This is a genomic window from Dechloromonas sp. CZR5 (assembly GCF_008711155.1).
In the GTDB taxonomy this organism is placed as follows: domain Bacteria; phylum Pseudomonadota; class Gammaproteobacteria; order Burkholderiales; family Rhodocyclaceae; genus Azonexus.
Genome location: NZ_VUYQ01000006.1, coordinates 229,863 through 286,212, shown reverse-complemented (window position 1 = coordinate 286,212; position 56,350 = coordinate 229,863). Strand labels below are relative to the sequence as shown.

Here is a 56,350-nt window from a genome sequence, read left to right as displayed (position 1 = left end):
CCGGCATCGCGCTGGCCATGGCGGCGGCCATGAAGGGTTACCGGATGATCCTCGTCATGCCGGAAAACCAGAGTGTCGAACGCCGCCAGAGCATGCGTGCCTTCGGTGCCGAGCTGGTGCTGACGCCCAAGGATGGCGGCATGGAGCTGTGTCGCGACGTCGCCGAAAAAATGCGCGACGAGGGCAAAGGCATCATCCTCGACCAGTTCGGCAACCCGGACAACCCGCTGGCCCACTACGAAGGTACCGGCCCAGAAATCTGGCGCGATACTGACGGCAAGATCACGCATTTCGTATCCAGCATGGGGACGACCGGCACCATCATGGGCACCAGCCGCTTCCTGAAGGAGCAGAGTCCGGCTATCCAGATCGTCGGCTGCCAGCCGGAAGAGGGGAGCCAGATTCCCGGTATCCGCAAGTGGCCGGAAGCCTACTTGCCGAAGATTTACGACAAGACCAACGTCGACCGTATCGAGTATGTCAGCCAGGCCGAAGCCGAGGCGATGACCCGCCGTCTGGCCATGGAAGAGGGCATCTTCGCCGGCATCTCCTCAGGCGGTGCATTGGCCGTGGCGCTGCGCCTGTCGCAGCAACTGGAGAACGCGGTCATCGTGTCGATCATCTGCGATCGTGGCGACCGCTATCTGTCGACGGGCGTTTTCCCGGCATGAAACCGGTTCTCGTCTTCGATATCGAGACCATTCCCGATGTGCCCGGCCTGCGCCGGCTCAACGATCTGCCCGGCGAACTGTCGGACGACGAGGTCGCCGAACTGGCCTTCCAGCAACGCCGCGCCAAGACAGGCAACGACTTCCTGCAACTGCATCTGCAGCGGGTGGTGACCATCTCCTGCGTGTTGCGGACCAGCGAAGGGCTGAAGGTCTGGTCCCTGTCCGAGCCGGACTTGAGCGAAGGCGCCATCATCCAGCGCTTTTTCGACGGCATCGAGAAATTCACGCCGCAAATCGTGTCATGGAACGGCGGCGGCTTCGATCTGCCGGTGCTGCACTACCGTGGCATGCTGCATGGCGTGTCGGCGCCGCGTTACTGGGACATGGGGGATGGCGACTACGCCGATTCCCGTGACTTCAAGTGGAACAACTACATCAGTCGCTACCACACCCGTCACCTCGACCTGATGGACCTGCTGGCACTGTACAACGGCCGTGCCAACGCGCCGCTCGACGATCTGGCCAAGCTGTTTGGCTTTCCCGGCAAGCTCGGCATGGACGGCGGCAAGGTATGGGAGGCATGGCAGGCTGGCCAGATTGCCGATATTCGCGACTACTGCGAAACCGACGTCATCAATACCTATCTGGTCTATAACCGTTTTCGTCGTCTGCGCGGCGAACTCACGGCCGAGGAGGAGGTCGCCGAGGGCGAATTCGTCAAGGCCCAGCTGGCCCGCATCAGCGCACCGCACTGGCAGGAGTTTCTCGCCGCCTGGGGCTGATGTCGGCCAGGGGCGGCGTTATAATCGCAAGTTCTCAAAACCTGAACGCAGAGAGATAAAACATGGCACTTAACAACGTTCCTTCCGGCAAGTCCCTCCCCGACGATTTCAATGTCATCATCGAAATTTCCGCTCATTCCGAGCCGGTCAAGTACGAAGTTGACAAGGAAAGCGGTGCGATCTTCGTCGATCGCTTCATGTCCACCGCCATGCACTATCCGTGCAACTACGGCTACATCCCGCACACCATCGCCGGCGATGGCGACCCGGTCGACGTGCTGGTCGTGGCACCGTTCTCCCTGCCGCCGGGTGTTGTCGTGCGCTGCCGCCCGCTTGGCCAGCTGTCGATGACCGATGAGGGCGGCAACGATGCCAAATTGCTGGCTGTGCCGGTCGACAAGCTGACGCCGCTGTACAAGGACGTCAAGACCTTCGAAGACATGCCGGAATTGCTGCGCAAGCAGATCGCTCACTTCTTCGAGCGCTATAAGGATCTGGAACCGGGCAAGTGGGTCAAGGTCAACGGCTGGGAAGGCATTGATGCCGCCCACAAGGAAATCCAGGAAGGTGTCCAGCGTTACAACGACGCCAAGGACAAGCCGGCCTACTAAGTCACATGTTGCGAATCGCCGTTGCCCAGTTCAACGCCACCGTCGGTGACCTGACGGGCAACGTCGAACGCATCATCCAATGCGCCACCGAGGCCAAGGCCCGCGGTGCCCATGTGCTGCTGACGCCGGAATTGGCGCTGTGCGGCTATCCGCCGGAGGACCTGTTGCTGCGCCCGGACTTCTACCGGGCGTGCAACCGGGCTCTCGACGATCTGGCTTCCCGTGTTGACGGTATTGCCGTCATCGTCGGGTATCCGGAAGAACGCGACGGAACCTGTTACAACGCGGCTACCGTCATTGAAAACGGCCAGCGCACCGCGATTTATCGCAAGATGCGCCTGCCGAACTATGAAGTTTTCGACGAGAAGCGTTATTTCGAGCAGGGGACCGAGCCTTGCGTCGTCACCCTGAATGGCGTGCGCTGCGGCATCAACATCTGCGCCGACATCTGGGAGGCGGGTGCTGCCGAACTGGCGCACCGGGCCGGCGCCGAATTGCTGCTCGTCCTCAATGCCTCGCCCTGCCATCTCGACAAGACCCGCGAGCGGGTTCAGGTGCTGGCCGACCGGGTCCAGGCGACCGGCATTCCCGCCATCTATTGCAATCTTGTCGGTGGACAGGATGAACTGGTTTTCGACGGCGATTCCTTTGCGCTGAATCCCGACAAGAGCGTCTGCATGCGTCTGCCGCAGTTCGAGGAGGCGCTCGGTATCGTCGATTTTGCGGCGGGGTGCCTGCAATCGGACGATCTGTGCGCCGAACTGCCGCTTGAGGCCGAAGCCTACAAGGCGCTGGTTCTCGGCGTGCGCGACTACATCGGCAAGACCGGCTTCAAGGGCGCCATCATCGGCTTGTCCGGCGGCATCGATTCGGCCCTGACCCTGTGCGTAGCCGTCGATGCACTGGGGGCGGACAAGGTCCATGCCGTCATGATGCCGTCGCCCTACACGGCACAGATGAGCCTCGACGACTCGCGCGAGATGATCCGCCAGCTGGGCTGCTCATACGACGAAATCGCCATCGCGCCGGCCATGGAAACCTATGCGGCCATGCTCGATCCGCTGTTCGCCGGGTTGCCGGCCGATACCACGGAAGAGAACATCCAGGCCCGCATCCGCGGCAATATCCTGATGGCGCTGTCCAATAAGACCGGCAAGCTGGTGCTGACCACCGGCAACAAGTCCGAGATGGCGGTCGGCTACTGCACGCTGTACGGCGACATGGCTGGTGGTTTTGCCGTGATCAAGGACGTCTACAAGACCCTGGTCTATCGCCTGTCGCGCTATCGCAATACCTTGTGCGACGGTGCCCCGGTGATTCCGGAGAACATCATCGTCCGGCCACCGTCCGCCGAGTTGAAACCGGATCAAAAGGATCAGGATTCACTGCCCGAATACGATGTGCTGGATGCCATCGTCTGTGCCTACATGGAGGAGGACCGCAGTCCGCGCGAAATCATCGCGGCCGGACTCCCCGAAGCCGATGTGCGTCGCGTCGTTCGCCTGTTGCGCATTGCCGAATACAAGCGCCGTCAGGCGCCGGTCGGTATCCGCATCACGCCGCGTGGCTTTGGCAAGGATTGGCGGTATCCTATTACCAATCGCTATACCGACGAATTTTGAGAAGAGAGAGGAATCAATCCATGAAGAAGATCGAGGCCATCATCAAGCCGTTCAAGCTGGACGAAGTGCGCGAGGCGTTGTCGGAAATCGGCATCAGCGGCCTGACCGTTACCGAGGTCAAGGGTTTCGGCCGTCAGAAGGGGCATACCGAGCTGTATCGCGGCGCCGAGTACGTTGTCGATTTCCTGCCCAAGATCAAGATCGAAATCGTCGTCAATGCCGATCATGTCGATGCCGCCATCGAGGCCATCATCAAGGCGGCGCGAACCGGCAAAATTGGTGATGGCAAGATTTTCGTGATGCCGGTCGAGCAGGTTGTGCGGATCCGCACCGGGGAAACCAACGAATCGGCCGTTTGATCCGGGCGGTATGGCAACGGCCTGCAATCAGGCCATGACGAGGGCAGCGAAAGCTGCCCTTTTTATTTTTTTGCGGCACGCAGCAGGACGATCAATGCACCTTCGCCACCGTCGTGCGGCTGAGCCTGGCAATACGCCAGGATTTCCTGGCGCTGGGCCAGCCAGCCGCGCACCAACTGGCGCAGGATCGACAGCTTTTGCGGCGAGCCATGCCCTTTGCCGTGGATGACCCGCACGCAGCGCTGGCCATGGTGCAGACATTCGGCCAGAAATATGGCCAGCTGGTGCCGGGCTTCATTGCGATTCATCCCATGCAGGTCGAGTTCGGCCTGAACGACCCAGCGGCCGCGCCGCAGGTCGCGGAGGACAGTCATCGCCAATCCGCCGCGTAGATAGTGCGGTTCGTCGCCCCCTTCCAGTCTGTCCTGCAAGCCGATTTGGCCGTGCAGGCTTTCGTGCAGGGCGGCGCGTTCGTCGTTGATCGACTGCTGCGGACGGGGTGGCGGTGTCGGGGTGCCCAGCTGGACGCGGTTAGGCGATGGCATGGGCTGGACGCCAGCCATGGCGACGTAAAAAGCCTGCTGGTCCGGGTCGGCATGAACGGGGCGGATGTCGCCTGCCGTGTGCCAGTGTGCCGGCAAGGCCGGCTCGTGGCGCAGCGTGCGATTTATGGTTGCGGATTGTGGTGCGCTGGGGCGGGGCAGCCTGTTGGCTGCCGGCTGGGGCTTGACAAGCTGGACGCGGTCAACCGGCGGCAGCGGCTGAACATCGGCCACCGCCGCCCGGAAGGCGGCAAGGTCATCCGCGTCGGTCAACCTGATCAGGCGTGGCCGAGGTTGTCCAGATAACGCTCGGCATCGAGCGCGGCCATGCAGCCGGAACCGGCCGAGGTGCAGGCCTGCTTGTAGATCTGATCCTGTACGTCGCCCGCGGCGAAGACGCCGGGAATGCTGGTTTGCGTCGCGTTTCCGTTGCGACCGGATTCGGTGATGATGTAGCCGTTATCCATCTCCAGCTGGCCGGCGAAGATGTCGGTGTTCGGCTTGTGGCCGATGGCGATGAAGACGCCATGAACGTCGACCTTCTGCAGCGCGCCGGTCTGGGTATTCTTGACGTTCAGGCCGGTCACGCCGGAGTCGTCGCCGAGTACTTCATCAAGCACGCTGTTCCACAGGATGGTGACCTTGCCTTCCTTTTCACGCTGGAAAAGCTTGTCCTGCATGATCTTCTCGGCCTTGAACTTCTCGCGGCGATGAATGACCGTGACGTGGCTGGCAATGTTGGCCAGGTACAGCGCTTCCTCGACGGCAGTGTTGCCGCCGCCAACCACGGCCACCGGTTTGTTGCGGTAGAAGAAACCGTCGCAGGTGGCGCAGGCCGAGACGCCCTTGCCCTGGAACTTGTCTTCGGAAGGCAGGCCCAGATACATGGCGGAGGCACCGGTGGCGATGATCAGGGCGTCGCAGGTGTAGGTGCCGGCATCGCCGATCAGCGTGAAGGGCTTTTGCTGCAACTGGGTGGTGTGGATGTGGTCGAAGATGATCTCGGTTTCGAAACGCCGGGCATGGGCTTCGAAGTTGGCCATCAGTTCCGGTCCCTGGATGCCGTCAGCCGCGGCCGGCCAGTTATCGACTTCGGTCGTCGTCATCAACTGGCCGCCCTGGGCCATGCCGGTGATCAGCACGGGTTTGAGGTTGGCGCGGGCGGCATAGACGGCGGCGGTGTAGCCGGCCGGGCCGGAACCGAGGATGATGAGCGGGGTATGGCGGGCGTTCTGGGACATGATGATCCTCTTGGGTGGCTGATCCGAAAATTATAGCGTTGTCTGAGCTTCCAATTTTCCCGAAGTTCCTATGTAATTTGGGAATCAGGTTTATAATCGTCTCGTAACCCCATGAACGGAAACTGAATTATGGCAACTACCCCTGTCGGATTTAGCCTGGTTGTGTTGCGTAACGTCGCCTTGTTTTCCGGACTGGACGACGGGGAGCTGGAGAAGCTTTCCAAGGTCTCCGGCCGGAAACGCGCCGAGCGCGGCGCATTCATTGTCCGGGCCGGTGAAAGCACGGATTCGCTCTACGTCTTGCTGGCCGGGCGGGCCAAGGTGACCAACACCGACGAAGAGGGGCGCGAGATCATCCTGGCCTGGCTCGGTCCGGGCGAATTTTTTGGCGAGATGGGCCTGATCGACGGCAGCCCGCGGTCGGCCAACGTGGTCGCTGCGGAGCCCTGCGAGTTGCTGTTCCTGAGCAAGGAAGCCTTCCAGCGCTGCCTGCAGGACAATTTCCAGGTGGCCCAGAAGCTGATGAAGACGCTGGTGCTGCGGCTGCGTGAGGCGGACCGCAAGATCGAAAGCCTGGCCTTGCTGGACGTTTACGGTCGTGTTGCCCGCTTGCTGCTGGATATGTCGGAAGTGGCCGACGGGCGGCGCGTGGTCAAGAAGAAGATGTCGAAACAGGATATGGCGAAAATGATTGGTGCATCGCGTGAAATGGTCAGCAAGGTCATGCGCGATCTGGAATTGAGCGGTTATATCCGCTATGAGGATGACGTGCTGGTCATCCCCGGGGCGTAAGGATGGCGGGTCGCATGGCGAGTCGGGGGGCTGCAGGCACGAGCGCCAGCCCGCTGCCGGAGAAGATCGGCAATCTGCTGCAGGAGTCGCGCTGGCTGGGTGTCGGCGCCGTTGCCTTGTTCCTGACCATGGCCTTGTGGGGCTTCAACAAGAATGATCCGGGTTGGTCGCATTCGGTGGTGTCGACGACCCTGCATAATCCGACCGGACGCGCAGGTGCGTGGATCGCCGATCTGATGCTCTACCTGTTCGGCCTCTCGGCCTGGTGGTGGATCGTGCTGATGGGCATGTTCGTCTGGTGGGGCATCCGCAAGTTCAACGCACCGGACGAGCACAAGCAGCATCCGCTGTTCATTGCGCTGGGGGGGTTTGCCTTCCTGCTGATGGGGAGCTCGTCGCTGGAAGCCCTGCGTTTCTATTCGTCGCACGCACAGTTGCCGCTGGCTCCGGGAGGCATGCTGGGCATCGAGTTGGGACGTGTTCTGTCGACGCAATTGGGCTATACCGGTTCCACGCTTTTCCTGCTGGCGGCCATGGCCGTGGGCTGGAGCATCTTTTCAGGCATGTCGTGGCTGTGGGCTTTCGAGAAGCTGGGGCTGCTGCTGGAAACCTTTGTCGGCTTCTTCTACGGACGGGTCGATGCATGGCGCGACCGCCAGATCGGCAAAGAAGTCGCGCAACAGCGCGAAGTCGTGGTCGAGGAGGAAAAGCGCCGCGTCGAGCTGCACGAGCCGATCATCATCGAAACCCCCGCCCCGCCGGCTGTTCCGGTGTCGAAGAAGGCGGAGGCGCGCGTCGAGCGTGAAAAGCAGGCCATGCTCTTCCCCGAGGCCATCGTTGGCGGCCAGTTGCCGCCGCTGCACCTGCTCGATCCGGCACCGCCCGCCACCGAGACGGTGAGTGCCGAAACCCTGGAATACACCTCGCGGCTGATCGAGCGCAAACTGGCCGACTTCGGCGTGCAGGTCAAGGTGCTGGCAGCGATGCCCGGCCCGGTCATCACCCGCTACGAAATCGAGCCGGCGGTCGGCGTCAAGGGCGCACAGATCGTCAATCTGGCGCGCGATCTGGCACGGGCGCTGGCCATGGTCTCCATCCGCGTGGTCGAGACGGTGCCCGGCAAGTCGTGCATGGCACTGGAGTTGCCGAATCCCAAACGGCAGACGGTCAAGCTGTCGGAGATTATCTCCAGCAAGCCGTACAACGACATGCACAGCCCGCTGACCGTCTGTCTGGGCAAGGATATCGGCGGCCAGCCGATCGTCGCCGATCTGGCCAAGACACCGCACCTGCTGGTGGCGGGTACGACCGGTTCAGGCAAGTCGGTCGGTGTCAATGCGATGATTCTTTCCATGCTCTACAAGTCCGAGCCGGATCAGGTGCGCCTGATCATGGTCGACCCGAAGATGCTGGAACTGTCGATCTACGAGGGCATTCCGCACCTGCTGGCGCCGGTCGTCACCGACATGAAGCAGGCGGCCAACGCGCTGCATTGGTGCGTCACCGAGATGGAAAAGCGCTACAAGCTGATGTCGGCGATGGGGGTGCGCAATATTGCCGGCCTCAATACCAAGATCAAGGATGCGGAGAAAAAGGGGGAGAACATCCCCAATCCGCTCACCCTGACCCCGGAAACGCCCGAGCCGCTGAAGACCATGCCTTACATCGTGGTCATCATCGACGAGCTGGCCGACTTGATGATGGTGGTCGGCAAGAAGGTCGAGGAGCAGATTGCCCGCCTCGCGCAGAAAGCCCGCGCCGCAGGCATCCACCTGGTTCTCGCCACGCAGCGCCCGTCGGTCGATGTGATCACCGGCCTGATCAAGGCCAACATCCCGACCCGCATCGCCTTCCAGGTTTCCAGCAAGATCGATTCGCGCACCATCCTCGACCAGATGGGGGCCGAAGCCTTGCTCGGCATGGGTGACATGCTTTATCTGGCACCCGGCACCGGTTATCCGACACGGGTGCATGGTGCCTTTGTATCGGACGACGAAGTGCATCGTGTCGTCGAGCATCTCAAGGCCAGCGGTGCGCCGGAGTATGTCGAGGATATCCTTTCCGGTGCGGCCGGTGATGACGAGGAAGGCGGCGGCGAGGCAGGCGAGGGCGGGGATGCCGAAAGCGATCCGCTCTACGACCAGGCCGTCGATATCGTACTCAAGAACCAGCGGGCATCGATCTCGCTCGTCCAGCGCCACCTGCGCATCGGCTACAACCGCTCGGCGCGCCTCATCGAAGCCATGGAGAAGGCCGGGCTGGTTTCCGCCATGGACGGTCGCGGCGGGCGCGAAGTGCTGATGAAGAAGCCGGCCGAATAAGCGGCTGCAAACCGTTACACCCTGAAACAGCGCGCCGGAAAGCGGCGCGTTAAGCTAGGCATATGAATATTTTCCAAAGAACCCTGTCGGCCGCCATCCTTGCACTTGCTCCGGGGCTGGCTACGGCCGGTGCGATCGATCAGTTGCACGATTTTCTCCGGAACACGAAAACCCTGAGGGCCGAGTTCGCCCAGGCAGTGATCGCCAAAAGCGGTCGCAAGCCGCAGCAGTCCTCGGGTATCGTCGCCATTTCGCGACCGGGCAAATTGCGTTGGGAAATCCAGAAACCCTATCCTCAACTGGTGGTGGGTGATGGCGAGAAAATCTGGATCCACGATCCCGAGTTGCAGCAGGTGACGGTGCGCAAGGCCGGGCAAGCGATTGGCGGTTCGCCGGCGGCCTTGCTGTCGGGCAGCAACGAGCTGGAAAGGAATTTCACGCTCAAGGAAGCCGGCGAATCCGATGGCATGACCTGGGTCGAGGCGACGCCCAAGGCCAATGACAGCGGTTTCGAACGGGTGCGGCTCGGCTTTTCCGGTAGCGACCTGAAAGCCATGGAATTGCTCGACAGCTTTGGTCAGACGACCCTGGTTCGTTTCTCGCGGCTCGAGAAGAACCCCGCGCTGCCGGCTTCGACCTTCCGATTCACGCCGCCGGCGGGTGCCGACGTGGTCGGCGAGTGACCCTCAGTCCAGGCGCCTGAGCATGTAGCGGGCCGTGCCGGGATAGGTGGCCAGGTGCGCAGCCTGCTGCGCCTCGAGCGTTTCGATGTCGGTGAATCCCTGTTGCATCCAGAACCTGCGGGCGTCCTGAACGCAGACCAGCGCCGCCGTGCGCCACCGGGATGATGCCAGGGCATGGCGCACCAGTGCGGCACCCAGCCCCTTTCCGCTCGCCGTCGGGCATACGGCCAGATCGTGGAAATACAGGCAATCCGGATTTTTCGGGATGTCGAAGGCGCCACCCAGCGGCGTGACCTTACCCGTGGTCGATGGATAGGTCATCAGATAGGCGGCGGGGGTTTCATCCAGCAGCGCAACCCAGGCAAAGTCTGGCGCACACGCCAGGCGATCGCTTATCGCGATGGCCGTTTCGTTCATGGATGGCGGATAGCAGCGTTGCTGGACGCTCAGCACCGCCGGCAGGTCCGATGGCGTCATGTGCCGGAGCACCCATTCATGGCTATTCCGGGGCTGGTGAGGTAAAGGTTGTCGCGTATCTGTCATGTGAAGCGTAGGGGGCGTTCCGAGGCCGCGCCAGCAGCATGAAAAATGCCGATCACCACCGTGATCGGCATTTCGGTCATGTGCCCGCGGTGCCTGCCGGGCGGAAGGTCCGTTGTCAGGCGGCGTTGAGTGCCTGATCCAGGTCGGCGATCAGGTCGTCGACGTGTTCGATGCCAACCGACAGACGGATCATGTCTTCCGACACGCCGGCCTTGGCCAGTTCTTCCGGCGACAGCTGGCGGTGCGTGGTCGAAGCCGGATGGCAGGCCAGGGTCTTGCAGTCGCCGATGTTGACCAGGCGGGTGACCAGCTTCAGCGCATCCTGGAACTTGCCGCCGCCGTCGCGGCCACCTTTGACGCCGAAGTTGAGGATGCCGGAAGCGCGGCCGCCCATGTACTTCTGTACCAGCGCGTGGTCCTTGTGATCTTCCAGGCCGGCATAGTTGACCCAGCTGACCTTCGGATGATCCTTGAGGAAACGGGCGATCTTGATCGAGTTGGCACAGATGCGGTCCATGCGCAGGGCGAGGGTTTCGATGCCTTGCAGGATCAGGAAGGCGTTGAACGGCGAGATGGCGGCACCCATGTTGCGCAGCGGTACCACGCGGGCGCGGCCGATGTAGGCGGCCGGACCGAGGGCTTCGGTGTAGACGACGCCGTGGTAGGAAACGTCCGGCTCGTTGAGGCGCTTGAACTTCTGCTTGTGCTCGGCCCATGGGAACTTGCCGCTATCGACGATGATGCCGCCGATGGAGTTGCCGTGGCCGCCGAGGTACTTGGTCAGCGCATGGACGACGATGTCGGCGCCGTGCTCGAAGGGGCGGCACAGATAGGGCGACGGCACGGTGTTGTCGACGATGACCGGTACGCCGTGCTTGTGGGCGACCTCGGCCAGCTTTTCGAAGTCGGTGACGTTGCCGAGCGGGTTGCCGACGGATTCGCAGAACACAGCCTTGGTCTTGCCGTCGATCAGCTTCTCGAAAGCCTGCGGATCGCGGTAGTCGGCGAAGCGCACCTCGATGCCGTACTGCGGCAGGGTGTGGGCGAACAGGTTGTAGGTGCCGCCGTACAGGGTGCTGGAAGTGACGATGTTGTCGCCGGCTTCGGCAATGGTCTGGATCGCGGCGGTGATGGCGGCCATGCCGGAAGCCATGCACAGCGCGGCAATGCCGCCTTCCATTTCGGCGACGCGCTTTTCCAGCACGTCCTGCGTCGGGTTCATGATGCGCGTGTAGATGTTGCCCGCGACTTTCAGGTCGAACAGGTCGGCACCGTGCTGGGTGCTGTCGAAAGCGTAGGAGGTTGTCTGGTAGATCGGGACGGCGACGGCCTTGGTGGTCGGGTCCGGCGAGTAGCCGCCGTGGACGGCAATGGTTTCGATCTTCATGCGTGCGTCTCTCTCTTTTGTTTGGTGGAGTGAAAACGCAAAGTGTATCAGGGCCACCGCTTTGTGGGCGGTGGCCCTGATGTTCGATCATCGGACGCGGGGGTTCAGACCGGCAGGAGGTTGCCGTTGCTCAGACGGATGCGTTCGCCACCCCGCCAGCGCGGTGCCGTTTCCTGCGTGATGGTCCGGGTCGTTCCGTCGTCCAGGCGCAGCGTGATCTCGTAATGCTTCTCGGCACGGTAGTGCTTTTCCGCCTGGTTGCCGGCGTAGGCGCCGCCCAGCGCGCCGACGATGGCCGCTACGTTGCTGCCGTTGCCCTTGCCGACCTGTTTGCCGAGCAGCCCGCCGACGACACCGCCGGCGATGGCGCCAAGACCGCTGCCGTCCGCCGGCGTGCTGACTTCGCGCACCGATTCGACGATGCCGCAATCGCTGCATGCCGGTGCCGAAGGGCGGGCGGGAATGACGTCGATGCCGACGTCGTTGGGGGCGGGGTAGGCGGTCGTGGTCCGCTCACTGACGCGGCGCCAGTCGCCGGCATTCCGGGCGGGGGCGCCGGTCAGCGCGACGGGCGGTACATCCTCGGCTCTCTGGCGCGGTTTCGGCGTCACGGCGGAATAGGGGCGCTGTGCCGGCTTCGTTTCCGGGGCTGTCGCCTGCATCGGCGCGGCGGTCTGGGCCGGCGCAGCAACCAGTGCGGATGGCGACACCGGCTCGGCTGACGTTCGGGGCAGCAGCCCGGCGTAATGGGCGGTGGCGGCAAGGCTGGCGATGGTGGCGGCGGTTGCCGCAACAATGACCATCGGGTGGGTGGTGTGAGTGCTGGGTTTCATCGGTTGTCCTCGTCGTGGGGCTTGGTTAAACCGAATAACGCGGCTCGATGGAGGACGACGACGCCCGAAACAAACCCTTACAAGTGCTTACGCATTGTCGCCGGAGGGTATCGCGCGACGCCGGGGTGCCAGGAGGAAGCGGCCGGGATCGACGGCGTCCACGAGGTCGTTTTCCAGGGGCAGCGGCTCGCCTTCCAGGCGGGAGACAAGCAGGTCGGCCATCAGTGCCGACCAGACGATGCCGCGTGCGCCGTAGCCCTGGACGCACCATAGCCCCGGCTGGCGCGGCAGGCTGTGCAGGCGGGCATTCGGGGTCGTTGCCGCGGGGTCGGGCAGCTGGCCGACGATGGGCAGACGGTCCGGCGACATCGGGCGGAATCCGACGCGGCCGCTGAGGGTGGATGGATCCACGCCTTGGGCAAAACCGGGCAGGCTAAGGTTGAGCCGGGCAAGGTTTTCCTGATGGTCGATGGTGCGCAGCGCGGTGTCCTGATCGCCGGATTGCAAGGTGGCGCCGATCAGGCGCAGGCTGTCGATGGCCGGCATGGCGTAGCCCAGCTTGCAGACCACGTGCGGCAAATCCGGAGTGGCGCCGGCCGGCAGATGACTGACCTGCCCGCGTGCGGCGCGCTGCGGCAGCCACGCGAATTGCTCGAAACGCGGTGCGGCATGGCCGCTGGCCATGATCAGCACAGGCGCCTCGGCGATGACCGTACCATCGGCTGCCAGGGCCTGCCAGCCTGCGGATACCCGGTTCAGTCGTTCCACGGCGGTTCCGTAGCGCACCACGATGCGTTCCGGAAAGGCGGCCAACGCAGCCTGGCAAAGGCTGGAAGGGCGTACCCAGCCACCATTTGGAAACCACCAGCCGCCGGTGTCGACCGGCCAGCCGAGGCGACGGCTGACCTCGTCGCGGTCGATGAACTGCAGCACCTCCGGCGGCCAGCCCAGCTGTTCGACGGCACGCCGTTGCTGTGCTTCGTGGACCGGTTCGCGGCCGAGATGCAGGACGCCGCAGGCATCCCAGCGTACCGCCGGAAGCTGCTCCAGCAAGGCGCGGGTAGCCTGGTAGCCTGCCCTCGTCAGGCGCGACAGGCGGTTGTCGTCGGCGGACGGGAGCGGACGCAGCACGCCGGCCAGGTTGGCGGATGCGCCGGTAGCGGGGGCGTCGGCCTGCTCGAATACCGTGACGCGCCAACCGGCGCCGGCCAAGGCATGGGCCGCGGTACTGCCGGCAATCCCGGCGCCGATGACGATGGCACGGCGTTCTGCGGGCGGCGCATGGCGGTTCGGACGTCGCGAGCGGAAGCGGGCGGTCAGTATCGGTGCCTGGCCGGCGGCACCCTGGTGGGTCTCGGTGTCAAATTCGGCGCTACGCAGCGCTGCGCCAAGCTGTTCATCGGCGTTGCTGCAAGCTAGTGTGGCGCCGGGCGCGGCAAGACGGGCGAGGGTATGGCACAGCGCCGGCGTCCAGGGTTCCGGAGGCTGGCCTGGCGGGTGATCGTCAAGGTAGAAAGCATCCGCAGCAGCGTCGAGCGCGCGCAGTTGTGTGCCGGTATCGCCGAAAACCAGGGTCAGGATGACTTGGCCGGCGTCGAGATGCAGGCGGTGGATACCGGGGGTGAGCGGCGGCCAGTGTTCTTGCAGCGCGCGGGCCAGCGCGGCGAACTCGGGCCAGGCGGCATGGGCGGAGGCGAGGTCGGCGACAGTGAAGGGATGGCTTTCGATGGCGACGAAATGCAGGCGCCGGCAACGCAGAGGATCATTGCGCCAGGCTTGCCAGGTGCTCAGGAAATTGAGGCCAAGACCGAAGCCGGTTGCGAGAACGACGAAACGGTCCCGGTCTTGCCAGCGTCCGGGCAGGTCGTTGCCGCCCATGAACACGTGGCGTGCCAGCGCCGGATTGCCATAGGCCGCCGGTGGCAGGGGGCCGCCGGCCGCGGAAATGGGAATGCCGTCCGGGGTGAGTGCGAGACGGGCCGGCTGCAGCTTGTCCACCGCTTAATGGAGGTGGGGCGCGATTTTGCCTGCGGAGGCCTGGGTCGCGGCGGGCGTGGCGTAAGCCATATCGAGGCTCCATTGGGCCTGGTCGGCAGCCGCCCTCAGCATGGCGCACAGCGCCTGCAGCAGGTCGGGCGTCAGGCCGAGATCGAAGCTGCGCTCGCGGCCTTCACGGAAAGTCAGGTGGAAACTGCCGTCAGCCAGGGTATCGACCTTGATTTCGCTGGTCAGCAGAGGATTGGAGCCGAGCGGGTAGGTTGCCTTGTCATCAAGGAACGGCTGTTCGAAACTGGGCGGTGTCGGCATGGCCTCGGCGCCTGGAACGAGCTGGATGCTGTTTTGCGGCTGCGCCAGCAGCTTGGTCAGGTGCGGCCACAATTCGCGCAGGAAGCGCCGGGTCAGCCAGACCCGGAACTCCTCGTCCGCCTGCGTCGATACCCGCAGGATCAGGCGATCCTGCAGGGCGTCATGGGCGATCTGCAGTTGGCGGATTTGCATGCTCGGATTTCAACCGATGCGTGAGCGAGCGCCGCCAAATCAAGGCGCCGGCAGCCGCCGCATAGCAGCGCTATGCAAGGCTACCGGCAACGCCGAGTTGGCAAGCGCAGCCGCGCATCATTCGGGGCGCATGGAGGGGAAAAGAATCACATCGCGAATCGCCGGGCTGTCGGTCAGCAACATGATCAGGCGATCGATGCCGATGCCGCAGCCACCGGTCGGCGGCAGCCCGTATTCCAGCGCGCGGATGAAATCGGCGTCGTAATACATCGCCTCCTCGTCGCCGGCATCCTTGGCCTTGGCCTGATCCATGAAGCGGGCGGCCTGGTCTTCGGCGTCGTTCAGCTCGGAGAAGCCGTTGGCGATTTCGCGGCCGACGATGAACAGCTCGAAACGTTCGGTGATTTCCGGGTTGCTGTCGGAAGCGCGGGCCAGCGGGCTGACTTCGACCGGGTAATCGATGATGAAGGTCGGCTCCCAGCACTGGGCTTCGGCGCAGGCTTCGAACAACTGCAGTTGCAGGCTGCCTAGGCCGCCCGGCTTGACCGGCTCGCCGAAGTGCTTGATCTTGGCCTTGAGGAAGTCGGTATCGGCCAGTTCGGCATCGGAGAATTCCGGATGCTGGCGCTGGATGGCCTGATTGATGGTCAGGCGGTGGAAGGGCTTGGACAGGTCGAGTTCGCGACCCTGATAGATGAAGACCTCCTTGCCCAGCGCTTCGCGCGCGGCATGGCGGAGCAGGCCTTCGGTGAAGTCCATCAGCGTGTGGTAGTTCGCGTACGCCTCATAGAACTCCATCATCGTGAATTCGGGGTTGTGGCGCGGGCTCAGGCCTTCGTTACGGAAGTTGCGGTTGATTTCGAAAACCTTCTCGAAACCGCCGACCACCAGACGCTTCAGGTACAGCTCGGGGGCGATGCGCAGGAACTGCTGCATGTCGAGCGCGTTGTGGTGCGTGACGAAGGGCTTGGCCGAGGCGCCGCCGGGGATCGGATGCATCATCGGCGTCTCGACTTCCATGAAGCCGTGGCCGGTCATGTAGTTGCGGATCGACTGGACGATGGCCGAGCGGGCGCGGAAGGTGAAGCGCGTTTCCTCGTTCATGATCAGGTCGACATAACGCTGACGATATTTCAGTTCCTGGTCGGACAGGCCGTGGAACTTGTCGGGTAGCGGGCGGATCGACTTGGTCAGCAGGCGGATTTCGGTGGCCTGGATGGTCAGTTCACCGGTGCGGGTCTTCATCAGCGTGCCGACGACGCCGAGAATGTCGCCGAGGTCCCAGCCCTTGAAGGCGGCATAGACGTCTTCGCCGACCTTGTCGCGGGCGACGTAAACCTGGATACGGCCGGAGACGTCCTGCAGCGCGGCGAAGGAAGCCTTGCCCATGACGCGCTTGAGCATCATGCGGCCGCCGACCTTGACCTCGACCGGCAGGCCTTCCAGTTCTTCAGCGGATTTCTCACCGTAGCCTTCGTGCAACTTGGCGGCGGTGTTCTCGCGCTGGAAGTCGTTCGGGAAGGCCTGGCCCGTCTTGCGCCACTCGGCGAGCTTGGCACGGCGCTCGGCGATGATGTGGTTCTCGTCCTGCTGGACGGGCTGTTCGGCGTTGTCGGTTTGGGACATGGGGAATCCTTGAAAATTGGGTTTGCTGCGGGCTACCGCTAAAACCCTGAATTTTCGCCGATTTCGCTACCTAAGGACAAGGCCGGCGATGCGCGTGGCCGTGCTGGGCGAAGCCGCTTTGGTGAGTGTTGGCATCTCGCCACGGTGTCCGGCGGGATTTCCAAAGCAACCATATGAAAAGATCGAAATTCAGGCTGCATGAAACACTGTAAAACTTTGTGCGGGATGGTATTATTCTTAACGATATTGGCAGAAAAGGTGTTTTGTGCGAGTTCTGATCGTCGAGAGTTCTCCCTTGTACCGGGAGATACTTCAGCAAAGCTTCAATCGATTCCGTGGTGTCGACTTCGTGTTGTCGGCGACCCGGATGGAGGCGCTTGCCGAGGCGGCCGCACAAATGCCGGATTTCGTGGTGATCTCCGGTCAGTTGAGCGACTCCGACGGGGTATCGCTTGGCCGGCAGTTGCGCTGCGATGGCCTGGTGCCGATAGCGCCGATCGTGCTGCTGACCGGCAGCCCCAGCGCTGAAATGGCCATGGATGCCGAGCGTGCGGGCATTACGGAGATTTTTCGCAAGCAGGATCTGGATGAGTTGGTGGCCTTTTCGCGCCATTTTCTCGATGCGCAACAGCCGTTGCGTTGCCGGATTCTCTATGTCGAGGATGCACCGGAGCAGCGTCTGGCGCTTGCCGCGCAGCTACGCGAATGGGGAGCGGAGGTGGATGCCTTCGCTTCCGCCGATGAAGCCTGGCCTGCGTTCCTGAGGGCGGATTACGATCTGGTGGTGACCGACATCGTGCTTGGCGGGCACATGACCGGATCGCGCCTGATCAACCGGATCAGGCGGCAATCCGCGCCAAAAGGTGAAATTCCGATTGTCGCGCTGACCGCTTTCGATACGCCGCAGCGGCGTGTCGAACTGTTTCACCTGGGTATCGACGACTACGTGGCGAAGCCGGTTTTTCCGGTCGAGTTGCGCGCCCGGATAAGCAATCTGGTCGCCAGGGAGCGCGCCGAGGAGCGCAGCCACAAGCTCCTGCAGGCAACCGAACTCGGGGTGACGGTAGTCGATGAGGAAGGCTTCGTGCTGTCCATGGATCACAATGCCGCAAGCATGTTCGGCATTGCGGGCGATCCGGGGGGGCGCAATTTTGCCAATTTTCTGATGAACGAGCGGGACGGCGCCAAATGCATGGAGTCGTTGTGCTGGCTGATTGGCGAGCAGGATATCCAGCGTTTGCGCTTCACCGGGCGGCGAGTCGATGGGCGTGTTTTCCCGCTGCAACTGTCGTCCCTCGAAATCGAACCGGCCGATGGCGGGCGCCGCTTTGCCCTGCTGACGCGAGATGTCAGCGACGAACAGGCGCTGGCCGATCAACTGGAGGTGGCCAGGGATTCGGCTGCCCGGCTCGGCCGAATGAAATCCGAACTCCTGGCCAATGTCAGCCATGAAATCCTGACTCCGTTGAACGCCATCGTCGGGATGTCCTTCCTGCTCAAGCAAAGGGGGCTGACCGGCGACGCCCGCGAACAGGTCGAGCATATCGATGCGGCGGGACACCGGTTGGTCGGCTTGATCGACGAGATTCTGGATTTTTCAAAGCTCGAGTCCGGGAAGCTGGAACTGGAGTCGGTGCCTGTCTCCATCGACAGCCTCTTGGCCGGCGTTGCCGCGGCCGTCGAGAACCGCGCGGCTGGCAAAGGCCTCAGCTTCCGGGTCGAGGCCGTTGCGTTGCCGTCCGATTTGCTTGGCGACCCGGTTCGCCTGAGCCAGGCTTTGCTCAATTACGCTTCGAATGCCGTCAAGTTTACCGAGCGCGGCAGCGTCACGTTGAGCGCGTCGGTCATCGAAGATTCCGAATCGTTCTGTCAGCTGCGTTTTGAAGTGCGCGACACCGGGATCGGCATTGCCCCGGAATACCTCTACAGCATCTTCGACTCTTTCTGCCAGGCCGATGGCTCAAGCACCCGCCGTTACGGCGGTACCGGACTCGGCCTGGCCATTACGCGCGAACTGGTCGGATTGATGGGGGGCGAGGTCGGGGTGACCAGCACTCCCGGAACGGGCAGCACCTTCTGGTTTGTCGTCAAGCTGGCGAGGGCCGGCGTGCCGTGTGCCGCGCTTCCGGCACCGGTTGAATTGCCGCTGGACGATATTGCCTGGCACTTTGCCGGCAAGCGCTTGCTGCTGGTCGACGACGACCAGGTCAACCGGGAGGTGGCACTGGCGATGCTGGCAGGCACCGGTCTGCAGGTCGATATGGCGGAGAACGGCCTCGAGGCGGTGCGGGCTGTTCGCGAGCGTGACTACGCGGCGGTCCTGATGGATGTTCAGATGCCGTATATGGACGGCATGCAGGCTACCCGTCTGATACGGACCATGCCGGACAGGGCGGGACTTCCCGTCATCGCGGTGACCGCCAATGCCTTCGAGGGTGACCGGCAGCGTTGCTTCGACGCCGGCATGAACGATTTCATCCCGAAGCCGATTCAGGCTCGGGTGCTGCATTCCGTGCTCTTGCGATGGCTCCGGATCGGTCGGAAAGCGACCGGCCATCCTTTGGCCAGGACTTTCCTTTCCGAGATCTGACAAGCCCGGCAGGGTTGTCGCGGGGCCGCCCGGCACGGGCAATCGCGCTTTTCGGGTCTCAGGCCGCGTAGTGGATGGCAAGCCAGACGGTCGTCAGGTCCGGATGAGTCCATTCCACCCGATGCCGTCGATGCGGGGCGATCTCCAGGAAATCACCGGGTAGCAGCGCCAGCGCTTCCGCTGTGTCCTCGAAGCGGATTCCCGCCTCACCCTGCAGGAGCAGCACCCACTCGCCTTCCGGCTGGTCGTACCAGAATCCGCTCGGGCTAGCCTGGCCGGTGGAGACGATGCGTTCGATACGCAATCCGGGGCGCTTGAGCAGTTCCCGGAACAGTTCGTCCTGTCGGGGCGAAGCGGGAAGGTCGGAGTACAGATTGTCGATCATCGTTGCGCTGGCTGGTAAAGGGGCATGCCGTCGAGGCGCCGCTCGATTTCGGCTGTCAGTTGGCGATAGGCGGGACTGGACGTGCTACCGAAGCGGCGCTGGAACGCAATGGCACTGATCGATTCCGGCAGATCGCCAAGCGGCGGTACCATGTCGTGGTCTTGGATTTCGCGGTTCAACAAGGTGATCAGCCGCTGGTCGCGCCGGTTGATCAGTTCCCCGAAGCGGGTGCCGGCACGGTCGGCGGCCAGGTCGGCAAAGGAAAATCCGCTGCCGTGGCGGGCATCGGCCAGTTCCTTGTACAGGCCGATGGCGTCGGCGACAGGCTCGCCGGCCCAGGCGGCGAGCATGGCGGAAACCGCAAAATGCTGGGCACTGTCGTTGCGGCCGGCGAGCATCATGACGACCGGCCGCAATGGCGGCCAGCCGCGGGCTTCAGGTATCAGCGACGAGATGTTTTTCTCGGCGAGATAAATGCCGAGGACGAGCAAGGCGGCCCGCCGGTTTTCCCGCTGGTCGCTGCCGTTCACATCCAGCATGGCCTGCAACACCCCGGCGAACGGTATGCGCCGGCCCGACGCGTAGTGGTCGAGATATCCCGCCAGCGATTCCTGGGCGGAGCGAATGCGCACCAGGTCGTCGGGCGAGAAGGCGATGGCTCGCGCGTGGTCGAGCAGGGAGGGTTCCCAGGTATAGCCGACGATGACCAGTCGGTGCGCCGGATCGAAGGCCAGCTCATGGACCGCCTTGCGGGCCAGTTGCCATTCCGGGCCGTAACCCCTTGCATCGGCGGCGATGTTCAGGAGGGCTTCGAGAACGGCGGGGGGAATCCGGGTCTGCCCGATCGACGCGGTGTCGATCTTCGGCTCGCCGCTGCCTGGGCGAATGCTCGCTTTCAGATTGAGGAAAGGTCCGTCGGGAATCAGGGGAATGCGGCGAGTGAGCCGGATTTCGGCCATTTCCCCGGTCAGGATGAAAGCGCCCCGTGCTTTCAGGCCGCGACTGGCCAGGGCGTTGACGCCTTCGTCGATCAGCGTGGCCGGGATTGCGGTGTGGCGGGCCTCGCCACGCTGCAGACGACGAGGATCGTTGGTGTGGAACAGCCGGCGTGCCTGGTCGATGGCAGCCGGCGAGATGTTCTCGTCGCGCTCCACCAGCGGCGCATCCTCCAGCGCCGCCAGAAACAGGCCGCCGGCGGCCAGCACGAGCAGGAGCAGCGCGCCGGTCAGCCAGACGAAGAGGCGAGTCATGGCTGACTCACCCCGGGCCTCAGACGCCTTGTTTCAGGCTGGCTTCGATGAAGCCGTCGAGGTCGCCGTCGAGCACGGCCTGGGTGTTGCCGGTTTCGAAGCTGGTGCGCAGATCCTTGATGCGCGACTGGTCGAGCACGTAGGAACGGATCTGGTGCCCCCAGCCGATATCGGACTTGGCATCTTCCAGCTTCTGTTGTTCGGCCTGCTGCTTGCGCAGTTCGAACTCGTAGAGACGGGCGCGCAGCATCTGCCAGGCTTCATCGCGGTTGCGGTGCTGCGAACGGTCGTTCTGGCACTGCACGACGATGCCGGTCGGCACGTGGGTCAGACGGACGGCGGAGTCGGTCTTGTTGATGTGCTGACCGCCGGCGCCGGAGGCGCGGTAGGTGTCGGTACGCACGTCGGCCGGGTTGATGGCGATTTCGATCGAGTCGTCCACTTCCGGGAAGACGAACACCGACGTGAAGCTGGTGTGGCGGCGCGCGTTGGAGTCGAACGGCGACTTGCGGACCAGGCGGTGGATGCCGGTTTCGGTGCGCAGCGTGCCGTAGGCGTAGTCACCGGAGAACTTGACGGTGGCGCTCTTGATGCCGGCCACGTCGCCTTCGGATTCTTCCATGACCTCGACCGAGAAGCCCTTCTTTTCACCGTATTTCAGGTACATGCGCAGCAGCATCGAGGCCCAGTCCTGGGCTTCCGTACCGCCTGCGCCGGCCTGGATTTCCAGGAAGCAGGGCATCGGGTCGGACGGGTTGTTGAACATGCGGCGGAATTCGAGGGCGGCGAGCTTGCTTTCCAGCTCGGCGTTGTCGGCCTCGACGGCGAGCAGCGTGTCGTCGTCGTTGTCGTCCTTGCCCATGGCGAACAGCTCGCGGCCGTCGTTGACGCCGTTATCGACGGCTTCGAGGACGAGCACGATATCTTCCAGCGATTTCTTTTCCTTGCCCAGTTCCTGGGCGCGTTTCGGATCGTCCCAAATCTTGGGATCTTCCATCTCCTGGTTGAGGAGGGTCAGGCGTTCGCGCTTGTGATCGTAGTCAAAGATACCTCCGAAGCTCGGCGGCGCGCTGCGCCAGATCGTCGAGCTTGTTGGAGATGCTGTTGAGTTGTTCGGCTTCCATGACGTTCTTCTCGGTGCGTGGCAAAACCTCAATTATAGCCGGTGGGCACGGCGGCATCCGGATGCACTTTCCGGGCGCGCCGCCCGGCGCAGGTCGATCAGCGCTTTCCGGTGGGTTTCAGTCCGCGTTCGATGGACAGCCAGACCTGTTCGAGCAAGGCCAGCATGGCCGGCGTATGTGCCTGCGGGTAGCTGGCAAAGCTGGCGATGACGAGGCGTTTGTCGAAATCCAGGTAGAGGCTGGTGCCGTGCGTGCCGATGAGGGCGACGCGATTGGGGGCGCCGCCCAAATGGACGAAGCCGTAGCGTCGCTCGCTGCCCTTGGGCAAGCCCTGGATGTCGCCTGCACGGATACCGGACGAGGCCAGCAGGGTTTCGATGAACCAGCCGGGTATCCTGGCCCGCTTGCGGCTGCTGCGCGCCTCGACGAGCAGTTGTCCGAGCCTGGCGAAATCGCGTGGCGAGAGGCTGAGGCCATTCGCCAGTTCGACACCCTGGGCATCGCTCAGCCACAGCACCTCGTGCTCCGGCTGGGCGGGGAGCAGCAGTTGCTCGCAGAAGAGTCGGGCCAGCGGCCGGCCGTTGCTTTCGGCCAGGGCCCAGGCCAGCAGGTCGTCTTCGGGCGTTGCCGTGGCGCCGGTATCCAGCCCCGTGCGCAGCGGCTTGTCCCAGAGATTCGGCTGGGCAAGCCAGGTCCGGACGCCCTTGCCGGTTTCGTTCCCGGTCCAGCCGGCGGCCTGCCGCCAGTCGGCAAGTTCCTCCGGGCTCCAGGCGAGGCGTTCGTCGCCGTCGAGCAGGCGGTGAATCGATATCTTGCGCAGGCTGCCCGAGTTGGCGAAGGCCGGGATATAGCGGGAAACCGATTTGTCGGTGGCGAGCTTGCCCTGGTTGACGCTCATCGCCCCGAGCAGATTGAGCAACGGGCGGGTGGCCTCGAGCAGCGGGCGCGGCCGGTCATATACCAAGCCGTTGCGGTAGCGCTCGGCGACAATTTTTCCGTTGCGCAGCACGACGATGCCGTCGGTCGCCAGCCGGCTGTCGAGCAGGAAACCCAGGCTGCGCGCCTTGCCATCCAGCGGATCGACTGCCGGCAGGTCTTCCAGCAGCCGGCTGGCCGGTGCTGCAGCCGGCCGGTCGGTGGAAGGCGCCATGCGCCAGGCCGGCATGAAGGTGCTGGCGGACTGCAGGGTCAGGCGCTGGTTTTCGATATCCAGCCAGTTGTGTTTATCGATCCAGGGACCGAGCTTCTGCTCGCCCGCCGGCAGCTTGTCGAACTGACAGCTCGGCGTCACCGCCGGGGCTGCCGGCGGCAGCAGGAGCAGGAACAGGACAACTGGCCAGCGGCGACTCATTTTCATTCTCCATCTCGGGTTATTCAGCGCATCAGGCGTTCGCCGGTTTCGCGCACCACATCATTCAGGTTGCCATGCTGGCGGAAGCGCTCGCGCAGCCAGGCGGCATCGCCAGTTCCTCCGGCAAGCATGTTTTTTAGCGGACTCAGCCAATGCAGACAGCCGAGTTCACCGGCGTCTTCGGAAATCGCTTCGAGCAGCGGTGTCAGGGTCTGTCGCAGCGGCTGCCGGCAAAGGCCGGACGGATCGGAAATTTCCGCATCCAGACCGTAGCGGCAAGCCTGGAACTTGTTATAGCGGGCGACATGGGCCTGCCTCTCGGTCTGTAGCGCCGGTCGGGTGCGCAACAGCCAGCGCGACAGCGACTGGGCGAAGGCGGCCAGGGCGATGGCCTGCTCGATGGAGAGCGGGGTGTCGCAGACGCGAATCTCGACCGTGCCGAACTCGGGCTTCGGCCGCACATCCCAGTACAAGTCCTTGATGCCTTGCGCAATGCCGCAGGCCTGCAGGAATTCGAAATGCCGGCAGAAATCCGGCCAGTCGTTCAGCGGCGGGCACTGTCCGCTGAGCGGGAAGGCCGATACCGCGTTGAGACGGGCCGACTGGTAGAGGCTGTCCACGCCGTCGACAAAGGGCGACGAGGCTGACAGGGCGATGAAGGCCGGCACATGGACGCCGAGCGCCTGGGTCAGCCAGATGGCTTCGTCGGCCGAGGTGCAGCCGACGTGGATATGCTGCCCGAAGACGGTGAATTGCTTGGCCAGGTAGCCGTAGCGCTGGTACAGGCCGTTGAAGCGCTCGCCCGGGCAGATACGCCGCTCCGGCCAGTGATGGAAGGGGTGGGTGCCGCCGCCGCAGATGCCGATGTTGTTGCGTTCGCCGTGCTGACGCAGCGTGTCGCGCAGGCCGGCCAGGTCGGCGGCGATGCCGTCGACAGTCAATTGCGCCTGGGTGCTGATCTCGATCATGCTTTCGGTGATTTCCAGCTTGATTTCACCGAAGCGTCCGTCGTAATCGAGGCTGTCGAGTAGGTCGGTGGCGCCGCGCGTCAGATCGAAATCGCGTCGGGAAACGAGTTGCAGCTCGAGTTCGACACCGAGCGACAGCGGTGCGCTCTCCTTGAAGTTTTCCAGTCCCTTGTCGCTCATGCGATACCTCCCTTGTCGCCGGCGCCGCATTCGCCGGAGCGGCTCAAGGCCAGGCGGCAGAGCGCCGGGCCGATCAGTTCCATCATCGCCGCCGCGAACAGCGGCAGGGTCAGTGCGGAGCGTCCGACTTCCGGATAAAGGCCGGCTATCTCATACGCCATGAACACGGCCGTGGCCGACAGGGGCTGGATGCCGACGCCGACCAGCAAGCGCTTGGACAGCGGCAGGCTGCCGCCCGACCAGGCCAGGGCTGCGGCCTTGGCGGTGGCACGGACGAGCAGCAGGCCGAGTGCCTGCAGGCCGGCCACCCAGGTGAAGTCCTGCCATGGCAAGGAGGCGCCGACGATGACGAAAAGCACGATGGCGAGCAGCCAGTGGCCTTCCGGCAGGTCGGTATAGCGCAGCGTCTGCTGTCGGTCGGTTGCAGCGAGCAGCACGCCCATCAGGAAAAGGGTCAGGAAGACCGGTACGGCCAGCATGCGGGCGATGCCCACGGCGAGCAAGGCGCAGGCGATGAGTACGAAAACCTGGGCCAGCGAACGCTTGGGCAGGGTGCGGGCGATGCGCAGCGCCAGCCAGGCGCCGAGGCCGCCGACGAGCAGCGCCCCGGCTACTACCCAGAGCGGATGCAGGATGGCGTTCAGCCAGTCCGCGCTCAATTCGGCATGCACGATGCCAAGGACGACGGCAAAAGCGACGAAGGAAGCGGCCGAACCGATAGCGGTATGCAGGATGATGCGCTCGGTGACCTGCCCCTGCGCCCTCGACTCCTCGATGGTCAGCAGGACGACGGCCGGCGCCGAGGCCATGGTGACGGCCGCGGTGGCAGCCGCCCAGGCCGGCGACAGGCCGACCAGCCAGAGTGCGAAGGCGAAGATCAGCACAAAAGAGAGCGAAATGTCGGCCAGCGTGCCGCGCAGCAAGGCCGCATTGCCCCACAACCATTTCAGTTCGAGACGCCGGCCGACCTCCAGCATCAGCAGGCCGAGCGCCGCATCGGCAATCGGCCGTGCCTGGGCCAGCGCCTCGATGCTGATCCAGCCCAGCGCCGATGGCCCGAATACGATGCCGGCCAGCACGTAGCCGATGACCTTGGGCCAGCGGGCGTGGGCGTGCAGCCATTCGCCGATAAGCAGTCCGACGACCAGCAGCAGGCTGAACAGGGCCAGCGAGTCGATGCTTTCCGGAAAGGGCGGCAGGAAGAACAGGCGCTCGACCAGGCTGTCCCAGACGTTGCGCAGCGGAGCGAGGAGGCGTTCGATCATCTCCGCCCTCCCATCGTGCGCCACCCCATGGGCAGTCCCGACCTCACCATCGCCGGCCTCGCGCGGCGTTGAGGAATTCGTCGAGGATAGGCGTGCAGTTCAGCAGGTCCGGGCTGCCCGGCGGGTGGAATTCCGGGTGCCACTGCAGGCCGAGTACATAGGATTTGGCATCGAGGCGAATGGCTTCGATCAGTCCGTCCTCGGTGCTGCGCGCCTCGATCCGCAAGCCCTTGCCGACGGCCCTGATCGCCTGGTGGTGAATGGAGACCACCCGCCCGCCGGCCTGTTCGGTATAGAGCTTGGCCAGGCTGCCACCCGCCTCCCAGGCGACGGCGTGGGCGTGCTTGTCGTAATCGTCATGGACGTGGATGTCGGGGCGTTCGTACTGCGTGGCGATATCCTGGTACAGCGTACCGCCGAGCGCGACGTTGATCAGCTGGGCGCCACGGCAGATGCCGAGCACCGGCTTGCCGGCTTCCATGAATTCGTGCAGCAGTTCCATCTCGTAGGCGTCGCGCAGGCGGTCGCCCGCCCACTCGGGCTGCAGCGGCTCCTCGCCGTAGGACTGCGGGCTGATGTCGGCGCCGCCTTGCAGGACGAGGCCGTCGAGATGCTGCGGATAATCGGAGAGACGGATGCTGCTCCGATGAACCAGGCCATCGCCGCTCACCGAGGGAATCATGAAGACCATGACTTCGCGCGACATGACCCAGTGGGCAACCGACTGCTCGAGGTAGTGCAGCGACTTGGATTGCAGGCCGGTCGCACCGGGCAGCGGGTGGTAGATCCGGGCCGAGAGGCCGATACGTAAGGGACGTCTTGCCATCATGAGACTCCTTGTCGATGGTTTGCCGGCGGCTCGGCGGCGGGCTGCAGCCGTGTCGCCTCTCCGAAGCCGAGGATGGCCGTTTGCGTGGCCAGCGGGCCGAGCAGTTGCATGAGCAGGATGGTCGCCATCAGCATGCCGATCAGGTCCGGGCTCATCTGGTTGTGCAGCATCTGCATGTTGACCAGCAGCACCAGCGCGACGCTCGACATCGGCTGCAGGCCGATGCTGAACAACAGGCATTCGCGCGGGTTCAGGGCCAGCCTCTTGCGGTATTGCCAGACGGCAGCCCATTGCCCGACAAAACGCACCAGCGAAATCAGCAGTGCTTCGCGCCAATAGGAAAACAGGTGGCCGATATCGAGCGCCGCCCCGGCCAGGACGAAGGTGATGACCAGAAAGACCCGGGCGTCGCTCGCGATGCGGATGGCGACTACCTTGTTGTCGTGGTCGATTGCCCTGACCATGGCGCCGAAGACGAGCATGGGCAGGAAGACCGAGATGTCGAGATAGATCGCGGTGCCGACGCCGAGCACGATGGTGCCGAGAATCAGCAGGTGCTGGTGTTCGGCCTGGCGCTCGAGGCGCTCCGCTCCGAGCAGGACGATTGCGGCGCACGCCCCGCCGAGCAGGAAAGAGCCGACAATGCTGCCGAGCCCTGTGCTCAGGCGTCCGAAGGTGCCGAGGGACTGGCCGTCGTCGAGGAAGGGAAGGGTGAGCATGACGATGGCGAAGGCGATGACGCCGTTGATGGCGACCAGCGAGTAGAGCAGGCCCGTACGCTCGCCCCGGGCACCGACATCGCTGCAGGTGGCGATGGTGATGGCTGGCGAGGTGGCCAGGCACAGCGCGGCCGCGAAAAGCGCCACGGTGGCCGGTACCGCGTTGACCACGAACCCGGCGAAAAGCAGCCCCCCGGAGGCGAGGGCGACGGCGGTTCCGGCCCGCAGGCGGGCCAGGCGTTCCGTCCGGCTCACGGCCGGTACCAGATAACCGAGCTCGAACAGGATCAGGCCGAGGGCGAGGTCGATGAACAACTGGGCCGACTCGACATGCAGCGGCGTTACCCAGTTGCTGCCGCTCTGTCCGACCAGGAGGCCGAACAACACATAGCCCGTCGTTCTCGGCAGCCTGGCCAGCCGGCGCGCGGTTTCGCCGGCGAGCAGGCCGCCAAGCAGGACGAAACCGAAGAGCTGTATGGAATTCAACATGGGGGTAAAAGCTGCTGGCACCGGGGCGGGCCGACGAGGCCGGGAAATGAGTGTTTTTGGGTGGTTGTAAACTACATTGGTTATAAATATAATTCTCGCACCCGTTTCGTGCAATTTTTATGAAAATTTCTACTCCCAGTCTGCCGCTCGACGTGCTGCAGCAATTTCGTGTCATCTACGGCACCATGCGGCAGTATTTCCGCCTCATCGAGCAGTGTTGCGGCCTGCCGGGCAGCCAGATGTGGATTCTCCAGGAGGTCGAGCGCACCCCGGCCATCGGTGTCACCGAGCTGGCGCAGCGACTGGGCATACATCAGTCGACCTGCAGCCAGCTGGTTGAAAGGCTGGTCGGTCTGGGTTATCTGGAAAGGCAGAAGGCGGCAACCGATCGGCGCCGGGTTGGCCTGGTCCTCGCCTCGTCTGGCCAGGCACTTATCGCGCGCCTGCCGGGCCCGGCCGAAGGTGTGCTGCCGGCGGCGCTCGCCAGCCTGCCAGAGGTTGCCTTGAAAACATTGAATATAAATCTAGCTGAACTGATCAAGCATCTGCAGGATAGCGACGACCAGTTTGCGCGGGTTCCCCTGGCCGACATGGTGCGCGATGCGGAGTAGACGAATGGTACGGCGCATCGCCATCCCGCTTCTGGTCACGCTGCTCGCCGCTTGTGCCACCACACCCCGGCCGGAAACGCCGCCGGTCACGCCGGGTGCATCGGGCGCGCCGGTACCCCAGGTCGAGGCTCGGGCCGGGCAGGGTGCGCAGGACAAACCGAAGGCGGTGGAGAAAAGCGAGGGCTTGCCGGTCAATCCGGAGGAGAGCGTCTTTTTTTCGCCGGGCTCCAGTGCCATCGCGTCATCCGAGCGAGGCAAGCTCAAGCTGCTGGCCGGTCGCCTGTTGAACGACCGGCGGCAGTCCGTGACCCTGGTTGGTTACGCCGCCAATCAAGGCAGCCGTTCCTTCAATCTGGCGATTGCCGATGCGCGCATCGGTGCCGTTGCCAATGCGCTGAAAAAGCAGGGCGTCAGTACCTATCAGATCAGAAGGCAGGTCGGTGGCGCGGTTAAGTCGACCAACTGCCGCTCGTCCGAATGCTGGCGCTTGTTGCGCCGCGTCGATTTCGTATTTCCCGACGCCGCCGGCGGTAATTGAGCGGACGGGCGGCGAGGAGAGGGGCGGTGGCGGGCTTGCCTTCTCCTGGCCTGCTTTACTCCAGATACTCGACCATCAGCTGCGGGCTTTCGACGCCCATGTATTCGTTGATCGCCAGCCGGTAGGCGGCCCGCGTGTGGCCACCGGGCTGGGTGCTGAAATTGAACTGGATGGCGTCGATGCGACTGTTGCCCTTGCGCAGGCGCAGCTTGAGATGCTTTTCCTTGAGCACGCGCTGCTGTTCGACATCGAACTCGTCGACGAACAGCGGCGCGGGGAAGCCCTGGCCCCAGATTTCGTTTTCCAGCAGGCGGGCGGCTTCCAGCGACAGGTAACCGCCTTCGAGGTTGCCGTCGGTTTCCAGCGTGCGGGTCAGGTCGGCGGGGTCGAGCAGTTCTCCGGCGACGGCGGCGAAGGTCTCGTTGAAGCGTTCGAAATCGCCTTCGCGCAAGGTGGCGCCGGCCGCCATGGCGTGGCCGCCGAAGCGCACCAGCAGGCCCGGCTGGCGCTTGGCGACCAGATCGAGCGCGTCGCGCAGGTGGAGGCCGGGAATGGAGCGGCCGGAGCCCTTGATGATTCCCCCTTCGCCGGGCGCGAAGGCGAATACCGGGCGATGCAGCCTGTCCTTGATGCGCGAGGCGAGGATGCCGACCACGCCTTCGTGCCAGCTTTCGTCATAGAGCGCGATGCCGGCAGCCGTGCCGTCCACCTCCATGCTGTCGAGCAGGTGCAGCGCCTGTTCCTGCATGCCAGCTTCGATTTCGCGCCGTTCGCGATTGAAATTGTCGAGTTGCTGCGCGATGGTCAGGGCGCGTGCTGGATCGTCCGTTAACAGGCATTCGACCCCGAGGCGCATGTCGGCCAGGCGGCCGGCGGCATTGAGGCGCGGGCCGAGCAGGAAACCGAGGTCGAAGGCGGTGGCGCGCTTCGGGTCGCGGCCGGCGGCCTTGAACAGGGCGGCGATGCCCGGTTGCATCTGGCCGGCGCGCATGCGCTTGAGGCCCTGGCTGACCAGGATGCGGTTGTTGCGGTCGAGCTTGACCACGTCGGCGACGGTGCCCAGAGCGACGAGGTCGAGCAGGTTGGCGAAATTAGGCTCCGGGCGTTCGGAAAAGTATCCCCGTTCGCGCAGTTCGGCGCGCAGGGCGAGCATGACGTAGAACATGACGCCGACGCCGGCTATGCACTTGGACGGGAAATCGCAGCCGGGTTGGTTGGGATTCACGATGCATTCGGCGTCGGGCAGCGTGTCGCCCGGCAGGTGGTGGTCAGTGATCAGCGTGGCGATGCCGTGCTGCTGGGCGCGGGCGACGCCTTCCAGGCTGGCGATGCCGTTGTCGACGGTGATGATCAGGTCCGGCGACTGCTCGGCGGCGACGTCCACGATTTCCGGCGACAGGCCGTAACCGAGCTTGAAGCGGTCGGGGAGCAGGAAATCGACATCGGCGCCGAGCGCCTTCAGGGCGCGCATGCCGACCGCCGTGGCGGTGGCGCCGTCGCAATCGTAGTCGCCGATGATCAGCAGTTTGGCCTCGGCCTCGATGGCGTCGGCCAGCAGTTGCGCGGCGTCGCCGGCATGGGTCAGGGCGGCCGGCGGGATCAGCGACTTCAGTTCGTAGTCGAGTTCGGCCTTGTCCTTGATGCCGCGTGCGGCGTAAAGGCGGGCGAGCAGCGGGTGCAGGCCTTGCTGCTCCAGTTGCCAGACGACGCGTGGTGCCGCGCTGCGGGTGGTGATCCGGGTCATGGCGTTTCTCCCGAGGCCAGTGCCGTGGCGAGAGAGGCCAGCGGACGGCTGCGGCGCCAGAATTTCCAGCGATCCGTGGCGTGCAGGGTCCAGGTCAGCAAGCCGTAAACGGTCGGCGCGACGATGCTCAGGCTGGTGACGCGGCGGCCCGCGGCGCCTTGCAGCGGGGCGAACCAGTTGCTGTCCAGCGCCTGCCAGGCACGCTTCCAGCCTTCGCCATCCTCGTACAGCACGGGCGGCAGCAGGGCGTCGAGTACGACCAGCTGGCGGTCGCCGGCGGCACCTTGAAGCAGTTCGGCCAGGTTGGCCGGCAGCGGCCTGGCGGGGATGCCCGATGCCAGGGCCAGTCCGGTTGCCAGCGGGTTGCTTGTCGATACGGCCGACCAGGCGGCGGCCTGCAGCACGGGCAGGGTGCCGCCTCCCCATAGCCACAGGCTGTTGATGGCCGGCTTGCCCTCGGCCTGGCGTCTGGCGTTGACCGGGTGGCCGTGCAGGAACATCTGCACCTCGTTCAGCCAGCGGGTGAGGCGGCTTTCCTTGCCGGACAGTTCGCCATCCATGCGCCGGCCGGCGATGGTCGACAGCGGTTCGGCCGGGTGGTCGACCGCTTCGTTCAGGCGCAGATACCAGCGGCACGAGGTGGCGACGTGAAAGCGTCCGACGTCGGCAAAGGTTTCGTTCAGCGCACCGACGAGGGCAATCGCTTCGTCGTCGTCGACATCGAAGGCGCCGGCATCGGCGAGCACGATGCGTTCGTGGTGAAAACGCAGGTGGACCGGGTCGGCGCACAGCCAGTGGCCGTCGCGCGCCGCATCGTCCGGCGATTCGCCGAGCAGGCGCAGGGGGGCGAACGGCATATCGTCGGTGCCGAACAGCCGGGCGAGGGTGATTTCAAAAGCCTGTTTGGGCTGGCGGTCGAAGCGGGCGCGGCTGGCGAGCCATTCGAAGCCCGGCACCGAGAGCTTCCCGAGGGTCAGTTGGTCGTTCGGTTCAGGCCAGATCAGTTCGGGGACAAGCAGGGTGAGGTGCACGGGAAACGTTCGCGGGTCGGTCAGGGTGGGATAAGGCGGAAGAGTGTACCATGGCGACTTTTTACGCCTGTACCCGACGAATGGCATTGCCCTACGAACTGTTGATCGGCCTGCGCTATACGCGGGCCAAGCGACGCAACCATTTCATTTCATTCATTTCGTTGATCTCGATGCTCGGTATCGGGCTCGGCGTGGCCGCGCTGATCGTCGTCCTCTCGGTGATGAACGGCTTCCAGAAGGAATTGCGCACGCGCATCCTCGGCGTGGCTTCGCATATCCAGATCACCGGGATCAATGGCGAGCTGACCGGCTGGCCGGCGATTGCCGAGCAGGCGATGAAGCATCCGGAAGTTCGTGCGACAGCCCCTTTCGTGCAGTCGCAGGGCATGTTCAGTGTCGATGGGGGGGTCAAGGGCACCATCGTGCGCGGCATCCTGCCCGACCAGGAGGACAAGGTCGCCGATTTCCGCAAGACCATCCAGAGCGGCAGCCTGGACGACCTGCGTCCGGGCGAGTTCGGCGTCGTGCTCGGTGCCGACCTGGCTCGCTCGCTGCGCGTCTTCACCGGCGACAAGGTGACGCTGATCGCGCCGCAGGGCACGGTGACACCGGCCGGCGTGGTGCCGCGCCTGAAGTCGTTCCGTGTGGTCGGCATCTTCGAGGTCGGCATGTACGAATACGATTCCGGGCTGGCGCTGATCAACCTTGAGGATGCGCAAAGGCTCTACCAGATGGACGACCGGGTGACCGGCGTGCGGCTCAAGGTCGACGACCTGTTCCAGGCGCCGCGTATCGCCCGCGAACTGGTCCGCTACATCGACGCCGACGCCTACCTGAACGACTGGACCAAGAGCCACGCCAATTTCTTCCGTGCCGTGCAGATCGAGAAGAACATGATGTTCATCATCCTCTCGCTGATTGTTGCAGTGGCCGCCTTCAACCTGGTATCGACGCTGGTCATGGCGGTAACCGACAAGCAGGCCGACATCGCCATCCTGCGCACGCTGGGCGCGCGGCCCTTGTCGATCATGGCGGTATTCGTGATCCAGGGGGCGCTGGTCGGCTTCATCGGGCTGGGCCTCGGGATCGCCGGCGGCGTGGCACTGGCGCTGAATATCGATGTGGTGGTGCCCTTCATCGAGCGCCTGCTCGGTGTGCATTTCCTGTCCAAGGAGGTCTATTACATTTCCGACCTGCCATCCGACCTGCAGTGGGGCGATGTCTGGGGCGTCACGCTGATCGCCTTCGTGCTCGCCTTGCTGGCCACCCTTTACCCCAGCTGGCGGGCTTCCCGCGTCAATCCGGCGGAGGCCCTGCGCTATGAGTGATCCCGTTCTGATTGCCCGCGGCGTTACCAAGGTGTTTCGCGGCGGCGGGCTGGACGTGCCTGTTCTTTCCGCCATCGACCTCAGCGTGATGCCGGGCGAAACCGTCGCCATCGTTGGCGCATCCGGCTCGGGCAAGAGTACCTTGCTGCATCTGCTGGGTGGCCTGGACCGGCCGACGGCGGGCGACGTGTCCCTGATGGGCCGGGAATTCTCGTCACTCAGCGAGGTGCAGCGCGGCGACTGGCGCAACCGGCACCTCGGTTTCGTGTATCAGTTTCATCACCTGTTGCCGGAGTTTTCGGCGCTGGAAAACGTTGCCATGCCCTTGCTCATTGGTCGCGAAAAGCGCCCGGCGGCGCTGGAGAGGGCTGCGGAAACGCTGGCTGCCGTCGGGCTTGGGCACCGCCTGGAGCACCGGCCGGGCGAGCTTTCTGGCGGCGAACGCCAGCGGGCGGCGATCGCCCGGGCGCTGGTCAGCCAGCCGTCGTGTTTGCTGGCCGATGAACCAACCGGCAACCTTGATAGTCATACGGCATCAGTTGTGTTCGGATTGTTGATCGAGCGGGCTCGCTTGCAAAAGACGAGCCTGATACTGGTCACCCATGACCTGCAACTGGCTGCCAAGGCAGATCGTGTCTTGCGATTGAACGATGGGCTCTTGGACACATAGTTACAGCATCTCGATAATATGGCATAATCGCAGTAATTTATTAAAATTGACTATGCGGGCCGTCTATTGAGGAGTATGGAAATGCAAGCACTTTTTTCGCCTGCTCTTGGCTTGATGAACAAGCTTCGCTATCGCAGCAAGTTCATGTTGCTCGGCGCCGCGGTGGGGGTTGTAGTCACGGTACTGCTCTACTCGGTGTTTGTGTCCCTCAATCGGGATATCGTGACCGCTCGTCACGAACTAGAAGGCTTGCAGATGATCAAGCCCTTGAACCGCATGACGCAGTTCGCGCAGCAACACCGTGGTTTGTCGTCGGGTGTCCTGAGCGGCAACGAGGCGATGAAGGACAAACGGGCGGCCAAGGAAAAAGAGGTCGTCGAAGCGCTGGCTGCCGTCGAAGCCTCGCTGTCGCCCACATTGCGCGAGAGCCAGGCCTGGAAGGCGATTCGTCAGGATTGGGAGGACATTCGCTCGCAAGGCTTGACCTGGGCGGCGGCGGACAACATCAAGCGCCATTCGCAAATGGTGGCCAAGATGCTGCGCTTCATGGTCGATGTTGCCGACGAAACCGAAATGACGCTCGACCCGGCGATGGATACCTACTACTTCATGGATACCATCGTCTCCAAGATGCCCGCCGTTCTGGAACTGCTGGGCGTTACGCGGGCTCGCGGCACAGGCGTGCTGGCCAAGAAGGAGCTGACGCCGCAGATGCGCGTCGATATTGCTTCGCAACTCGCCCAGATGTCGGGAACGCTACAGGCGCAGAATACCAACGTCGAGAAGGTTCTGCGTTATGCCCCGACCCTGCAGAGTTCCCTGGCAGCGCCTGCCAAGGAGTTTTCCGACGGTGCCGAGCGGATTTTTGACCTGGTGCGCGCTGACGTCCTGAGCGAAAAATTCGAGACGCCGTCGCAGGTCTATTTCGATCAGGTCACTCAAATCATCGATCTCGGCTACAAGGTGATGTACGACACGCTGATCCAGCAATTCGAACACCAGCTTGAGAAGCGTATCGATGAGGCGAAGCGGGTGATCACCTTCAATTTCGGCATTGCCATCCTGGTGGTGCTGATCGTCGGGTATCTGGCCATCGGAACCTATTTCTCGGTCATCAACAGCGTTCACAATTTTTCGCAGGGCGCACGGCGTCTTGCCGATGGCGACCTGACCGTCGATTTCGACAATCATGGCGCCGACGAACTGCATGCGGCCGGCAAGGACTTCAACGACATGGCCGCTTCGTTCCGGGCCTTGCTGGGTGGAGTGCAAGGCGACGTTCGGCGGATCAACGACGCTTCGGAGCAGGTCGCATCGTCAAGCCAGCAGATATCGGCCAGCAGTTCGGCGCAGAGCGATTCGGCGTCGAGCATGGCCGCCGCAGTCGAGGAAACGACAGTGGGCATCGACCACATTGCCAAGAATGCCCAGGACGCCCAGGAATTCTCGCGTCGTTCGGACGAGGTGGCGGCGGAAGGCGGACGGATCGTGAATGCCGTGGTCAATGAAATCCAGGCCATCGCCCAGACGGTCAACCAGTCGGCGGCGGCGGTCGAGGCGCTGGGTCAGCAGTCGGGGCAGATTTCCGCCATTGTCGACACCATCAAGGAAATCGCCGATCAGACCAACCTGCTGGCGCTCAATGCGGCCATCGAGGCAGCGCGCGCCGGCGAATCCGGCCGTGGGTTTGCCGTCGTGGCCGACGAAGTACGCAAGCTGGCCGAGCGGACTGCCAAGTCGACGCAGGAAATTTCGGGCATGATCGGCGCCATCCAGTCCGGTACGGCAACGGCCGTGTCGAGCATGAAGGAGGGCGTCGGGCGTGTCGCCGAAGGCGTGCATCAGGCGGAACTGGCGGGTGAAGCCATCGGTCAGGTACAGCTGCAGTCGCGCCAGGTTCTGGAGGCCGTCTCGGAAATTTCGGTCGCCCTGCGCGAACAGACAGCGGCAAGCACCGAAATTGCCCAGAGCGTCGAACGGATTGCGCAGATGGCCGAGGAAAACAATGTGGCCGTTGCCGGCAACGCTCAAACGGCAGAGACGCTGCGCAACCTGGCTCATGCGCTGACCAGCGCAATCGCCCGTTTCAAGACCTGATCGTCTTACGCCGCCGCCAGGCGGCGATCAGCCATACCCGCCACGCTGCCTGCGTGGCGAAATACCCCGCCACGGCCAGCCCGCAGGCCAGCAGGATCAGGCCGATACCAAGCGGTTTGGCGGCAGCCAACATCCACTCTTGCATGGCGGTGGTCCATCCGATGAAATTCGTCGCGTCGAAATTGGGCGGCGCCACGAAACCGTTGCTTTCCCCGATGGTCGCTCGGCCGATCTGATACGCCACCAGATAAAGCGGCACGATGGTGAACGGATTGGTGTACAGGGTGACCAGCATGGCCAGCGGCAGGTTGACCCGAAAGACCAGGGCGCATGCCGCCGCGCCGACCATCTGCAGCGGCCCGGGAATGAGGCCGCAAAACAGCCCGGCGGCAACCGCGCCGGCAGCCGAATGGCGGTTCAGGTGCCACAGTCGCGGGTGCAGCAGCGACGAGGCGAAAGGCCGCAGCCACGGGTTGTTGCGGATCGTTTCGTGGTCGGGGAGGTATTTTTTCAGATAGCGGCGCATGCCCTCATTATCCCGGATAAGCCGGCCGGACAATACTGGCGTGCGTGCCCTGCTTTCCGGTGCGGGAATATGACTGGCGGATAATCGGGGTTTCCCTGAATATTGCGGTATGCGCCTGAATATTCTCGCCTTCGCCGCCGGTATCCTCTGCCTGCAGTTGCAGCCGACACTCCCGGGATGGGAGCCCTGGCTGGCCGCCGGCTTGCTCTTGGCGCTGCCCGGCCTGCTCTGGCGGAACCGGCCCGTACGGCTACTGACCTTGCTGGCCTGTGCCGCCATCGGAATCTCTTGGGCCGGATGGCGGGCCGAAACCCGGCTGGCCGATCAACTGGGCGCGGAATGGGAAGGGCGCGATATCGACGTGGTCGGCATCGTTGCCGGGTTGCCGCAGGCGTTTGCCGGCGGCACGCGCTTCGCGTTCGATGTGTCCGACGTCCAGGCGGGCGCAATTGTTCCGGGCAGGATCATGCTTTCCTGGTACCGGGGTCGGCAAGCCGGCGAGGCCGACGAGCCGCCCGCCCTGCGCGCCGGCGAACGCTGGCGGTTCACCGTGCGTCTCAAGCGCCCGCATGGCAATGCCAACCCGGGCGTGTTCGACTACGAGGCCTGGCTGCTGGAACGGAACATTCGCGCCACCGGCTATATCCGCGCCAATCCGCCGCAACGCCTGGCCGGGATGGTGTGGTCCCCCGGTTACGTCGTCGAACGGTTTCGCCAGTCGGTGCGCGATTCGTTTGAGCGCATGCTTCCCGAGGCGGCCTATCCCTTCACCGGTGTTCTGGTTGCCCTGGCGGTAGGCGACCAGAAAGCTGTCCAGGGGGATTTGTGGACGACGTTCAACCGGACCGGAACGACGCATCTGATGTCGATCAGCGGCTTGCATGTGACCATGGTGGCGGCCATGGTCGGTTGGCTGGTGTCTTTCGGCTGGCGCCGTCTTCCCGCCCTGGCCCTGCGCTGGCCGGCGCAGAAGGCGGGGTTGCTGGCCGGCTGCCTGGCGGCCCTGGTCTATGCCTTGCTGGCCGGTTTTGCGGTACCCGCCCAGCGCACCCTCTACATGCTGATGGTGGCCGGATTGGCGATGTTCTCCGGGCGCATCGTCGCGGCGAGCCGCATACTGGCCCTGGCGCTGCTGGTCGTCGTTATCATCGATCCTTGGGCGGTCCTGGCGGCCGGATTCTGGCTTTCTTTCGGCGCCGTTGGCGCACTGCTCTATGTGGGTTCGGCGCAGATCGGCGAGTTGCGTGGCTGGCGGGACAGGCTGCGTAGCTGGGGAATCGTCCAATGGGCGGCGACCTTGGCTTCGCTGCCCGTGCTGCTCCTGGTCTTCCAGCAATTTTCGCTGGTCTCGCCGTTGGCCAATGCGCTCGCCATCCCGGTCGTCAGCTTCGTGGTGACGCCGCTGGCCCTGCTGGCCGCGGTGATCCCCTGGTGGCCGATACTCGCGCTGGCGCACCAGGTGCTGGCATGGTTGATGGTTTTTCTGGCGTGGTGTGCCGGATGGCCGGTTTGGGCGGCGCCTGCGCCACCTGTCTGGGCTGCGGCCGCCGCCGGTCTGGGGGTGGCGATCTGTCTCCTGCCGCGCGGCGTGCCCGGTCGTTGGCTGGGGGGCATGTTGCTCGTGCCGGCCATGTTCTGGCCGGTCGACAAACCGGCAACCGGCGAAGCCTGGGTGAGCGTGCTCGATGTTGGGCAGGGGCTGGCCAGCGTGGTCAGGACTCGGGAGCACACCCTGATCTACGATCCGGGGCCCCTGTACAGTGCCGAATCGGATGCCGGCCAGCGGGTCGTGGTGCCCTACCTGCGGGCGCAGGGGATTTCCCGGATCGATACCCTGATGGTGACGCACAGCGATACCGATCATTCGGGCGGAGCGGCCTCGGTCTTGTCGGCGCTCTCCGTCGAACAGGTTAGCTCATCGATTGCCGGCAGCCAGGGCGGGCGTTGCGTGGCCGGCCAGCGCTGGGCGTGGGACGGCGTCGGTTTCGAAGTCATGCATCCGGTGGTGGAAGCGTATGCGACCGACGCCAAGCCCAATCATCTGTCGTGCGTGTTGCGCATCGAGGCGGGCGGTCGGCGCATGTTGCTGACCTCCGATATCGAAGCCGCCGACGAGGCGGCGCTGCTGGCCCGTTATCCTGACAGCCTGGGTGCGGAGGTCGCCCTGGTTCCGCACCACGCTTCGAAGACTTCGTCGACGCCGGCATTCCTCAAGGCGGTCGGGGCGGAGCAGGTGATCGTTCCGGTCGGCTACCGCAATCGATTCGGCCATCCCAAGCCAGAGGTACTCGGACGCTACGAGGAGCGCGGGGCGCGCATCTGGCGCACCGACCGGGACGGCGCATTGCGCGTGGTCATGGGCGAGAAGGGGGTGTCGGTTTCGGCCTGGCGGCAAGAACATCGTCGCTATTGGCACGGCCGGTGATACATTTCCGATGGAGGAGGTGTGGCTATGCAATTCACACAACGAACCGTGCAATGTATCGGGCCGTCGGGGCTGCACCGGATGGCCTATACGGAGTGGGGCGCCCGCGACAATCCGCGCGTGCTGGTCTGCGTTCATGGGCTGACCCGCAACGGGCGGGATTTCGATGCACTGGCCGAGGCGATGTCCGCACATTACCGCGTGATCTGCCCCGATGTGGTCGGCCGCGGCCGCAGCGGCCGTCTGCGCGACCCGGCCGGCTACGCCATCCCGCAGTACGTGGCCGACATGGTGACGTTGATTGCCCGGCTCAATGTCGATAGCGTGCATTGGGTCGGAACGTCGATGGGCGGCCTGATCGGCATGGCGCTGGCCGCCCAGGATGGGACCCCGATCCACAAGCTGGTTCTCAACGATGTCGGGCCGCTGATTACCGTCGAGTCGCTGCAGCGCATTGCCACCTATGTCGGGACCGATCCCGATTGGGCAAGCTTCGACGAGGCGCTGGCCTACGTCAGGTTCGTCAGCCAGCCTTTTGGCGAGTTGACCGAGGCGCAGTGGTATCACCTGGCAGAAACAAGCGTGCTGCAACGCCCGGACGGGCGCTGGGCCTTCCGCTACGATCCGCGCATTGCCGAACCGTTCCGGGCGGCTTTCGTCGACAAGGATATCGACCTGTGGCCGGTTTACGACCTGATCGCCTGCCCGACAATGGCAATCCGGGGGGCTCTTTCGGATTTGCTGACGCGCGACACCTGGCAACGCATGGAGACGCGCGGGCCGTGCGCGCGCCTGGCTGAAATTTCCGGGGTCGGCCATGCCCCGATGTTCCAATCGGATGACCAGATCAGCGTCGTCCGTGATTTTCTGTTGAGCGCATGAAGCATATAACCGTCAAAGGCCTGAAACTCGAATATCGCGATTACCCTGCCACCCAGCCGGATCGTCCGCCCTTGTTGCTGCTGCATGAGGGTTTGGGCAGCGTCAGCATGTGGCGGCATTTTCCGGAGAAACTCGCGGCCCGGACGGGTTGCCGGGTCATCGTCTGGTCGCGGGCCGGCTACGGCGGTTCCGAGCCGTACCCGGATGCACGCTCTCCGCGCTACATGCATCGCGAGGGCGAGGACATGTTGCCGGCCTTCATCGCAGCCCTGGGTGTCGAGCGTCCCTTTCTGGTCGGTCATAGCGATGGCGGCAGCATCGCGTTGATTTTTGCCGGGGCCTTTCCCGAGGTGCCGTGCGGCATCGCCGTCATGGCGCCGCACGAGTTCGTCGAGGAGGAAACGCTGGCCGGTATCCGCGCCGCGCGCCGGGTGTGGGAGGAAACCGACTGGCCGCACAAGCTGGGGCGATATCACCGCGATCCGCAGCGCGTCTTCTGCGACTGGAACGATTGCTGGCTGTCCCCGGCTTTCCTCGACTGGAACATCGAGGACTATCTGCCGCGCATCCGTTGCCCGGTGCTCGCCATCCAGGGCGAAGACGACGAGTACGCGACGATGCGCCAGATCGAGGCTATCGCCGAGGCCGTGCCCGACACGCAGCTCCTGAAACTGGCCCGTTGCGGCCACTCGCCGCAGCGCGATCAGGAATCGGCGGTGCTTGACGCGCTCGATGCCTTCATCAGGCGTGCCAGCGGGTCCTGACGGTAGTAGCGCCGGAAGAGGTCGTAGAGCGCCGGGTATTCCTCGGCGACGACATCCGGCAATTCGAAGAAGCTTTCCGACAGCACGGCGAAGAACTCCCCGGGACTGTCGCTGGCATAGGGGTCGATGAGCGTGTCATCGCCGCTGTCCACGCGCCGGCAGAAGTCGTCGTAGGCGGCCAGGAAGGTCTCGCGCCACTCGTCTTCGTCGATCCCGCTGTGCAGCGCCGGCATGCCGTCGGCGTCGCCGTTGAGCATGTCGAGCTTGTGGGCAAATTCGTGGATGACCACGTTGTAGCCGTCGCCGGCCATCTTCACGTCGTGCCAGGAAACGATCAGCGGGCCGCCCTCCCAGGCTTCGCCGGCCAGCACGTCGTCGTACTCGTGCACGACGCCGCTTTCATCCTCGATATGGCGGCGAACGACGAATTCGTCGGGATAGACGATGATGCCCACCCAGTCGCGGTAGGCGCCCAGGCCCAGCTTGAGGATGGGCAGGCAGCCCTGGGCGGCGATCGAGACGTAGATTTCGTCGGTCAGTTCGAGACCGCCCGCGCTGCTGAACTCCTTGCTGCCGAGAAAGGCTTCGGCCATTTCCTTCAGCTGTGCCTGCTCGGCCGTGCTGAGAACTTCAAGGAAAGGCATCGACGTGACGATCGCCACCCACAGGTTGTCGGGAATACGGCGGTGTTTCCGGCCACGCAGCTTGTCGAGCAATCCGATCATCGTTTCATGGTCAGCCAAATCCCGGTGAAGATCAAGCCGATCCCGAGATAGTGGAACCACAGCGGGATTTCGCCGAGGAACAGGAAGGAAAGGAGGGTTCCGAAAACCGGCATCAGGTGGATGAACAGGCTGGCCTTGTTGGCGCCGACGTCCGCCACCCCCTTGTTGTAGAAAATGTAGCCGACGAAGCTGGGAAAGATGCCGACATAGGCCAGCGCCGACAGCGAGGCCCAATTCACGTTGAGCTGCCTGCCTTGCCACAATTCCCACGCATAGGCCGGCGCGAGCGCGGCGAGGCCGATCGCCACCGTGCTGCCGAGCATCAGCATGGGGTGCACACCGGCCGGCCGCCAGGCGAGGGCGACGGTGTAGATGGCCCAGTCGAGCACGGCGACCAGCATCCAGACATCGCCGATGTTGAGATTGAGATGGGCGAGCACGCCCGGGTCGCCGCGCGAGACGATGGTCAGCGCGCCGGTGAGGGAAACGAGCACACCGACAGCCTGCGCCGGGCGCAGGTGCTTGCCCAGGAAGGCCCATGAAATGGCAATGGTCGCGATGGGGACGAAGGAGTTGAGCAGCGCGGCGTTGGTGGCCGTGGTGTTCTGCAGGGCCAGGTAGGCGAAGGTGTTGTAGCCGCCCACGCCGAGGATGCCCAGGACGAGCAGGGGCTTCCAGCCTTGCTTGAGCAGGGGCCACTGCGTCTTGAGATGGGGGTATGCCAGCGGGGCGATCAGCATGAAGGCGATCATCCAGCGCCAGAAAGCGAAGGTCAGCGGCGGAATATCGCCGCGCGCGCCGCGGCCGACAACCATATTGCCCGACCAGAACAGCACGGTCAGGGTGAGAAGCAGGTAAGGGTTGGCGAACAGTTTTTGCATGGTCGGCGGATTATGCCTGAAGGCAGTGAAACCGATCCGGGCGCTCTGCCACGAGCGCAAATGTATGCATCCCGGCATGGTCAGTCCAGGGATCGGTCTTATAATGTTGCACCATGGTTTCAGTCGTCCATTCCGTCGCCGCACTGAGCGACTTTGAGCAGTTCCTCGCCACCCTGGCCGAGGGGCTTCCCGCGGTTGACGCCGATCGCCTGAAGCGGGCAGTCGAGTATGCCTGGGAGACCTACGGCGACCGTACCCTGGGCAGCGGTGAGCGCATCTGGTCGCATGCGCTGGGGATGGCGGTCATCATCGCCGGCCTCAAGCTCGATGCCGAGTCGCGCATTGCCGCCGTACTTTTCGCCATTCCGTCGCACGACGAACATGGCATCGCGCGGATCGAGGAACGTTTCGGCAAGCCGGCGGCGCATCTGGTGCACGGCATCTCGCGCCTGAACCGCTTGCGGCCGATCACCAAGGGCTTCGTCGCGACCAACATCGAGGCCGGCGAGGTCAATCCGGTCGAGATGAAGGCGCAGGTGGAAGTGCTGCGCAAGATGCTGCTGGCCATGGTCGAGGATATCCGCGTCGTGCTGCTGCGCCTGGCCAGCCGGACGCAAACGCTGCGCTTCTACGCGGCGAATCCGGATGACTTGCGCGTGCAGGTGGCGCGCGAAACCCTTGAGTTGTACTCGCCATTGGCCAATCGCCTGGGCGTCTGGGAGTTGAAATGGGAACTGGAGGACCTCTCCTTCCGCTTCATTCACCCGGAAACGTACAAGAAAATCGCCAAGATGCTCGACGAGAAGCGCAGCGAGCGCGAGCAGTTCATCGTCGATGCGGTGGCGAAGGTACGCGGCGAGCTGGAAGCCGCCGGGGTCAAGGGCGCCGAGATCTACGGGCGGCCGAAGCACATCTACAGCATCTGGAACAAGATGCGCAAGAAAGGCGTCGAATTCTCCGAAGTGTACGACGTGCGAGCACTGCGCATCATCGTCGACGACCTGAAGGACTGTTACACCGCGCTGGGCATCGTGCATAACCTGTGGCTGCCGATTCCCAAGGAATTCGACGATTACATCTCCAATCCCAAGGGCAACTACTACCGTTCGCTGCATACCGCGGTGCGCTGTCCGGACGGGCGCAGCCTGGAAATCCAGATCCGCACCTGGGACATGCACAAGCATGCCGAACTCGGCGTCGCCGCGCACTGGCGCTACAAGGAAGGCAGCAAGCGCACGCACGAGGACGACTACGACGAGAAGATCGCCTGGCTGCGCCAGCTCCTGACCTGGAAGGACGAAGTCGCCGACAGCTCGGACTGGGTCAAGCACTACAAGCAGGCGGCGCTTGACGAGACCATCTACGTCATCACGCCGCAGGGCAAGGTGGTCGACCTGCCGGCCGGGTCGACGCCGGTCGATTTCGCCTATCGCGTGCATACCGACCTCGGCCACCGTTGCCGGGGCGCCAAGGTCGGCGGCCAGCTGGTACCGCTCAACACGGCGCTGGAAACCGGGCAGGAAGTCGAGATCGTCACCGCCAAGCATGGCGGACCTTCGCGCGACTGGCTGAATCCGTCCCTCGGTTACATCCATACCAAGAGCGCCCGGGTCAAGGTGCGCTCCTGGTTCTCCAACCTGGCGCTGGAGGAAACGCTGGCCGAAGGGCGCGGCATCATCGCCAAGGAATTGCAGCGCGCCGGGCAGACCGGGGCGAACATCGAGGAACTGGCCCACAAGCTGGGTTTTGCCAAGTCCGACGACCTCTATATTGCGGCGGCGCGTGGCGACCTTAATCAGCGCCAGTTCCAGTCGGTGGCCAAGGGGGGCGACCTGCTGGCCGAAACGCAGTTGCCGGATGAGGTCGTGACCAAACCGGCCAAGCCGGTGGAAGGCAACCAGGGCATCCTGATCGTCGGGGTCGACAAGCTGCTGACGCAACTGGCGCGCTGCTGCAAGCCGGCACCGCCGGACGAAATTCAGGGTTTCATCACGCGTGGCAAGGGCATTTCCATCCACCGCATGGATTGCCCCAATTTCGCCAACCTGGCGGCACTGCATCCGGAGCGTGTGATCGAGACCGACTGGGGCGTGCAGACGACGGGTGTATTCGCCTGCGACATCATCGTCGATGCCCATGACCGCCAGGGCCTGTTGCGCGACATTTCGGAAATCTTCACTCGTGAGAAGCTCAACGTCGTGGGCGTCAACACCCAGTCGAAGCAGGGCAAGGCGCACATGAGCTTTACGGTCGAGATCACCAACCTGCAGCAGTTGCAGCGTACGCTGACGCTGATCCATGAAGTCGAAGGCGTTGTCGGCGTGCGTCGCGCCTGATTACCGGAGTGCTCGCATGAAAGGCCATTTTGCCGCCATCGCCCTGATCGTCATCGGCCTTGTCGCGCTGGGCGTCAATCTCGATCTGTTCGAACTCGACCTGGTGGCCCTGATCCGGAAATGGTGGCCGCTGGCATTGATTGCGCTCGGCGTCGGCCTGTTCCTTACTCCGGACGATCGAAGCCGGCGCTGACCACCTTGTTGCGGCCGCTGTTCTTGGCCTCGTAAAGCGCCTGGTCGGCCCGGTGCAGCAATTTTTCAACATCCTCGGTCTTGTCGGTCCAGTCGGCAACCCCGATTGACAGCGTGCAGTTCAGCGTATTGCCGCTGCCGATGTCGATGGCACCGGCGGCAACTTGCTGGCGCAGCCGTTCGGCAACCAGGATGGCGTTGCCCAGTTCGGTCTCCGGCAGGACGACGGAAAACTCCTCGCCACCCAGGCGCCCGGCGATATCGGTATCGCGCAAAGCCTGGCTGATCTGGCTGGCGATGGCGGCGAGCACGATATCGCCGGTCCGATGCCCGTGATTGTCGTTGACCCGCTTGAAATGATCGATGTCGATCATCATGACCGAGATCTTGCCGCCATAGCGCTTGCCGCGGTTCAATTCGTGCCGGGCCAGGGTCATGAAATGCCGACGGTTGTACAGATTGGTCAATTCGTCGAAGCGGGACAGGCGTTCGAGTTCCTTCTGGTAGTGCTTGATCTGCGTGATGTCGGTGGAAATCCCGCAGATGCCGGTGATTTCACCGGCCGTGTTGCGGGTCGGAAATTTGATCGACAGGAAGCAGGTTTCGCCTCGCGCGTCGACCAGGGCTTCCTCGGCTTCGATGGTGCGGCCGGTGGCCATGACTTCCTTGTCGACCTGGCGGTAGGATTCGGCCATGGTGGCCGGGAATATGTCGGCATCGGTCTTGCCGAGCGTTTGGGCGCGCGACAGGCCAGTGACCTCCTCGTACATGCGATTGACCAGCAGGTAGCGGCCTTCACGATTCTTGACGTAGGTGGCGGCTGGGCTGTTCTCGATCACATCGGCCAGGAAGTTCCTGCTTTCGGCGAGCTTGCTACGCAGGGCCTTCTCGACCGTGAGGTCGCGCACCATGCCGATGAAGAAACGGTCGTCGGGCGTTTCGGCCTCGGTAACGCCCAGATGCATCGGAAAGGTTTCGCCGTTTTTGCGTAGCCCGACAACCTCGCGGCTGGTGCCGATGATCTTGTGCTCGCCGGTTGCTGCGTAGTTACCCATGTATTCGTCGTGCTTGTCCCGCTCGGGGCTGGGCATCAGCATCTTGACGTTTTGCCCCAGGACTTCGTTCAGGGTATAGCCGAAGATGCCTTCGGCGGCCTTGTTGAAAGCCGTGATGCGGCCGACGCGATCGATACGGACGATACCCTCCATCGCGCTGTCGATCATCGCCGCGGTGGAGCGCTGGGCCGAGACGATCCGCATCATGGCCTGGATGCGGACATCGAGCTGCAGGGGGTCGAGCGGCTTGGTCAGGTAATCGTCGGCGCCGGCCATGAAGCTGTCGAGCAGGCTGGTTTGGTCCGCATGGCTGGTGACGACGATGATGGGAATGCGGACCGGCAGCAGGACCTTCCGTATTTGCCTGATCGCTTCAAGACCACCCATGCCGGGCATCTCGATATCCATCAGGATGAGTTCCGGCGGCGACTCCTGAAAAGCGGCAACCGCCTTTTCACCGCTGCGGACGTGGGTCACCGTGTGGCCGTTGCTGCGGAGCAGGCTGCTGATGTATTCACCGACCGACAGACTGTCGTCGACAAGCAATATGCGCAGTGGATTCATGGGGCAGGACGGTGAGCGTGAGGAATCGAATGGGTTTTTTTGCCCGCTCAATATAACCGGAAGAACCTGCCGGAACCGAGCCTACTCGGCCAGATTCTCGATCAGCACGAAAAGCCGGCGATAAAACTCGGCATCGGCAATGGTTTCCTCGCCGACCTTGACCAGGGAATTCTTGTCCGTGGGCCAGGGGACGGAAATCGAGCCCAGCCCGGTGACCGACAGGCCGGTGCTGCTGCCGCCCGCTTTCAGTTCGTAACGGGTTTGCAGGGCATTGGCGTAGATCGTGGTGTCACGGCCGGTGGCCATGCAGGTTAGCGTGATGCGAAGCTGCACCAGGTTTTCGGTCTGCGGCTGGAACGATTTGGACCCGCGGATGTTGCTCGGTGTCGTGGCGTCCACCTCGTAGGCCTGGCTGAGCAGGGCGCGTTTGCCATACTCGCAGAGCACCAGCGGCGGCAGGTCGCTATGGTATTGGTACGGGGTTTCCGCATCGAAGTTTTCCATCCGGTAGACCGGTGCCGGCGTGGAATTGCAGCCGGCGATGGCCAGAAGCGCGGCCAGGAAGGTGAAACGATACAAGGTGGTGCGGGGCATCGGATTTGAAGCGGGTGGAGATCGAAGCAGTCAATCGGCAAGGTGACTATCTTAACGCGCCACCTGCCCGATATGCTGACCAGCCTCAGGTATTTCCCAGGGTTGCCATCAGTTCGCCCTGTGCATTGTGCGGTTTGTTGCGGCTGGAGCGGCGGCGCTGATAGACGCCATGGCTGTTCATCTCCCAGCCTTGCTGGTTGTCGGCCAGATAGAACTTCAGCCCCTCGGTGATCACGCGGCGCTTCAGCCGGGTATCGAGAATGGGGAAGGCCAGCTCGATGCGCTTGTAGAAGTTGCGCTCCATCCAGTCGGCGCTGGACAGATAGACCGTTTCCTTGCCGCCGGCGAAGAAGTAGAAGATGCGGTGGTGTTCGAGGAAGCGGCCGATGATGGAGCGGACGCGAATGTTGTCGGACAGACCCTTGACGCCGGGGCGCAGCATGCAGACGCCGCGCACGATGAGGTCGATGTCGACACCGGCCTGCGAGGCCTGGTACATGGCGTTGATGACTTCCGGCTCGACCAGCGAGTTCATCTTGGCGACGATGCGCGCCTTGCCGCCTGTACGTGCGATTTCCGCTTCCGCCAGGATGCCGGCCACGACGTTCTGCTGCAGCGTGAACGGTGCCTGCCAGAGATGCTTGAGGGTGCGCGCCTGGCCGAGGCCGGTGAGCTGCTTGAACACCTCGCTGACGTCGCGGGTGATCTCGTCGTTGGCCGTCATCAGGCCGAAATCGGTGTACAGGCGGGCGGTGCGCGGGTGGTAGTTGCCGGTGCCGAGGTGGGCGTAGCGCTTGAGGCCGCCTTCCTCGCGACGGACGATGAGCAGCGCCTTGGCGTGGGTCTTGTAGCCGACGACGCCATAGACGACATGGGCGCCGACCTGCTCCAGCTTGGTTGCCCAGCCGATGTTGGCTTCCTCGTCGAAACGGGCCATCAGCTCGACGACGACAGTCACTTCCTTGCCGTTCTGGGCGGCGCGGATCAGCGACTCCATCAGCACCGAATCGGTACCGGTACGGTAGACGGTCATCTTGATGGCCACCACCGACGGGTCGGTCGCCGCCTGACTCAGCAGCTCGATGACCGGCGCGAACGACTGGTAAGGGTGGTGCAGCAGGATGTCGTTCTTGCGGATGTTCTCGAAAATGCTCGCGCCCTTGCTCAGTCCCTTGGGAGTGCCCGGGGCAAACGGCGGGAACTTCATGTCGGCGCGGTCTACCCAGTCCGGCACCTGCATCAGGCGGACCAGATTGACGGGGCCGTTGACGCGGTAGAGGTCGACCGGCTTGAGTTCGAACTGGGCGAGCAGGAACTCGGTCATCGCTTCCGAACAGTTGTTGGCGACCTCCAGACGCACGGCATTGCCGAAGTGGCGTTGCGGCAGTTCGCCCTGCAGCTTGGTGCGCAGGTTGGTGACTTCTTCTTCGTCGACGAAGAGGTCGGAATTGCGGGTGGCGCGGAACTGGTAGCAGCCGAGCACGGTCATGCCGGTGAACAGCTCGCCGACGAACTCGTGCAGGATCGACGACAGGAAGACAAAGCCGTATTCGCAGCCGGCCAGTTCTTCAGGCAGCCGGATGACGCGTGGCAGGACGCGCGGCGCCTGGACGATGGCAGCGTTGGAGCTGCGGCCGAAGGCATCCTTGCCCTCGAGTTCGACGGCGAAGTTGAGGCTCTTGTTGAGCACGCGCGGGAAGGGGTGCGAGGGGTCGAGTCCGATCGGCGTCAACACCGGGACCATTTCCCGATGAAAGTAATCGCGTATCCATTCGCGCTGCGCCTCGTTCCAGCCCGAGCGGCGCAGGAAGCGGATTCCCTGTTCGGCCAGCGCGGGCAGGATCACCTCGTTCAGCTGCTGGTATTGCTCGTTGACCATGGCATGCGCTTCGGCCGACACCAGGCGGAAGGCTTCCTGGGCCGTCTTGCCGTCGGTGGTGACGACCGGCGTATTGGCGCGTATCTGCTCCTTGAGACCGGACACGCGGATTTCGAAGAATTCGTCGAGGTTGCTGGACACGATGCACAGGAAGCGCAGGCGTTCGAGCAGTGGCGTGCGTTCATCCTGGGCCTGCGCAAGAACGCGGCGATTGAATGCCAGGAGTCCAAGTTCCCGGTTCAAGTAGTTTTCGGCCGGAAAACGGGGTTTCAGGTGGGGGTGATTCATCGCGCAAGCTCCATGTGACTCTTGAAGTATAGGCCTTAAGTCCATCATTTTGTTGCATTAATGTTTCAGCCACATGACAACATCCCTGTGTTTGCCGATGTCCCTGTCGGGAATGAGCGGCAGATTTGTCTCCCCCGGTCATTCGCATGAAACATTCGCTGCGTACCGTGTTGTTATTTTTGGTGTTTTGCGAGGGGTTTCATGCTGCACAAGGGTGTTTTGTCGATTCGTACACGCATGCTGTTGATGGTGATCATCGGCAGTGGTTTCGGCCTGTTACTGATGGCGGCGGCGCTGGCCTCCCTGTCGGCCTTTCGGAGCGATGTCCGCCAGGTATCGAGCGAGGTGGCTGCCACCACGCGTGCCCTGGCTTTGCTCAGCGAAGTCCGGAGTGCGTTGCAGGTTCAGCAGCACGGCCTGAACAGCATGGTGCTGCGAAATTTCATGGCGGCCGAGTTCGAGAAAGGGCTGGCCGAATACCAGGTGGGGCGGCAGCGTTTCTGGCAGCAACTCGAGGCGCTGGAGGCACAGAACCGGCAGTCGGCGCTGCCGGAAGGCGGGCGGATTGTAGAGATACGCCGGCTGGGCGGCGAACTCAACCAGCTTTACGATCAAGTCCTCGCAGAGAACGAACCGGGAATGCCCAGGTATGCGCTGATGGTCGATGCCGCCATTCGCGATGCGGATGCCCCGCTGATGGCAGCGTTGACCGACTGTTATGCGGCCATCAGCGGGCAGGTGTCGTCGAGCGCCGGGCGCGCCAGCGACGTGGCCGATGCGCGCTATCGGGAAAACCTCGCCTTCATCCTGCTCGTCGGCGTGCTCGGCGCGCTGATATCGCTGGGCTTTGCCGTCTGGTCGTCGCGGCACATCCTGCGTCGCCTGGGCGGCGAGCTGGAACCGGTCGTCCGGGCGACGACGCGTGTGGCGGCCGGCGACCTGACGCAAAGCATCCTCTCCGGAAAGGCTGCCGCCGACTCGCTGGTTGCCTCGGTGGAGCGGATGCAGGACAAGCTCCGCGGCCTGATCGCCGACGTGAAGTCCGGTGCCGAGGTGACCTCGGACAACGCGCTCGCGCTGCAACGTTCGGCGCGCGAGGTGGCGAGCACGACGAGCCTGCAGAGCGATGCGGCGGCAACCATCGCGGCAGCGATACAGGAACTGACGACGGCGATCGCGGCAATGGCCGGAAGTGCCGGGAACGCTGCCGATGCGGCCAAACAGACGCGCCAGACGGCGGTCGACAGCGGCCAGGTGATTCATCAGGCGATCAGCGAAATCGGCTGCATTTTCGAGCAGGCCACGGCATCGACCATGGCCATGGGCGAATTGCAGGAACATACGCGGGATATCTCGCGTTTTGCCCAGGAGATCAAGGATATTTCCGAACAGACCAACCTCCTTTCGCTCAATGCCGCCATCGAGGCGGCGCGGGCAGGGGAGGCGGGCCGGGGCTTCGCCGTGGTTGCCGACGCGGTGCGCAAGCTGGCCAACCGCACCTCGGATACGACGTTCAAGATCGAGGAGCTGGTGGTTCGCCTGGGCGATGCCGCGGGCCAGACCAACGAAGCCGTCGTGGCGACCGCGGCACGCGCGCAGCGGGGAACCGAGCTGGCTTCGGCGACCGAGGTGGCGATCCGGAAAATCGAGGCGATTTGCGAACAGTCGGCTCGGGCGGCCAACGAGATTGTCGATGTCCTTGACGAACAGCGCCAGGCGGCCGAACAGATTGCCCGGAACACCGAACGCATGGCGCAAATGATCGAGCGCGGCGCCCGGGCGGCCGGGGAGTCGTCGGCTTCGGCCGAAGAGGTGGCCTCGCTGGCTGCAAGGTTGCGTGACAGCACCCTGCAGTTCAGCGTCTGACAGCACGATTCAGGCCGCACTATCGTCGGGTCGCTGGCGGGGCGGCTCGGCTAACGCTTGCCGCCGGGCAGGCGCTCGACGAGAGAACGCGTGTGTCCGCTCCATCATCTCGCTCAATCGGCAACCAAGCGAGTTCAGACTTCCAGAGAGTGGTCATTTCGCACTCGCACAGTAGTTCGGCACAGGAAAAACCTTGTCGTACGCCAGGTTGTAGAAGAAGGCATACACGACATAGAGGACGATGAAGCCAATGTCGATGAGCAATGCCTGCCAGAGGCTGATGGATAACCACCAGGCCGCCAGCGGCAGGACAAGAAGCATCAGGCCGCCTTCAAACCCCAGTGCGTGAAAGACACGTTCGCCCCAGGTTTTTTCCAGGCGCCCAAGGCGACTCGACATGATCTTGTCGAACGCCAGGTTGTAGAGATAGTTCCAGCCCGCTGCGATCAGCGATGCGGCCACGGCCAGCCCCCCTGCCTGGTGGGCTTGTATGTCGAAAAGCAGCACTGCCACGGGGATACAGATGGCCAAGCCAATCAGCTCGAATCCCACGGTGTGCCGAATCCGGTCATAAGTCGTTCTCATGTCTTTCTCCATTGACTGCTCGGAGCGACTTTAATTGCTATGGCAGATATACTGAAGTTATGTTCCATCCAGAAAACAGATAGATGAATTTCTCCATAGAACAACTGCAAGCATTCGATGCAGCGGCGGATACCGGATCGTTTTCGGCAGCCGCCCGGCGCCTCGGCAAGGCCCAATCCGTCATCAGCACGGCGGTTGCCAATCTGGAGGCCGACCTGGGGGTTTCGTTGTTTGACCGAAGCGGACGATATCCCGCGCTGACGGCAGAAGGGAAACGCCTCCTGGTGGATGCAAGGCGCATCATCGAAGGGTGTGCGAACTTGCAGGCGCTTTCGGGAGAAATAGCGGCAGGGGTCGAGCATCGATTGACGCTGGCGGTGGACGATACCTCGCATCTTCCGTGGCTGGAACCGATACTGGGTGCGTTTGCGGAACGTTTCCCGAGTGTAGAGCTTGAGCTCTTGTTCCCGTTGCTTGACGACCAGGTCGCCATGCTGCTGAGCGGTCGGGCCCAGATCGGAATCGGATACGAACAGACACACGCCCACAAGGAAATAGAAACGCGTTCCATCGGCATGGTCAGGGCGCCGCTCTTCGTGGCAGCCGATCATCCGCTAGCCTCAAAGAAGATGGTGGGCCGTGCGGACTTGATAAAGCATCGACAAATAGTGATTACCTCGCGTGGCGGCGCCCCCCATCACTTCGACGTACTGATAGCTTCCAACGTGTGGAGGGTCGAGGGCGACTTGGCAATTCTTGAATTGGTCAAGCACGGACACGGTTGGGCGATGCTGCCGGAGTTTCTTGCGGAGGAAGCTCTTGGCGCGGGGGAAATTGCCCAGTTGAGGCCGGACTTTATCCCGGAGCTTCCCACGATGCGCATGGAGGTTCTTTGGCATCGCTCTCACGCCCAAGGTAAAGCCGGAATCTGGTTGAGGGAGACACTGATAAGGCGAATAGCGGCCGAATAAAATTGAAGAAGCCCTCTGAACCGGTGTATTGCCAAGGCCTGATGCCTTGGTTTCCGGACAGCTTGTTTTTGACGCCGCGCGTGTCGTAGATGGTCTACTTAACCGCGAAATGTTCGTAGGCTGCTTTTGGGCAGACGAAAAGCCGAGGGAAGTCCGCTCGTGGCTTGGCAGCGCCTTTTAGGTGGAGTGGGCGGCGCGGGAAACGTGTTGTGTCCGAGGGTGCGATTCACGGCGCTGTAACATCGGGCCGCTAGTGTGCCGGCTCATTGAACGCTTGCTGCGGAACGAAATTGCCCTCATACCTACCCAAAGCCGGCCCGGTGCTTTTGGCGCTCGTCGCTGCGTTACAGCTGGCGGCCTGCACCCCGCGTCAGCTGATCGTCGATAGCCTGGCCGACGAATTGTCCGCGTCAGGGCAAGGCAACGAAAGCGATCTGGACTTGCTGCGCGATGCGGCGCCGTTTCACCTGAAATTGTCCGAGTCGGTTTTGCGCCAGAATCCCGGGCACCGCGCGCTGGCCGAGTCGGTAGCCGCCGGCTTTACCCAGTACGCCTACGCCTTCGTCGCTTTCGACGCGGAACGGATCGAGGCCCGGGATGCCAAGGCCGCCGAGCGGCTACGGGGCCGGGCGGCGAGGCTCTATGAGCGGGGCCACCGGCACGCCATGGCGGCCCTCGACAGGGGGGCACCCGGATTCTCTGCCGCGCTGGCCGAGGGGGGCGACAGCAGCCGGCCAATCGTCGGTCGCGACCGGGTCGGCCTGGCCTACTGGGCGGCCGCTTCGTGGGGCGGCTGGATTTCCCTGTCCAAGGACGATCCGGATGTGGTCGCCGACCTGCCTCTGGCCATCCGTCTTGCCCACCTCGCCTGGGTCGCCGATCCGGACTGGGGGCAGGGGGCGCTGACCGGGCTGCTCGCTACTTTCGAGGCCGCCCGGCCGGGCGGCAGCCCGAAGCAGGCGCAGGTGTATTTCGACCGCGCCATTGCCCAATCGGGCGGTCGCAGCGCCGCGGTCTTGGTTGCCAAGGCCGAGGGGTATGCCCAGCCGGCAGGCGACCGGGCGCTTTTCGAAAGCCTGCTGCGCCAGGCGCTGACGATCAAGGATGAAGCGGATAGCCCGCTGCGCACGCAGAACGAGGTGATGCGGCAGCGGGCGGCCTGGCTTCTCGACCAGGCCGACGACCTGTTCTGAGTCACGACTACACGACAAGCAACGCGGAGAGAAAACATGAGCACCCTGGGCAAACTGGCCGGCCTGCTGTTGGGCTGTGTATTGGCATTCAATGTACCGGCGGCCGACAAGCAATTGCGGATCGGCACGCTGGCGACCAAGAATTCGCTTTACCACCGCCAGTTGATGGAATTGGGCGAGGCGTGGCGTACCGCCCAGGGCGGCAATGCCAAGTACCTCGTCTATCCGGACGGCAGCCAGGGGGGCGAAACCGACATGGTGCGCCGCATGCGGATCGGCCAGTTGCAGGGCGGGTTGCTGTCGGTGGTCGGCCTGCGCGAGATCGAACCGTCGATTGCCGCGTTGCAGAACATGCCGCTGATGTTCCGCAGCTGGGAAGAGGTCGATTACGTCCGCGAGAAGATGCGGCCGGCCATGGAAAAGAAGTTCCTCGACAAGGGCTTCGTCGTGCTGGCCTGGGGCGATGCCGGCTGGGTGCGGTTTTTCTCGAAAGAGCCGGCGGTGCGACCGGACGATTTTCGCAAGATGAAATTCTTTGCCTGGGGCAGCGAAGTCGATCAGCAGGAGATCATGAAGAGCCTGGGCTACACCCCGGTGCCGCTGGAGACCGCAGACATCCTGCCGTCCATCCAGACCGGGATGATCAATGCCGTTCCCTCGACGCCTTATTTTGCACTGGCCACGCAGGTCTACACCACGGCCAGCAACATGCTCGATCTGAACTGGGCACCGATCGTCGGCGCCCTGATCATTACCAAGAAGGCTTGGGACGAGCTGACCCCCGAAGGGCAGGCTGCCGTGCGCGAGGCCGGAGCCAAGGCTGGCGTGCAACTGAGGGCCAAGGCGCGCCAGGAGGTCGACGACGCCGTCGATGCCATGAAGAAACGCGGCCTGACGGTGAACAAGCCGAATGCCGAGCAGATGAAGGAATGGAATGATCTGGCCGACAAGCTCTATCCGAAGATTCGCGGCAGGATGGTGCCGGCCGATACCTTCGACGAGGTGGTCGGCTATCTGAAGGCCTACCGCGCCGGCAAAAGGTAGGCGATGGGTGCCTACCGCTGGCTGGGCCAGTTCGATGCGCTGATCGCCGGGGGGGCGCTGGCCCTGATGTTGCTGATCCCGCTGCTGGAGATCGGTTTGCGTTCGTTGTTCGGCAAGGGGATCGAGAATGCGCCGGTGCTGGTGCAGCATCTCGGGCTGATCCTGGCGATGTTCGGCGCGCTGGTTGCCGAACGCGGCCAGCACCTGAGTTCGCTCGGCGCCGGGTTCGCCGCTGCCCGCCATCCGCTGGTGCGCCAGGCCGCCCGCTATGTCGCCGGCGCCAGTTCGGCCGTGCTGTGCGGCATGCTGACGCAGGCCAGCTGGACTTTCGTCGCCAGCGAAATGGCGACGCCGCGCGATATCGCCTACGGCATTCCCGGCTGGGTGCTCGAGCTGGCCATGCCCGTGGGTTTTGGCCTGCTCGCCGGCAAGCTGGCGTGGCGGCTGACGGAGAACCTGGCGGCGCGTGCGGTTCTCGCCTTGTTGCTGCCGGCCTCAGGCTTTCTGTTTGCCGGCCATTTCGACGGCAGCAGCCTGCCGTTCTGGCCCTTTGCTCTCTGGCTCGGCATCGTATTGCTGTGCGGGGCGCCGATCTTCGCCGTTCTCGGCGGTCTGGCGCTGGCCCTGTTCTGGAGCGAAGGGCAGCCCCTGGCTTCGGTGCCGCTCAGCCATTACCAGATCACTGTCAATCCCTCGCTGCCCGCCTTGCCGTTGTTTACCCTGGCCGGCCTGCTGTTTGCCCGAACCGGTGCGGCGGCCCGCCTCGGTGTCTTGTTCACCGCCCTGTTCGGCAACGGCATCGGCGGCACGGCCCTCGCGGCGGCGGTGCTCTGTTCCTTCTTCACCGCCTTCACCGGCGGCAGCGGGGTGACCATCCTCGCGCTGGGCGGCCTGTTGCTGCCGCTGTTGACCCGTGCCGGTTTTCCGGAACAGCGCGGCATCGGCCTGGTGACCAGTGCCAGCGCGCTCGGCGTATTGCTGGCGCCGTCGGTGCCGCTGATCATGTTCGCCATCATCGCCCGGGTGCCGATCAACACCATGTTCCTCGCCGGGGTGCTGCCGGCGGCGGTGATGGTCGTTTTCCTGCTGCTCGCCGGCGGCTATCTGCGGCGCGGTCGGCACAACGTTGGCGCCGCGCTTCCGGTTCATGAGACGCGTGCCGTCCGCCCGGCCTTGTGGGCGGCGAAGTGGGAGCTGCTGGCACCCGTCGTGGCCATCGGTTCGCTGGTCAGCGGCATCGCGACACCGACCGAAAGCGCCGCGCTGACCGCCGCCTATGCCCTGCTGACGCAGGCGCTGGCCCACCGCGAACTCGACTGGTCGCACATCCGTCAGGCTTTGGCCGACTGTGCGGAGGTCATCGGCGGCATCATGGTCATCCTCGGCATGGCGCTCGGGCTGACCAATTACCTGGTCGATGCCGGAATCCCCGATGCCGCCATCGACTGGGTGCAGTCGGTGCTGCCCAACAAGTTCGCCTTCCTGATCGCCCTCAACCTGTTCCTGTTGCTGGCGGGCGCCCTGATGGAAATCTACGCCGCCATCGTTGTCCTGGTGCCCTTGCTGCTGCCGGTGGCGATCAGCTACGGCATCGATCCGGTGCATTTCGGGGTGATTTTCCTGGCCAACCTCGAGATGGGCTTTCTTTGTCCGCCGGCCGGGATGAACCTCTATTTCGCCTCGGCGATGTTCGGCAAGTCGATCCGTTACGTTGCCGTTTCGGTGCTGCCCGCCGTGCTGGCCCTGCTGCTCGGCGCCCTGACCATCTCGGCCCTGCCTTTCCTGGCCACCTGGCTGCCCGGGATGTTCGGCATGGGCAGGCTTTAGAGGGCTTCAGGAGCGCCTCAGCGTGTGCCGAAGCGGGCTTCGTCGATACGCCGGATGTCGGCATCGGGTAGC

Annotated in this window: 50 protein-coding genes (2 of these 50 only partly in view); 24 read left to right on the top strand and 26 right to left on the bottom strand. The window is 63.7% G+C overall.

The window, feature by feature from the left end; genetic code table 11:
- The 5 genes from cysM to F1002_RS16575 form a co-directional block, all read left to right on the top strand.
- Positions 1-671, top strand: partial view of a cysteine synthase CysM gene (gene cysM / locus F1002_RS16595; protein ID WP_150430153.1) — the 3' portion only. Its footprint begins 229 nt before the window's first position; only the last 671 of its 900 coding nucleotides appear in the window; the start codon falls outside the window, past its left edge; it ends in the stop codon at positions 669-671.
- A complete protein-coding gene (locus tag F1002_RS16590) occupies positions 668-1,453 on the top strand; it encodes a 3'-5' exonuclease (protein WP_150430152.1) in 786 nt (261 codons plus the stop codon). The genes cysM and F1002_RS16590 overlap by 4 nt, the downstream gene beginning before the upstream one ends.
- Positions 1,454-1,515: 62 nt before the next feature.
- Positions 1,516-2,064 (top strand): inorganic diphosphatase, encoded by a 549-nt coding sequence (ppa, locus tag F1002_RS16585; protein WP_150430151.1) that lies wholly within the window; start codon positions 1,516-1,518, stop codon positions 2,062-2,064.
- Positions 2,065-2,069: 5 nt separating this feature from the next.
- A complete protein-coding gene (locus F1002_RS16580; protein ID WP_150430150.1) occupies positions 2,070-3,686 on the top strand; it encodes an NAD+ synthase in 1,617 nt (538 codons plus the stop codon).
- 20 nt (positions 3,687-3,706) lie between these two features.
- Positions 3,707-4,045, top strand: coding sequence for a P-II family nitrogen regulator (locus tag F1002_RS16575; RefSeq protein WP_150430149.1), 339 nt, complete (start codon positions 3,707-3,709; stop codon positions 4,043-4,045).
- A 62-nt stretch (positions 4,046-4,107) separates the two neighbouring features.
- Here the strand turns inward: F1002_RS16575 and F1002_RS16570 are convergent, their stop codons facing one another.
- Both F1002_RS16570 and trxB read right to left on the bottom strand, forming a co-directional pair.
- Entirely contained in the window at positions 4,108-4,860 is a 753-nt protein-coding gene (locus F1002_RS16570; RefSeq protein ID WP_223879642.1) for a Smr/MutS family protein, read from the bottom strand.
- A gap of 5 nt (positions 4,861-4,865) precedes the next feature.
- Entirely contained in the window at positions 4,866-5,828 is a 963-nt protein-coding gene (gene trxB, locus F1002_RS16565; protein WP_150430148.1) for a thioredoxin-disulfide reductase, read from the bottom strand.
- Positions 5,829-5,957: 129 nt separating this feature from the next.
- Here trxB and F1002_RS16560 point away from each other — a divergent pair, with 129 nt between their 5' ends.
- The 3 genes from F1002_RS16560 to lolA all read left to right on the top strand — a co-directional run bounded on the left by F1002_RS16560 (position 5,958) and on the right by lolA (position 9,624).
- Positions 5,958-6,620, top strand: coding sequence for a Crp/Fnr family transcriptional regulator (locus F1002_RS16560; protein ID WP_150430147.1), 663 nt, complete (start codon positions 5,958-5,960; stop codon positions 6,618-6,620).
- A gap of 14 nt (positions 6,621-6,634) precedes the next feature.
- Positions 6,635-8,941 carry a DNA translocase FtsK gene (locus F1002_RS16555; protein WP_150430146.1) on the top strand — a complete coding sequence of 769 codons (2,307 nt, stop codon included), beginning with the start codon at positions 6,635-6,637 and terminating at the stop codon, positions 8,939-8,941.
- A gap of 62 nt (positions 8,942-9,003) precedes the next feature.
- Positions 9,004-9,624 (top strand): outer membrane lipoprotein chaperone LolA, encoded by a 621-nt coding sequence (lolA, locus tag F1002_RS16550; RefSeq protein WP_150430145.1) that lies wholly within the window; start codon positions 9,004-9,006, stop codon positions 9,622-9,624.
- Positions 9,625-9,627: 3 nt separating this feature from the next.
- Here lolA and F1002_RS16545 read toward each other — a convergent pair whose 3' ends face one another.
- The 6 genes from F1002_RS16545 to lysS form a co-directional block, all read right to left on the bottom strand.
- A complete protein-coding gene (locus tag F1002_RS16545; RefSeq protein WP_191090444.1) occupies positions 9,628-10,101 on the bottom strand; it encodes a GNAT family N-acetyltransferase in 474 nt (157 codons plus the stop codon).
- Between the two features lie 181 nt (positions 10,102-10,282).
- On the bottom strand, positions 10,283-11,554 hold the full coding sequence (locus F1002_RS16540) for an O-acetylhomoserine aminocarboxypropyltransferase/cysteine synthase family protein (RefSeq protein ID WP_150430143.1): 1,272 nt from the start codon (positions 11,552-11,554) through the stop codon (positions 10,283-10,285).
- Between the two features lie 104 nt (positions 11,555-11,658).
- The gene (locus F1002_RS16535) at positions 11,659-12,387 is read right to left on the bottom strand and encodes a glycine zipper 2TM domain-containing protein (RefSeq protein WP_150430142.1); all 729 of its coding nucleotides are present in this window, start codon (positions 12,385-12,387) and stop codon (positions 11,659-11,661) included.
- 87 nt (positions 12,388-12,474) lie between these two features.
- The gene (gene mnmC, locus F1002_RS16530; RefSeq protein WP_150430141.1) at positions 12,475-14,385 is read right to left on the bottom strand and encodes a bifunctional tRNA (5-methylaminomethyl-2-thiouridine)(34)-methyltransferase MnmD/FAD-dependent 5-carboxymethylaminomethyl-2-thiouridine(34) oxidoreductase MnmC; all 1,911 of its coding nucleotides are present in this window, start codon (positions 14,383-14,385) and stop codon (positions 12,475-12,477) included.
- 3 nt (positions 14,386-14,388) lie between these two features.
- On the bottom strand, positions 14,389-14,886 hold the full coding sequence (locus tag F1002_RS16525; RefSeq protein WP_150430140.1) for a hypothetical protein: 498 nt from the start codon (positions 14,884-14,886) through the stop codon (positions 14,389-14,391).
- A gap of 117 nt (positions 14,887-15,003) precedes the next feature.
- Complete coding sequence (gene lysS / locus F1002_RS16520) at positions 15,004-16,512, bottom strand: lysine--tRNA ligase (protein ID WP_150430139.1); 1,509 nt, start codon at positions 16,510-16,512, stop codon at positions 15,004-15,006.
- Positions 16,513-16,777: 265 nt separating this feature from the next.
- On the opposite strand from lysS, the gene F1002_RS16515 reads away from it, so the two are divergent.
- Positions 16,778-19,102, top strand: coding sequence for a response regulator (locus F1002_RS16515; protein WP_150430138.1), 2,325 nt, complete (start codon positions 16,778-16,780; stop codon positions 19,100-19,102).
- Positions 19,103-19,160: 58 nt separating this feature from the next.
- Here F1002_RS16515 and F1002_RS16510 read toward each other — a convergent pair whose 3' ends face one another.
- From F1002_RS16510 to F1002_RS16475, 8 genes are all read right to left on the bottom strand, one after another.
- The gene (locus F1002_RS16510; RefSeq protein WP_150430137.1) at positions 19,161-19,487 is read right to left on the bottom strand and encodes a cupin; all 327 of its coding nucleotides are present in this window, start codon (positions 19,485-19,487) and stop codon (positions 19,161-19,163) included.
- On the bottom strand, positions 19,484-20,737 hold the full coding sequence (locus F1002_RS16505) for a hypothetical protein (RefSeq protein WP_150430136.1): 1,254 nt from the start codon (positions 20,735-20,737) through the stop codon (positions 19,484-19,486). The genes F1002_RS16510 and F1002_RS16505 overlap by 4 nt, the downstream gene beginning before the upstream one ends.
- 19 nt (positions 20,738-20,756) lie before the next feature.
- Positions 20,757-21,861 (bottom strand): peptide chain release factor 2 gene (gene prfB, locus F1002_RS16500; protein WP_150430135.1). Its coding sequence is split into 2 segments (ribosomal slippage): positions 20,757-21,779 and positions 21,781-21,861, totalling 1,104 coding nucleotides; the frame shifts between segments, so codons are not numbered across the junction.
- A 97-nt stretch (positions 21,862-21,958) separates the two neighbouring features.
- A complete protein-coding gene (locus F1002_RS16495) occupies positions 21,959-23,212 on the bottom strand; it encodes a serine hydrolase (protein WP_191090443.1) in 1,254 nt (417 codons plus the stop codon).
- Positions 23,213-23,235: 23 nt separating this feature from the next.
- On the bottom strand, positions 23,236-24,360 hold the full coding sequence (locus F1002_RS16490) for a YbdK family carboxylate-amine ligase (protein WP_150430133.1): 1,125 nt from the start codon (positions 24,358-24,360) through the stop codon (positions 23,236-23,238).
- Complete coding sequence (locus tag F1002_RS16485) at positions 24,357-25,625, bottom strand: cation:proton antiporter (RefSeq protein WP_150430132.1); 1,269 nt, start codon at positions 25,623-25,625, stop codon at positions 24,357-24,359. Before F1002_RS16485 ends, F1002_RS16490 begins: the two co-directional genes overlap by 4 nt.
- A 43-nt stretch (positions 25,626-25,668) precedes the next feature.
- On the bottom strand, positions 25,669-26,451 hold the full coding sequence (locus F1002_RS16480; protein ID WP_150430131.1) for a gamma-glutamyl-gamma-aminobutyrate hydrolase family protein: 783 nt from the start codon (positions 26,449-26,451) through the stop codon (positions 25,669-25,671).
- Positions 26,451-27,662, bottom strand: a complete 1,212-nt coding sequence (locus tag F1002_RS16475; RefSeq protein ID WP_150430130.1) for a cation:proton antiporter — start codon at positions 27,660-27,662, stop codon at positions 26,451-26,453. Before F1002_RS16475 ends, F1002_RS16480 begins: the two co-directional genes overlap by 1 nt.
- Before the next feature lie 119 nt (positions 27,663-27,781).
- Between F1002_RS16475 and F1002_RS16470 the strand changes: the two genes are divergently transcribed.
- Positions 27,782-28,273: a MarR family winged helix-turn-helix transcriptional regulator gene (locus F1002_RS16470; protein WP_150430129.1), complete on the top strand. Its 492-nt coding sequence runs from the start codon at positions 27,782-27,784 to the stop codon at positions 28,271-28,273.
- Positions 28,274-28,277: 4 nt separating this feature from the next.
- Positions 28,278-28,811: an OmpA family protein gene (locus F1002_RS16465; protein WP_191090442.1), complete on the top strand. Its 534-nt coding sequence runs from the start codon at positions 28,278-28,280 to the stop codon at positions 28,809-28,811.
- A gap of 55 nt (positions 28,812-28,866) precedes the next feature.
- On the opposite strand, the gene recJ is transcribed toward F1002_RS16465, so the two are convergent.
- Together recJ and F1002_RS16455 are read right to left on the bottom strand one after the other, a co-directional pair.
- Positions 28,867-30,555 (bottom strand): single-stranded-DNA-specific exonuclease RecJ, encoded by a 1,689-nt coding sequence (gene recJ, locus F1002_RS16460; RefSeq protein WP_150430127.1) that lies wholly within the window; start codon positions 30,553-30,555, stop codon positions 28,867-28,869.
- A complete protein-coding gene (locus tag F1002_RS16455; RefSeq protein WP_150430126.1) occupies positions 30,552-31,586 on the bottom strand; it encodes a hypothetical protein in 1,035 nt (344 codons plus the stop codon). The genes recJ and F1002_RS16455 overlap by 4 nt, the downstream gene beginning before the upstream one ends.
- A gap of 80 nt (positions 31,587-31,666) precedes the next feature.
- Here F1002_RS16455 and F1002_RS16450 point away from each other — a divergent pair, with 80 nt between their 5' ends.
- The 3 genes from F1002_RS16450 to F1002_RS16440 all read left to right on the top strand — a co-directional run bounded on the left by F1002_RS16450 (position 31,667) and on the right by F1002_RS16440 (position 35,681).
- Entirely contained in the window at positions 31,667-32,914 is a 1,248-nt protein-coding gene (locus tag F1002_RS16450; RefSeq protein WP_046536610.1) for a lipoprotein-releasing ABC transporter permease subunit, read from the top strand.
- Entirely contained in the window at positions 32,907-33,584 is a 678-nt protein-coding gene (gene lolD, locus F1002_RS16445) for a lipoprotein-releasing ABC transporter ATP-binding protein LolD (RefSeq protein WP_150430125.1), read from the top strand. Before F1002_RS16450 ends, lolD begins: the two co-directional genes overlap by 8 nt.
- A gap of 81 nt (positions 33,585-33,665) precedes the next feature.
- Positions 33,666-35,681 (top strand): methyl-accepting chemotaxis protein, encoded by a 2,016-nt coding sequence (locus tag F1002_RS16440; RefSeq protein ID WP_191090441.1) that lies wholly within the window; start codon positions 33,666-33,668, stop codon positions 35,679-35,681.
- Here the strand turns inward: F1002_RS16440 and F1002_RS16435 are convergent.
- Positions 35,671-36,207: a DUF2062 domain-containing protein gene (locus F1002_RS16435; RefSeq protein ID WP_150430123.1), complete on the bottom strand. Its 537-nt coding sequence runs from the start codon at positions 36,205-36,207 to the stop codon at positions 35,671-35,673. The two genes, F1002_RS16440 and F1002_RS16435, sit on opposite strands and share 11 nt — an antisense overlap.
- Before the next feature lie 109 nt (positions 36,208-36,316).
- On the opposite strand from F1002_RS16435, the gene F1002_RS16430 reads away from it, so the two are divergent.
- The 3 genes from F1002_RS16430 to F1002_RS16420 are packed head-to-tail and all read left to right on the top strand — an operon-like array spanning position 36,317 to position 40,278.
- Positions 36,317-38,632, top strand: a complete 2,316-nt coding sequence (locus tag F1002_RS16430; RefSeq protein WP_150430122.1) for a DNA internalization-related competence protein ComEC/Rec2 — start codon at positions 36,317-36,319, stop codon at positions 38,630-38,632.
- 27 nt (positions 38,633-38,659) lie between these two features.
- Complete coding sequence (locus F1002_RS16425; protein WP_150430121.1) at positions 38,660-39,514, top strand: alpha/beta fold hydrolase; 855 nt, start codon at positions 38,660-38,662, stop codon at positions 39,512-39,514.
- Positions 39,511-40,278: an alpha/beta fold hydrolase gene (locus F1002_RS16420; RefSeq protein WP_150430120.1), complete on the top strand. Its 768-nt coding sequence runs from the start codon at positions 39,511-39,513 to the stop codon at positions 40,276-40,278. Before F1002_RS16425 ends, F1002_RS16420 begins: the two co-directional genes overlap by 4 nt.
- Here F1002_RS16420 and F1002_RS16415 read toward each other — a convergent pair.
- Together F1002_RS16415 and F1002_RS16410 are read right to left on the bottom strand one after the other, a co-directional pair.
- Complete coding sequence (locus F1002_RS16415) at positions 40,218-41,003, bottom strand: zinc-dependent peptidase (RefSeq protein WP_150430119.1); 786 nt, start codon at positions 41,001-41,003, stop codon at positions 40,218-40,220. The two genes, F1002_RS16420 and F1002_RS16415, sit on opposite strands and share 61 nt — an antisense overlap.
- On the bottom strand, positions 41,000-41,884 hold the full coding sequence (locus F1002_RS16410; RefSeq protein ID WP_150430118.1) for a DMT family transporter: 885 nt from the start codon (positions 41,882-41,884) through the stop codon (positions 41,000-41,002). Before F1002_RS16410 ends, F1002_RS16415 begins: the two co-directional genes overlap by 4 nt.
- A 113-nt stretch (positions 41,885-41,997) precedes the next feature.
- Between F1002_RS16410 and F1002_RS16405 the strand changes: the two genes are divergently transcribed.
- Together F1002_RS16405 and F1002_RS21045 are read left to right on the top strand one after the other, a co-directional pair.
- Positions 41,998-44,220 (top strand): bifunctional (p)ppGpp synthetase/guanosine-3',5'-bis(diphosphate) 3'-pyrophosphohydrolase, encoded by a 2,223-nt coding sequence (locus F1002_RS16405; RefSeq protein ID WP_150430117.1) that lies wholly within the window; start codon positions 41,998-42,000, stop codon positions 44,218-44,220.
- Positions 44,221-44,236: 16 nt separating this feature from the next.
- Positions 44,237-44,413 (top strand): LiaI-LiaF-like domain-containing protein, encoded by a 177-nt coding sequence (locus F1002_RS21045; protein ID WP_191090440.1) that lies wholly within the window; start codon positions 44,237-44,239, stop codon positions 44,411-44,413.
- On the opposite strand, the gene F1002_RS16400 is transcribed toward F1002_RS21045, so the two are convergent.
- The 3 genes from F1002_RS16400 to ppk1 form a co-directional block, all read right to left on the bottom strand.
- Complete coding sequence (locus F1002_RS16400) at positions 44,385-46,031, bottom strand: diguanylate cyclase (RefSeq protein WP_150430116.1); 1,647 nt, start codon at positions 46,029-46,031, stop codon at positions 44,385-44,387. The two genes, F1002_RS21045 and F1002_RS16400, sit on opposite strands and share 29 nt — an antisense overlap.
- Positions 46,032-46,112: 81 nt before the next feature.
- On the bottom strand, positions 46,113-46,625 hold the full coding sequence (locus F1002_RS16395; RefSeq protein ID WP_150430115.1) for a DUF2242 domain-containing protein: 513 nt from the start codon (positions 46,623-46,625) through the stop codon (positions 46,113-46,115).
- 85 nt (positions 46,626-46,710) lie between these two features.
- The gene (gene ppk1 / locus F1002_RS16390; RefSeq protein WP_150430114.1) at positions 46,711-48,792 is read right to left on the bottom strand and encodes a polyphosphate kinase 1; all 2,082 of its coding nucleotides are present in this window, start codon (positions 48,790-48,792) and stop codon (positions 46,711-46,713) included.
- 201 nt (positions 48,793-48,993) lie between these two features.
- Here ppk1 and F1002_RS16385 point away from each other — a divergent pair, with 201 nt between their 5' ends.
- Complete coding sequence (locus F1002_RS16385; protein ID WP_150430113.1) at positions 48,994-50,658, top strand: methyl-accepting chemotaxis protein; 1,665 nt, start codon at positions 48,994-48,996, stop codon at positions 50,656-50,658.
- A gap of 153 nt (positions 50,659-50,811) precedes the next feature.
- On the opposite strand, the gene F1002_RS16380 is transcribed toward F1002_RS16385, so the two are convergent.
- The gene (locus tag F1002_RS16380; protein ID WP_150430112.1) at positions 50,812-51,243 is read right to left on the bottom strand and encodes a PACE efflux transporter; all 432 of its coding nucleotides are present in this window, start codon (positions 51,241-51,243) and stop codon (positions 50,812-50,814) included.
- A gap of 83 nt (positions 51,244-51,326) precedes the next feature.
- Here F1002_RS16380 and F1002_RS16375 point away from each other — a divergent pair, with 83 nt between their 5' ends.
- From F1002_RS16375 to F1002_RS16360, 4 genes are all read left to right on the top strand, one after another.
- On the top strand, positions 51,327-52,214 hold the full coding sequence (locus tag F1002_RS16375) for a LysR family transcriptional regulator (RefSeq protein ID WP_150430111.1): 888 nt from the start codon (positions 51,327-51,329) through the stop codon (positions 52,212-52,214).
- Positions 52,215-52,504: 290 nt separating this feature from the next.
- Positions 52,505-53,407 (top strand): TRAP transporter TatT component family protein, encoded by a 903-nt coding sequence (locus tag F1002_RS16370; protein WP_150430110.1) that lies wholly within the window; start codon positions 52,505-52,507, stop codon positions 53,405-53,407.
- Positions 53,408-53,443: 36 nt separating this feature from the next.
- On the top strand, positions 53,444-54,451 hold the full coding sequence (gene dctP, locus F1002_RS16365) for a TRAP transporter substrate-binding protein DctP (RefSeq protein ID WP_150430109.1): 1,008 nt from the start codon (positions 53,444-53,446) through the stop codon (positions 54,449-54,451).
- A gap of 3 nt (positions 54,452-54,454) precedes the next feature.
- Positions 54,455-56,278, top strand: coding sequence for a TRAP transporter large permease subunit (locus tag F1002_RS16360; RefSeq protein ID WP_150430108.1), 1,824 nt, complete (start codon positions 54,455-54,457; stop codon positions 56,276-56,278).
- A gap of 17 nt (positions 56,279-56,295) precedes the next feature.
- On the opposite strand, the gene F1002_RS16355 is transcribed toward F1002_RS16360, so the two are convergent.
- Positions 56,296-56,350, bottom strand: the end of a protein-coding gene (locus F1002_RS16355; RefSeq protein ID WP_150430107.1) for a BON domain-containing protein. Its footprint extends 572 nt past the window's final position; 55 of the gene's 627 nt are visible here — the last part of the coding sequence; the start codon falls outside the window, past its right edge; the stop codon is at positions 56,296-56,298.

Excerpts from the sequence above, each read along its gene's own strand:
- F1002_RS16525 (WP_150430140.1), bottom strand. The coding sequence starts at position 14,886 with ATGCAAATCCGCCAACTGCAGATCGCCCATGACGCCCTGCAGGATCGC.
- F1002_RS16575 (WP_150430149.1), top strand. The coding sequence starts at position 3,707 with ATGAAGAAGATCGAGGCCATCATCAAGCCGTTCAAGCTGGACGAAGTG.
- F1002_RS21045 (WP_191090440.1), top strand. The coding sequence starts at position 44,237 with ATGAAAGGCCATTTTGCCGCCATCGCCCTGATCGTCATCGGCCTTGTC.
- F1002_RS16505 (WP_150430136.1), bottom strand. The coding sequence starts at position 20,737 with ATGACTCGCCTCTTCGTCTGGCTGACCGGCGCGCTGCTCCTGCTCGTG.
- F1002_RS16590 (WP_150430152.1), top strand. The coding sequence starts at position 668 with ATGAAACCGGTTCTCGTCTTCGATATCGAGACCATTCCCGATGTGCCC.
- F1002_RS16400 (WP_150430116.1), bottom strand. The coding sequence starts at position 46,031 with ATGAATCCACTGCGCATATTGCTTGTCGACGACAGTCTGTCGGTCGGT.
- F1002_RS16560 (WP_150430147.1), top strand. The coding sequence starts at position 5,958 with ATGGCAACTACCCCTGTCGGATTTAGCCTGGTTGTGTTGCGTAACGTC.
- F1002_RS16425 (WP_150430121.1), top strand. The coding sequence starts at position 38,660 with ATGCAATTCACACAACGAACCGTGCAATGTATCGGGCCGTCGGGGCTG.
- F1002_RS16395 (WP_150430115.1), bottom strand. The coding sequence starts at position 46,625 with ATGCCCCGCACCACCTTGTATCGTTTCACCTTCCTGGCCGCGCTTCTG.
- F1002_RS16385 (WP_150430113.1), top strand. The coding sequence starts at position 48,994 with ATGCTGCACAAGGGTGTTTTGTCGATTCGTACACGCATGCTGTTGATG.
- lolA (WP_150430145.1), top strand. The coding sequence starts at position 9,004 with ATGAATATTTTCCAAAGAACCCTGTCGGCCGCCATCCTTGCACTTGCT.
- ppa (WP_150430151.1), top strand. The coding sequence starts at position 1,516 with ATGGCACTTAACAACGTTCCTTCCGGCAAGTCCCTCCCCGACGATTTC.
- F1002_RS16470 (WP_150430129.1), top strand. The coding sequence starts at position 27,782 with ATGAAAATTTCTACTCCCAGTCTGCCGCTCGACGTGCTGCAGCAATTT.
- F1002_RS16540 (WP_150430143.1), bottom strand. The coding sequence starts at position 11,554 with ATGAAGATCGAAACCATTGCCGTCCACGGCGGCTACTCGCCGGACCCG.
- F1002_RS16495 (WP_191090443.1), bottom strand. The coding sequence starts at position 23,212 with ATGAGTCGCCGCTGGCCAGTTGTCCTGTTCCTGCTCCTGCTGCCGCCG.
- trxB (WP_150430148.1), bottom strand. The coding sequence starts at position 5,828 with ATGTCCCAGAACGCCCGCCATACCCCGCTCATCATCCTCGGTTCCGGC.
- dctP (WP_150430109.1), top strand. The coding sequence starts at position 53,444 with ATGAGCACCCTGGGCAAACTGGCCGGCCTGCTGTTGGGCTGTGTATTG.
- F1002_RS16405 (WP_150430117.1), top strand. The coding sequence starts at position 41,998 with ATGGTTTCAGTCGTCCATTCCGTCGCCGCACTGAGCGACTTTGAGCAG.
- lolD (WP_150430125.1), top strand. The coding sequence starts at position 32,907 with ATGAGTGATCCCGTTCTGATTGCCCGCGGCGTTACCAAGGTGTTTCGC.
- F1002_RS16555 (WP_150430146.1), top strand. The coding sequence starts at position 6,635 with ATGGCGAGTCGGGGGGCTGCAGGCACGAGCGCCAGCCCGCTGCCGGAG.
- F1002_RS16415 (WP_150430119.1), bottom strand. The coding sequence starts at position 41,003 with ATGATCGGATTGCTCGACAAGCTGCGTGGCCGGAAACACCGCCGTATT.
- F1002_RS16490 (WP_150430133.1), bottom strand. The coding sequence starts at position 24,360 with ATGAGCGACAAGGGACTGGAAAACTTCAAGGAGAGCGCACCGCTGTCG.
- F1002_RS16435 (WP_150430123.1), bottom strand. The coding sequence starts at position 36,207 with ATGCGCCGCTATCTGAAAAAATACCTCCCCGACCACGAAACGATCCGC.
- F1002_RS16450 (WP_046536610.1), top strand. The coding sequence starts at position 31,667 with ATGGCATTGCCCTACGAACTGTTGATCGGCCTGCGCTATACGCGGGCC.
- F1002_RS16440 (WP_191090441.1), top strand. The coding sequence starts at position 33,666 with ATGCAAGCACTTTTTTCGCCTGCTCTTGGCTTGATGAACAAGCTTCGC.
- F1002_RS16480 (WP_150430131.1), bottom strand. The coding sequence starts at position 26,451 with ATGGCAAGACGTCCCTTACGTATCGGCCTCTCGGCCCGGATCTACCAC.
- F1002_RS16465 (WP_191090442.1), top strand. The coding sequence starts at position 28,278 with ATGGTACGGCGCATCGCCATCCCGCTTCTGGTCACGCTGCTCGCCGCT.
- F1002_RS16375 (WP_150430111.1), top strand. The coding sequence starts at position 51,327 with ATGAATTTCTCCATAGAACAACTGCAAGCATTCGATGCAGCGGCGGAT.
- F1002_RS16545 (WP_191090444.1), bottom strand. The coding sequence starts at position 10,101 with ATGACGCCATCGGACCTGCCGGCGGTGCTGAGCGTCCAGCAACGCTGC.
- lysS (WP_150430139.1), bottom strand. The coding sequence starts at position 16,512 with ATGTCCCAAACCGACAACGCCGAACAGCCCGTCCAGCAGGACGAGAAC.
- recJ (WP_150430127.1), bottom strand. The coding sequence starts at position 30,555 with ATGACCCGGATCACCACCCGCAGCGCGGCACCACGCGTCGTCTGGCAA.
- F1002_RS16580 (WP_150430150.1), top strand. The coding sequence starts at position 2,070 with ATGTTGCGAATCGCCGTTGCCCAGTTCAACGCCACCGTCGGTGACCTG.
- F1002_RS16410 (WP_150430118.1), bottom strand. The coding sequence starts at position 41,884 with ATGCAAAAACTGTTCGCCAACCCTTACCTGCTTCTCACCCTGACCGTG.
- F1002_RS16510 (WP_150430137.1), bottom strand. The coding sequence starts at position 19,487 with ATGATCGACAATCTGTACTCCGACCTTCCCGCTTCGCCCCGACAGGAC.
- F1002_RS16535 (WP_150430142.1), bottom strand. The coding sequence starts at position 12,387 with ATGAAACCCAGCACTCACACCACCCACCCGATGGTCATTGTTGCGGCA.
- F1002_RS16430 (WP_150430122.1), top strand. The coding sequence starts at position 36,317 with ATGCGCCTGAATATTCTCGCCTTCGCCGCCGGTATCCTCTGCCTGCAG.
- ppk1 (WP_150430114.1), bottom strand. The coding sequence starts at position 48,792 with ATGAATCACCCCCACCTGAAACCCCGTTTTCCGGCCGAAAACTACTTG.
- F1002_RS16420 (WP_150430120.1), top strand. The coding sequence starts at position 39,511 with ATGAAGCATATAACCGTCAAAGGCCTGAAACTCGAATATCGCGATTAC.
- F1002_RS16485 (WP_150430132.1), bottom strand. The coding sequence starts at position 25,625 with ATGATCGAACGCCTCCTCGCTCCGCTGCGCAACGTCTGGGACAGCCTG.
- F1002_RS16475 (WP_150430130.1), bottom strand. The coding sequence starts at position 27,662 with ATGTTGAATTCCATACAGCTCTTCGGTTTCGTCCTGCTTGGCGGCCTG.
- F1002_RS16360 (WP_150430108.1), top strand. The coding sequence starts at position 54,455 with ATGGGTGCCTACCGCTGGCTGGGCCAGTTCGATGCGCTGATCGCCGGG.
- F1002_RS16380 (WP_150430112.1), bottom strand. The coding sequence starts at position 51,243 with ATGAGAACGACTTATGACCGGATTCGGCACACCGTGGGATTCGAGCTG.